This is a genomic window from Streptomyces sp. HUAS 31 (assembly GCF_028198125.1).
In the GTDB taxonomy this organism is placed as follows: domain Bacteria; phylum Actinomycetota; class Actinomycetes; order Streptomycetales; family Streptomycetaceae; genus Streptomyces; species Streptomyces chartreusis.
Map to the genome: position 1 here is coordinate 6,891,481 of NZ_CP116353.1, position 57,671 is coordinate 6,949,151.

Below are 57,671 nucleotides of genomic sequence, written 5' to 3' on the forward strand. Positions count from 1 at the left end.
CACCGGATTCGTCACCGGCGTGCTCTTCCACCCCTCCGTTCGCGGACTCGCCTACGCCCGTACCGACATCGGGGGCGCCTATCGCTGGGACGAACGGGGCGAGCGGTGGGTGCCGTTGACCGATCACCTCGGGTGGGACGACTGGAATCTGCTCGGGGTGGAGGCGATGGGGGTCGATCCGCAGCACCCCGAGCGGCTGTACCTCGCACTCGGCACCTACGCCCAGTCCTGGGCCGGCAACGGAGCCGTGCTGCGCTCCGAGGACCGCGGGAACACCTGGCGGCGCACCGACCTCGCCGTGAAGCTCGGGGCCAACGAGGACGGGCGGGGGTGCGGGGAGCGGCTGCTCGTCGATCCGCGCGACAGCGACACGCTGTGGCTCGGTACCCGGCACGACGGACTGCTCAAGTCGACCGACAGGGGGGCGAGTTGGCGGGCAGCGGATTTCCCCGCCGACCCGAGCGGCACCGGTCAGGGCGTCACCTTCCTCGTCGCCGCCGGCCGTGCCGTGTACGCCGGCTGGGGCGACTCCGACGGCACGGCGGCAAGCCCCAACCTCTACCGCACATCGGACGGCACGACCTGGGAGCCCGTCCCGGGCCGGCCCACCGGCACCGCCGCCAAGGTCCCCGTCCGCGCCGCGTACGACCGCCACACCCGTGAGCTGTACGTGACGTACGCCGACGCGCCCGGACCCAACGGGCAGGCGGACGGCAGTGTGCACAGGCTGCGCACGACGGACGGCGAGTGGACCGACGTCACCCCGGTCAAGCCCGGCGGCACCGACACCTTCGGGTACGGCGGGGTCGCCGTCGACGCCCGTCGCCCCGGCACCGTCGTCGTCTCCACCAACAACCGCTGGGCCGCCGTCGACACCCTGTACCGGACCACCGACGGCGGTCGCGGCTGGACGTCCCTGAAGGACACGGCCGTCCTCGACGTCTCCGAGACGCCCTACCTGAAGTGGGGTGAGGACGAGCCCAAGTTCGGCTGGTGGATCCAGGCGGTCGCCCTCGACCCGTACGACTCCCGGCACCTCGTGTACGGCACCGGCGCGACCCTCTACGGCACCCGGGACCTCAGGCACTGGGCCCCGCAGATCCGCGGCCTGGAGGAGACCTCGGTCCGTCAGCTGATCTCGCCGCCGGCCGGGAAGGCGCGTCTGATCAGCGGCAACGGGGACATCGGCGTGATGTACCACGAGTCGCTCACCGCGTCCCCGGCGCGCGGCATGGCCGACAACCCCGTTTTCGGGACCGCCACGGGGCTCGCGCAGGCCGCGGCCAGGCCGTCGTACGTCGTCCGTGCGGGATGGGGCGACCACGGCAACGGTGCGTACTCCAATGACGGCGGGCGGACCTGGGCGCCCTTCGCGGCGCAGCCCGCCATCGCCAAGGACGCGCCCGGGCCGATCGCCGCCAACGCCGACGGCGGCGTGCTGCTGTGGTCCTTCGTGCACTGGGACGGCACTCCGTACGCGGCGCAGCGCTCCGCCGACAACGGCGCCACCTGGTCCGAGGTCACCACGTTCCCGAAGGGGGCCACCCCGGTAGCCGACCCGGTCGACCCGTCCCTCTTCTACGCCTTCGACACCGCGACCGGCACCCTCCACGCCAGCACCGACGGCGGCCTGACCTTCGCCGCGCGGGCCGGCGGGCTCAACTCGGGCGACAGGGAGTTCCAGCTGGCCGTGGCGCCCGGCAGGTCCGGCGACCTGTGGCTGAGCCTCAAGTGGAACGGGCTCTACCGCTCCACCGACGGCGGCGCGACCTTCACCAAGGTCTCCAGTTGCCGGGCCTCGTACACCCTCGGTTTCGGCAGGGCCGCCAAGGGCGCCTCCTACCCGGCGGTCTACCTGGTCGGCTCGACCGAGGCCATCACCGCCGTGTACCGCTCCGACGACGAGGCGAGGACCTGGGTGCGGATCAACGACGACCGGCACCAGTGGGGCTGGACCGGCGCCGCCGTCACCGGTGACCCGAGGATCCACGGCCGTGTCTACCTCGCCACCAACGGGCGGGGCGTGCAGTACGGGGAGCCCGCCTGATGCCGGACCTGAGCGACGCCACCCGCGGCCGTCTCCTCTTCGGCGGCGACTACAACCCCGAGCAGTGGCCCGAGGAGACCTGGCACGATGACGTCCGGCTGATGAAGGAGGCCGGGGTCAACTCGGTCACCCTCGGCGTCTTCTCCTGGGCGAGGCTCGAACCCCGGCCGGGCGCACGGGAGTTCGGCTGGCTGGACCGGCTGATGGACCTGATGCACGAGAACGGCATCGGCGTCGTCCTCGCCACCCCGACCTCCTCGCCGCCGCCCTGGATGGGCCGCCTGCACCCCGAGACGCTCCCGCGCGACGAGGACGGCCGGACCGAGTGGTGGGGCTCCCGCCAGCACTTCTCCCACTCCAGCGCGACCTACCGCCGCTACGCCGCCGCCATCACCGAGGACCTCGCCGCCCGCTACGCCGGCCATCCCGCGCTGCGGATGTGGCACATCAACAACGAGTACTGCACCTACGACTGGGGCGACGAGGCCGAGACCGCCTTCCGCGGCTGGCTCCGGGCCAGGTACGGCACGCTGGACGCCCTCAACCGGGCCTGGGGAACGGCCTTCTGGAGCCAGGGCTACGGTGACTGGCACGAGGTCCTGCCACCGCGCAGGGCGCACTACATGAAGAACCCCACCCAGGTTCTGGACTTCCGGCGCTTCACCTCCGACGCGCTGCTGGAGTGCTACCTCGCCGAACGGGACATCGTGGCCCGGCACACTCCGCACACCCCGGTGACGACCAACTTCATGGCTCTGTGGCAGGGTCTGGACGCCTGGCGGTGGGCCGGGCAGGAGGACGTCGTCTCCATCGACGTCTACCCGGATCCGAGGGACCCGTTCGGCGGGCAGTACGGAGCACTGGTGCACGACATGACCCGCTCGCAGGCCCGGGGCGGCCCCTGGGCTGTGATGGAGCAGGCCGCCGGGCCTGTCAACTGGCGCGGGGTCAACCACCCCAAGCCCGCAGGACTCAACCGGCTCTGGTCCCTCCAGGCGGTGGCCCGCGGCGCCGACGCCGTCTGCTACTTCCAGTGGCGCCAGTCCCGGCAGGGCTCGGAGAAGTTCCACTCCGGGATGGTGGGCCACGCCGGCGAGCGGGGCCGCACCTTCCAGGAGGTCAAGCGGATCGGTGCCGAACTCGCCCTGCTGAGCGGGAAAGTGGCGGGCACCCGCGTCGAGGCCGCCGAGGTCGCCGTACTCCTCGACTGGAACTCCTGGTGGGCGGGCGAGCAGGACGGACGGCTCTCCCGAGAGGTCGACCAGGCGCAGGTCGTCCGCGCCTGGCACCGCGCCCTGTGGGAGGCGCACACCGTCGCCGACTTCGCGCACCCGGAGCACGACCTGTCCGGCTACCGGCTGGTCGTCGTACCGCAGCTGTACCTGATGACGGACGCGGCGATCGACAACCTCGTGGCCTACGTCCACCAAGGCGGCACTCTCGTCGCCGGCTTCCAGACCGGCGTCGCCGACGAGGACGACCGGGTCCGCGAGGGTGGCATGGACGCCCGGCTGCGTGACCTGTTCGGCATCCGCGTGCTGCACGAGTGGTGGCCGCTGGACGCGGGGGAGACCGTGGACGCCGACGGATTCCGCGGCACGCTGTGGTCCGAGGAGATCGAGGCGGCGGACGACGTCGACGCCGTCACCCCGTACAAGGGCGGCGAGCTGGACGGGCTCCCGGCCATCCTGCGCAAGGGCCGCGCCCGGTACCTCTCCACCCTCCCCGAGCCGCACGTCCTGAGCGCGCTGCTCACCGAGATCGCCGCCGAGGCGGGCGTACGGCCGACCCTCGCCGGGCTTCCCGCCGGGGTGGAGGCGGTACGGCGGGGCGGCCTGCTGTTCCTGCTCCGGCACGGGCACGACCGGGTCACCGTGCAGGTGCCGGGCCGCCATCGAGACCTGCTGACCGGCGCCGACGTCACCGACTCGGTCGAGCTCGGTCGCTACGGGGTCGCCGTACTGGAGGCCGTCTCGTGAGCCTCGTGAGCGGACCCACGCACGGCACCTGGGAGCCGGCTCCCGCCGCCCGCTGGGAGGACGCCTTCCTGAGCGGGAACGGCCGGCACGGCATCATGGTGTTCGGTGATCCGAACGTCGACCGGGTCGTCGTCAACCATCACACCCTGGTCCGCCCCAACGGCGGCGAGCACGCCCGACCTCCCGCCCTCGCCGACGAACTCCCGCTGCTCCAGGACCGGTTGCTGGCCGGGGACGTCACCGCCGCCGAGACCTTCACCGACGGGCGGGAACTCCAGTGGGTGCAGCCCTTCCACCCCGCCTTCCAGATACGGCTGAACCGCTCGGCCACCGGGGTGCACGCGGACCACCGCCGCGAGGTCGACTTCACCACCGGAGTCTGCACGGCCGTGCGGGGCGCATGGCAGAGCGAGGCCTTCGTCTCCCGCGCCGACGACGTCATCGTCCACCGCGTCACCGAGCCCGGCCTCACCACCGAAGTGACCCTGGACCATCAACTCCCGGGCGCGCCCGGCAACCTGGCCGTCGGGCACGGCACCGTCCTCACTCCCGAGGGCGCACTCCTCACCCTCCGCGTCCGATATCCCGGCAGTGACCGTGCCTACACGGGCGTCACCCTCGCCGTCGTCACCGGCGGCCGCACCCGTACCTCACTCCCCGGCATCCGGATCGAGAACGCCGGCGCCCTGCTCCTCCTGACCCGGGTCCGGCGCCACACCGACGAGCTGGACGTCCTCGCCGAGGCGCGCGAGCTGCGCGCGCTCCTGCCCGAAGGCGCCGAGCAGGACCCCTACACCGTCCTCCTCGCCCGCCACCGGGCCCTGCACCGCCCCGCCTATCTCCGCGCCGGCCTCGACCTCGACGCGGACGACACCGAAAGGGCCCTGCCCGGCTCGGAGCTGGTCAGCCGTCCGAAGAGCGCCGCCCTCCTGGAGCGCCTCTTCGCGGCCGGCCGCTACCACCTGCTGTCCGCCTCCGGCATGCTGCCGCCGCGCCTCACCGGCCTGTGGACCGGCGACTGGAACACGGCATGGTCGGGCGCCTTCACCACCGACGCCAACCTCAACCTCCAGACCTCCTCGGCCGCGGCCGCCGCGCTCCCGGAGGTGACCGAGGCCCACGCCGCCCTCGTGCACGGGCAGGTCGACCACTGGCGCGACAACGCCCGCGCGATCTTCGGCGCCCGGGGCGTCGTGGCGCCGGCCCACACCGACGGCGAGTCCGGGCACGTCTACCACTTCAGCCGCGAGTACCCCCTGCACCTGTGGACCGCGGGCGCCGACTGGCTCCTCAAGCCCCTCGTCGACCACGACGAGACCTGGGGCGAGCGCGACCCGCGCACCGCGGCCGTCCTCGCCGAAGTCGCCCTTTTCTACGAGGCCTTCCTCACCCGCACCGACGAGGAAGGCCGCCTCGTCGTGGTCCCCTCCTACTCGCCGGAGAACCGCCCGGCCAACGCGAGCTGGGGCAGCGTCAACGCCGCCATGGACCTCTCGGCGGCCCGGCACGCCCTGCGCACGGCGGCCCGCTACCACCGGGGCACCCCCGAGGCCGACCGCTGGCGCACCCTCGCCGACCGCCTCCCGCCGCACCGGATCAACGCCGACGGCGCCCTCGCGGAATGGGCCGGGCCCGGCCTGGAGGACAGCTACGACCACCGCCACCTCAGCCACCTCTACGGCGTCTGGCCGCTCGACGAGATCACCCCGTACGACACCCCCGGCCTCGCGGCCGCCGCGCGGCGCGCCCTGGAACTGCGCGGCGCCGAGAACGACTCCGCGCACGGCCACCTGCACCACGCCCTGATCGCGGCCCGGCTCGGGGACGGAGAGCGCGTCGCCCACGCCCTCGACCAGGTCCTCGGCGGTGACTTCTTCCACGCCTCCCTGATGAGCGCCCACTATCCGCGCCGCGACGTCTACAACGCGGACGCCGCGCACACGCTGCCCGCCGTACTGATCGAGATGCTCGTGCAGTCGACTCCGGAACGGCTGGTCCTGCTGCCCGCGGTTCCGCGGATCTGCCCGCGGGGGCGGCTCAGCGGCATCCGCACCCGGTTCGGGGCGCGGCTGGATCTGGCCTGGGGCCCGGACGGGGCCACGGCCGTCCTCATGCCGACCCGCACCCTGCGCATCGAACTCCGGACTTCCCCCGGCGACGGCGACGGCGACGGCGATCGCGCCGCTCGCCCGCTCGACCTCGTCGCCGGAGAAGACCACGTCCTCAGCCTCGGGGCGTGGTGACCTCCCCGCAATTCCAAGGCAATTCCCCCCACCCATGGAAAGGGACACCATGGCAAGGAGCAAACTGCGCAAGATCGCCACGGCCGTGCTGGCCCCGGCGATGGCCCTCGGCGCCACCGTCGGCCTCGCGTCCGCCCCCGCCTCGGCCGCCGTCTGGAACACCTGCGACCAGTGGGGCAACACCAGCCTGAACGGCTACACGCTCTACAACAACATCTGGGGCTCCGGCGCGGGCAGCCAGTGCGTCTGGGCCAACTCCGGCACCAACTGGGGCGTCTGGGCGAACCATCCCAACACCGGCGGCATCAAGTCCTACCCGAACTCCAAGAAGGTGATCAACAAGACGATCGCCTCCCTCGGCTCGCTCACCAGCAACTACAACGTCACCGTCCCGTCGTCCGGCGCGTACAACACGTCGTACGACATCTGGGACACCGACTACGACTACGAGATCATGCTCTGGGTCAACCACAACGGCGCCGTCGGCCCGCTCGGCACCTCGCAGGGCAATGTCACCCTCGGCGGCCACACCTGGACCGTCTACAAGGGCAGCAACGGGGCCAACGAGGTGTTCTCGTTCCTGCGGACCTCCGACTCCAGCTCCGGGAGCGTCAACATCAAGCCGATCCTCACCTGGATCGCCGGCACCAAGGGCTGGATGTCCAGCAGCGAGACCATCGGTGACGTCCAGTTCGGCTACGAGATCACCTCGTCGTCGGGCGGCCTGGACTTCGTCACCAACAATCTGACCGTCAGCAGCAGCTGACGTGTCACGCGGCCGGGGCCGGCCCACGTCTCGCCTCAGGCGGGGTCGACCTCGGCCCGCAGCGCGTTGTAGTCCGCGAAGGCGGCCTCGACCTCGTCGCGGTCCAGGCCGTAGCGGGCCAGGTCGTAGCGGTGCGGGCGGGTGCCCTTCGGGCGGGCGACCACACCGGCTAGCCGGGCGGCCTCCGCTTCCGTCCATCGCGCGCCGACGGCGTCGTAGAGCTTGGGCGCACCGACGGCCGGCTCGGCGCCGAGCCAGGAGTACGGGGCGTCCACGACCGCCTCGCGGGGGAGCGCGGCACGGGCCGCGAGCCCGCGGCGCACGGCACGACCGAGCAGGCCGAACCAGGTGGCGCCGATGCCGTGCAGGTCGAGCGGGCGGGTGCTGACGGTCATGCCGTGCTCGATCAGGCTGCAGAACGAGGCCACGGCGGTGACCGGGTCACGGTGGCACCACACGAGCGTGGCGTCCGGGAACACCCGGTGCAGCGCGTCCAGGTTGCCCAGGTGCAGCGGGGACTTCAGGACCCAGCGACGGCGCGGACGGCCGTACTGGAGGACCTGGAACACCTGCTTGAGATACCGGTAGTCGTCGGTGAAGTCCCGCTCGCGGTACCACGCCGTGTACTCGGGGATCAGGGCCTGCGACAGCGGCATCAGGGCGTGCGGCAGGGCGAAGGTGCACTCCTCCGGGCCCTCGGCGGCCATCGGGTGGATGTCGCGGAAGCGCGGCGTGAACAGGTGGGTGCCCTGGACCATCCGGCGCCCGGCCGTGATCGCCCTGCGGCGCTCGCGGGGCGGCAACTCCAGGTCGGGGGAGAGCAGTTCCCACAGCAGCGGGCCGCGGTGCCCGGCCGACAGCGCCAGCACGGCGTGCGTGACCGTCGTCGCGGTACGCGGCAGGCCCACCACGAACACCGGCTTCTCGATCGGCTCCCGCTCGATCTCCGGGCGCTCGGCGATCAGCCTCCGGATCCTGGCCCGGTTGGCGAGATGCCGGCGCACGAAGACCTGCGCGGACTGCCAGCCGACCGGCGTGAGGTTGTCGGCCTTCGCCCACCAGCCCAGCAACGCCCGGAAGTCGTCGACGAACTGCCCGTCCCCCTTGGCCTCTCCGGTCTCCACGAAGATCCGGTCGGGACTGCGCCGGGAACCGAACGCCGGCCGCAGCAGCTGATTGGCCAGGGCGAGAGCGAGGGGAGGCGTGGACACGGGGCGACCCTATCGCGCTGAAATGACGTTGGCTGAAGGTGAGTTGACCGGTTACTCGGCGATCGGCAGCCGTGCCCCGTCCCGCAGAAACAGCGGGATGCGGTCCAGCGGGGCGGCCACGGTGACGGCCCGCCCGCCCTCGTACGCCTCCCCGGTCCAGGCGTCCGTCCATCGCGCCCCGGCCGGAAGATACGTCGTCCGGGCCGTCGCGCCCGGCTCCAGGACCGGCGCCACCAGCAGGTCCGCGCCGAGCAGATAGGCGTCCGCGACCCGCCAGCACGGCTTGTCCGCGGGGAACTCCAGGAACAGCGGCCGCATCACCGGCAGGCCCTCCTCGTGGGCCTCGCGCATGACGTCGAGGACGTACGGCTTCAGGCGCTCGCGCAGCCGCAGGTACGCCTCCAGGATCGGGCGGGCCTGCTCGCCGTAGGACCACACCTCGTTCGGGCCGCCGGTCATCTCCGGGCCGAGCGGCATGCCCGGGTCGCGGAAGCCGTGCAGACGCATCAGCGGGGACAGGGCGCCGAACTGGAACCAGCGGATCATGACCTCGCGGTAGGCGGGGTCGTCCGGGTCGCCGCCGTGGAAGCCGCCGATGTCCGTGTTCCACCACGGGATGCCGGACATCGCGGTGTTCAGGCCGGCCGCGATCTGCCGGCGCAGGGTCGGGAAGTCGGTGCCGATGTCACCGGACCACAGGGCGGCGCCGTAGCGCTGGCTGCCCGCCCACGCCGAGCGGTTGAGGGTGACGATCTCGTCCTCGCCGGACGCGCGGAGCCCTTCGTAGAAGGTGCGGGAGTTCTCGGCCGGGTAGCTGTTGCCGACCTCCAGGCCGGGGCCCGCCCAGTAGCGCAGGTTCTCCGGGAAGCCGGGCTTGAGCTCGGGCTCGCAGGCGTCCAGCCAGAAGGCCGTGATGCCGTACGGGTCGAGGTAGTTCTCCTTGATCCTCGACCACACGAACTCCCGGGCCTCGGGGTTCGTGGCGTCGTAGAAGGCGATCTGGACGGTGGAGGCGACCTCCTTGTCGGGCCAGTCGGCGTGCGCCATCGGGCCGTACTGCGTGCCGATGAAGTAGCCGCGCTGCTCCATCACGGGATGGTTCTCGCTCAGCGGTGAAACCGACGGCCACACGGACACGACCAGCTTGATGCCCAGCTCGTCCAGTTCGCGGACCATGGCCGCCGGGTCCGGCCACTCGGCCGGGTCGAACTTCCAGTCGCCCAGGTGCGTCCAGTGGAAGAAGTCGCACACGATCGCCGAGACGGGCAGGCCACGGCGCTTGTACTCCCTCGCCACACCGAGGAGTTCGTCCTGCGTGCGGTAGCGCAGCTTGCACTGCCAGAAGCCCGCCGCCCACTCCGGCAGCATCGGCGTACGGCCCGTCGCCGCGCTGTAGCGGCGCTGGCCGTCGGCCGGGGTGCCCGCGGTGATCCAGTAGTCGATCTGGCGGGCGGAGTCGGCGACCCAGCGGGTGCCGTTGTGCGCGAGCTCCACGCGGCCGATCGCCGGGTTGTTCCACAGCAGGGTGTAGCCCCGGCTGGAGGCGAGCACCGGGATACCGACCTCGGCGTTGCGCTGCACCAGGTCCAGGACCAGGCCCTTCTGGTCGAACCGGCCGTGCTGGTGCTGGCCGAGGCCGTAGAGCTGCTCGTCGTCGTAGGCGGCGAACCGCTGCTCCAGGCGGTGGTGGCCGTTGCCGACGGCGGTGTACAGACGCGGGCCCGGCCACCAGAAGTGGGCGCGGGCCTCCGCGAGGAGCTCGGCGGAGTCCTCGGTGCGCAGGAAACGGATCAGGCCCTCGGCGTCGACGTGGACGGTCAGGGCGCCCACGGTCAGCTGCGCCTCCCCGTCACCGATCTTGACCGAGCTCTCGGTGGCCGGCGGTTCGTCGAGCAGCGCACCCGGCAGCCCGTCGAGGATCGGCCCGCCGAGCCGGGCACGCACCCGGACCGCGTCCGGCCCCCACGGTTCGACGCGGACGGTCTCCTGCCGGCCGCTCCACTCCAGCGCACCGTCCCGCTCGCGGAACGTGCCGACGGTCGGGGACGACTGCGCGAGGCTGACCGCGCCCGGCTGGGACATGTCTTCGGCGAGCTGATTCACGTGGGCGCTCCAGGGGAGGGAGGCGGGTGCAGGCATGGCGGTGCCCGGGCAGGGGCACGGTGGTGCGGTGATCGGTGCGTGGCGGGTGTGCGGTGATCGGTCCGTGGCAGGCGTGCGACGACCGGTGTGAGGCGGGACGTGCGGATGATCGGTGGGCGGCGGGGCGGGACGTGCGGATGGGCGACGGGCGGCGGGGCGTGCGTGATCAGTGGGCGGCGGACGGTGCCGGACCCGTGCTCGCCCGGACCGTCAACTCGGGTGCGATCAGCACGACTTCGTCGCTGCCGCGCCCGTCCAGCTTGGCGACGAGCTGCCGCACGGCATGCCGCCCCATCTCCTGCGCGGGGATGGAGACCGACGTCAGCCGCACCGAGGCCTGTGTGGCGACCTGGTCGGGGCAGATCGCCACGACCGACACGTCCTCCGGCACGGCGCGGCCCTGCTGGCGCAGCAGGGCGAGCAGCGGCTCGACGGCCGACTCGTTCTGCACGACGAACCCCGTGGTGCTCGGGCGCTCGTCGAAGATCCGGGCGAGGGTGACGGCCATGGCGTCGTACCCGCCCTCGCACGGCCGGTGCAGCAGCCGCACCCCCAACTCCTGGGAACGCAGTCGGAGTCCGTCCAGCGTGCGCTCGGCGAAACCGGTGTGCCGCTCGTAGACGGCCGGCGCCTCTCCTATGACAGCGATGTCGCGGTGCCCCAGTTTCGCCAGATGCTCCACGCACAGCGCGCCGGTCGCCTTGAAGTCGAGGTCGACGCAGGTCAGCCCGGCGGTGTCGGCGGGCAGCCCGATCAGCACGGACGGCTGGTGGGAGCCCCGCAGCAGCGGCAGCCGCTCGTCGTCCAGCTCGACGTCCATCAGGATCATCGCGTCCGCGAGCCCGCTGCCCGAGACCCGGCGCACGGCGTCGGGGCCCTCCTCGCCGGTCAGCAGCAGGACGTCGTAGCCGTGCGTGCGGGCCGTGGTGGCGACCGCGATGGCGATCTCCATCATCACCGGCACGTACATGTCGGTGCGCAGCGGGATCATCAGCGCGATGATGTTCGACCGGCTGCTGGCCAGGGCACGGGCGCCCGCGTTCGGGTGGTAGCCGAGCTCACGGATGCTCTGCTCGACCCGCTGCCGGGTGGTCGCGGAGATGGACCGCTTGCCGCTGAGGACATAGCTCACCGTGCTCGCCGAGACTCCGGCGTGCTGGGCGACCTCGGCGAGGGTGACCATCCAGCTCTCCAAGCTTGTGTGAAGCGCTTCGACAGTGCGCGACAGGAACAGGGTCAGGTGTGAGGGTGGTTCGACACTAACTCCGGCGCGCGTGGGTGTCCATAGGTTGTCGAAGCGCTTCGACAATTTTTCCGAGGCGACGCGAGCACCCGTTCGGCGCAAGCCGCCCGGCGGGGTTCACGGGCGCGGTTCCAGCGTACGGTCGGCGCGACGACCGGCCCCCGATCCGCCGACATCGGCCGAACGGTCGCGCGCGGGGTGGTGGGCGCGCCTGTAATCGGGTACATACGATCGGGTAGCACCCGTCGGTAACCAAACGGCCCAAGATCCCGATTCGCGGCGAGGTGAGCCTCATGTCCGCAGCACCCACGAAGCCCACTGTCACTGAGCGTGAGGCACGCCAAGTGGCGGAGGAGGCCCGGCAGCAGGACTGGCGCAAGCCCAGTTTCGCCAAGGAGCTCTTCCTCGGCCGCTTCCGCCTGGACCTCATCCACCCCCACCCGATGCCCACCGACGAGGCCACCCAGCGCGGCGAGGAGTTCCTCGCCAAACTGCGCGACTTCATCGAGACGAAGGTCGACGGCGCCCTCATCGAACGCGAGGCCCGCATCCCCGACGAGGTGATCGACGGCCTCAAGGAGCTCGGCGCCCTCGGCATGAAGATCGACACCAAGTACGGCGGGCTCGGCCTCACCCAGGTCTACTACAACAAGGCCCTCACCCTGGCCGGCTCCGCCAGCCCGGCGATCGGCGTCCTGCTCTCCGCCCATCAGTCGATCGGCGTACCGCAGCCGCTGAAGCTGTTCGGCACCCCGGAGCAGAAGGAACGGTTCCTGCCGCGGTGCGCCCGCACCGACATCAGCGCCTTCCTGCTGACCGAGCCCGACGTAGGCTCCGACCCGGCCCGCCTCGCCACCTCCGCCGTACCCGACGGGGACGACTACGTCCTCGACGGCGTGAAGCTGTGGACGACCAACGGAGTGGTCGCCGACCTCCTCGTCGTCATGGCGCGGGTGCCGAAGTCCGACGGACACAAGGGCGGCATCACCGCCTTCGTCGTGGAGAGCAACTCGCCCGGCATCACCGTCGAGAACCGCAACGCCTTCATGGGCCTGCGCGGCATCGAGAACGGCGTCACCCGCTTCCACCAGGTCCGCGTCCCCGCCGCCAACCGCGTCGGCCCCGAGGGCGCCGGCCTGAAGATCGCGCTCACCACGCTGAACACCGGACGGCTGTCGCTGCCCGCGTCCTGCGTCGCGGCCGGCAAGTGGTGCCTGAAGATCGCCCGCGAGTGGTCGGCGGCGCGCGAGCAGTGGGGCAAGCCGCTCGCCCAGCACGAGGCCGTCGGCGCCAAGATCTCCTTCATCGCGGCCACCACCTTCGCCCTGGAGGCCGTCACCGACCTCGCCTCGCAGATGGCCGACGAGGACCGCAACGACATCCGCATCGAAGGCGCCCTCGCCAAGCTGTACGCCTCCGAGATGGCCTGGCTCATGGCCGACGAGCTCATCCAGATCCGCGGCGGCCGGGGCTTCGAGACGGCCGACTCGCTCAGGGCGCGCGGCGAGCGCGGCGTCCCCGCCGAGCAGGTCCTGCGCGACCTGCGCATCAACCGCATCTTCGAGGGCTCGACGGAGATCATGCACCTCCTGATCGCCCGCGAGGCCGTCGACGCCCACCTGTCGGTCGCCGGTGACCTCATCGACCCCGACAAGTCACTCCAGGATAAGGCCAAGGCGGGCGCGAACGCCGGCGTCTTCTACGCCAAGTGGCTGCCGAAGCTGGTCGCGGGGCAGGGACAACTGCCTTACTGGTACGGCGAGTTCAAACGCGGCGTAGACCTCTCCCCGCACCTGCGCTACGTCGAGCGCACCTCCCGCAAGCTGGCCCGCTCCACCTTCTACGGCATGTCGCGCTGGCAGGGCCGCATGGAGACCAAGCAGGGCTTCCTGGGCCGGGTCGTCGACATCGGCGCCGAACTGTTCGCCATGAGCGCCGCCTGCGTCCGCGCCGAGCACCTGCGGGCCCGGGGCGAGCACGGCCGCGAGGCCTACCAGCTCGCCGACGCCTTCTGCCGGCAGTCCCGGCTGCGCGTCGAGGAGCTCTTCGGCCGGCTGTGGTCCAACACCGACGACCTGGACCGCAAGGTCGTCAAGGGAGTCATGGCAGGCACCTACGAGTGGCTGGAATCGGGCATCGTCGACCCCTCGGACGACGGCGGTGTGTGGATCGCGGACGCGACCCCGGGCCCGAGCGAGCGGGAGAACGTGCACCGCCCGATCCGGTGACCGTCTTGGTGAGGGGTCACCGCCCACAGCTCACCGTGGGCGGCGACCCCTCACCATCCTGTTACCCGCCGGATGGGGATGCCCTGTCCTTCCCGCCGCCCGTTGCGGCCACAATGGGGGGATGAGCGACAGCCCAGCCCCCCTCGCCGACCCGCATCTCGTCTACGACCCCGTGGCGGGCGACGGCCCCAAGGACGTGGTGATCCTCGGCTCCACCGGCTCCATCGGCACCCAGGCCATCGACCTCGTGCTGCGCAACCCCGACCGGTTCCGGGTCACCGCCCTGTCCGCCAACGGCGGCCGGGTCGCCCTCCTCGCCGAGCAGGCGTACCGGCTGAAGGCGCGGACCGTCGCGGTCGCCCGCGAGGACGTCGTGCCGGCGCTGCGCGAGGCCCTGACGGCCCAGTACGGCACGGGGGAGCCGCTCCCCGAGATCCTCGCAGGCCCGGACGCGGCCACACAGGTCGCCGCCTCCGACTGCCACACCGTCCTGAACGGCATCACCGGCTCCATCGGCCTCGCGCCCACCCTCGCCGCCCTGGAGGCGGGCCGCACCCTCGCGCTCGCCAACAAGGAGTCGCTCATCGTCGGCGGCCCGCTGGTCAAGGCGCTCGCCAAGCCCGGGCAGATCATCCCGGTCGACTCCGAGCACGCCGCCCTGTTCCAGGCGCTGGCGTCCGGCACCCGCGCGGACGTGCGCAAGCTCGTGGTGACCGCCTCCGGCGGCCCCTTCCGCGGCCGCACCAAGGCCGAGCTCGCGAACGTGACGGTCGAGGACGCCCTCGCCCACCCCACCTGGGCCATGGGCCCGGTGATCACGATCAACTCCGCGACCCTGGTCAACAAGGGCCTGGAGGTCATCGAGGCGCACCTGCTCTACGACATTTCCTTCGACCGCATTGAGGTGGTCGTGCATCCCCAGTCGTATGTTCACTCGATGGTTGAGTTCACCGACGGATCCACGATCGCCCAGGCGACGCCCCCGGACATGCGCGGGCCCATCGCCATCGGCCTGGGCTGGCCCGAGCGCATCCCGGACGCCGCGCCCACCTTCGACTGGAGCAAGGCGTCGACCTGGGAGTTCTTCCCGCTCGACAACGACGCGTTCCCCTCGGTCGACCTGGCGCGCCACGTGGGGAAGCTCGCGGGGACGGCTCCCGCGGTGTTCAATGCGGCCAACGAGGAGTGCGTGGAGGCCTTCCGGTCCGGCGCGCTGCCGTTCAACGGGATCATCGAGACCGTGACGCGAGTGGTGGAGGAGCACGGCACCCCGCGCTCGGGAACTTCGCTGACCGTCGCGGACGTCCTCGAAGCGGAGAGCTGGGCCCGTGAGCGGGCCCGGGAACTGGCGGTACACACGGCGGAGGCCCGTGCATGACGACCCTGATGTTCATCCTCGGCATAGTGCTGTTCGCCGTCGGGCTGCTGGCCTCGATCGCGTGGCACGAGCTGGGCCACCTGTCCACGGCCAAGATGTTCGGCATCCGGGTGCCGCAGTACATGGTCGGCTTCGGCCCGACTCTCTGGTCGCGGAAGAAGGGTGACACCGAGTACGGCGTCAAGGCGATCCCGTTCGGCGGCTACATCCGCATGATCGGCATGTTCCCGCCCGGCCCCGACGGCCGCCTGGAGGCCCGCTCCACCTCGCCCTGGCGCGGCATGATCGAGGACGCCCGCTCGGCCGCGTTCGAGGAGCTCCAGCCCGGCGACGAGTCCCGCCTCTTCTACACGCGCAAGCCGTGGAAGCGGGTCATCGTGATGTTCGCGGGCCCGTTCATGAACCTGGTCCTCGCCTTCGGACTGTTCCTCACCGTGCTGATGGGCTTCGGCATCCAGCAGCAGACCACCACCGTGAGCTCGGTCTCCCCGTGCGTCATCGCCCAGACCGAGAACCGCGACGAGTGCAAGGCGTCCGACCCCAAGTCGCCGGCCGCGGCGGCCGGCATGAAGGCCGGCGACAAGATCGTCGCCTTCGGCGGCGTGCGCACCGAGGACTGGAACACCCTCTCCGACCTCATCCGCGACAGCGCCGGCAAGCAGGTGCCGATCGTCGTCGACCGGGGTGGCCGGCAGGTGACCCTGGAGGCGACGATCGCCACCAACCGGGTCGTCAAGAAGGACGCGGCCGGGGCGTACGTCGAGGGCGAGTACGTCAAGGCGGGCTTCCTCGGCTTCAGCTCGGCCACCGGCGTCGTCAAACAGGACTTCGGCGAGTCCGTGTCCTGGATGACCGACCGGGTCGGCGAGGCCGTCGACTCCCTCGTCGCCCTGCCCTCCAAGATCCCCGCCCTGTGGGACGCCGCGTTCGGCGACGGCCCGCGCGAACCCGACTCCCCGATGGGCATCGTCGGCGCGGCGAGGGTCAGCGGCGAGATCGCGACGCTGGACATCCCGGCCTCGCAGCAGCTGGCGACGTTCGTCTTCCTGCTGGCCGGCTTCAACCTCTCGCTGTTCCTGTTCAACATGCTCCCGCTGCTGCCGCTCGACGGCGGCCACATCGCGGGCGCCCTGTGGGAGTCGCTGCGCCGCAACCTGGCCAGGGTGCTGCGCCGGCCGGACCCGGGTCCGTTCGACGTGGCCAAGCTGATGCCGGTCGCATACGTCGTCGCCGGAATCTTCGTCTGCTTCACCTTGCTGGTGCTGGTCGCGGACCTCGTCAACCCGGTCAGAATCTCCTAGTCATACGGCGTTCGAGGCGGCCCGGGATCCTTTGTCCCGGGCCGCCTTCCATTGAGTGGGTTTACAGGCCGTGATGTGCTGGGGTGAGCGGCCGTGCCGTAATCTCGAAGCCTGGAGCCCGCTGCTGACGGGACCGGACCTTGATCCACGACTTGGGGTTGCACAGCAGATGACTGCGATTTCTCTCGGCATGCCGTCCGTACCGACCAAGCTCGCCGAGCGCCGGAAGAGCCGTCAGATCCAGGTCGGGACCGTCCCGGTCGGTGGAGACGCTCCGGTCTCGGTCCAGTCCATGACGACGACGCGTACGTCGGACATCGGCGCCACGCTCCAGCAGATCGCCGAGCTCACCGCCTCCGGCTGCCAGATCGTGCGTGTGGCGTGCCCCACACAGGACGACGCCGACGCGCTGGCCACGATCGCGCGCAAGTCCCAGATCCCGGTGATCGCGGACATCCACTTCCAGCCGAAGTACGTCTTCGCCGCCATCGAGGCCGGCTGCGCCGCGGTCCGGGTCAACCCCGGCAACATCAAGCAGTTCGACGACAAGGTCAAGGAGATCGCGCGGGCCGCCAATGACCACGGCACCCCGATCCGCATCGGTGTCAACGCCGGCTCCCTGGACCGGCGCCTGCTCCAGAAGTACGGCAAGGCCACGCCCGAGGCCCTCGTCGAGTCGGCCCTGTGGGAGGCGTCGCTCTTCGAGGAGCACGACTTCCGCGACATCAAGATCTCGGTCAAGCACAACGACCCGGTCGTCATGGTCCGGGCCTACCAGCTGCTGGCCGAGAGTTGCGACTACCCCCTCCACCTCGGTGTGACGGAGGCCGGCCCGGCGTTCCAGGGCACGATCAAGAGCGCGGTCGCCTTCGGCGCCCTCCTCTCCCAGGGCATCGGCGACACGATCCGCGTCTCCCTCTCCGCGCCGCCGGTGGAGGAGGTCAAGGTCGGCAACCAGATCCTGGAGTCCCTGAACCTCAAGCAGCGCGGCCTGGAGATCGTCTCCTGCCCGTCCTGCGGCCGCGCCCAGGTCGACGTCTACAAGCTGGCCGAGGAGGTCACCGCGGGCCTGACCGGCATGGAGGTCCCCCTCCGCGTCGCCGTCATGGGCTGCGTCGTCAACGGCCCGGGCGAGGCCCGCGAGGCCGACCTCGGCGTCGCCTCCGGCAACGGCAAGGGCCAGATCTTCGTCAAGGGCGAGGTCATCAAGACGGTCCCCGAGTCCAAGATCGTCGAGACCCTCATCGAGGAGGCGATGAAGATCGCCGAGCAGATGGAGGCGGACGGCGTGGCATCGGGCGAGCCGTCGGTGGCGGTCGCGGGCTGAGAGGGCTGTGGGGCGCCGGGCGGTTGTATTTCAGCCGTCCGGCGCTTGAGGACGAGGCCCGTTCAGGGCCGGAGCGGGGGGCCTGGGGCGGCAGCCCCCAGGGGGTGCCCCGGCCGACGGTCCCTGGCAAACGAACGGCAACCTCCACTGGGCGGCACGGCAAAGCTTCCGCAGGTACAGTGCGGGGACCAGCAGAACCCCAGCGTGAGGCCCCCGCACCGTGTTGACCCAGACCACCTCACGGGTCCTCGAACCGAGTGACCTGGACGCGGCGCTCGCCGTCCTCGACCGCGAGCCCGTCGCGAACGCCTTCGTGACATCCCGCGTCCAGATCGCCGGCCTCGACCCCTGGCGCCTCGGCGGCGAGATGTGGGGCTGGTACGAGGACGGCATGCTGACGTCCCTGTGCTACGCGGGCGCCAACCTCGTCCCGATCTGCGCCACCCCCCGAGCCGTACGGGCCTTCGCCGACCGAGCCCGCCGCGCGGGCCGCCGCTGCTCCTCCATCGTCGGCCCCGCGGAGTCCACCGCCCAGCTGTGGCGCCTGCTGGAGCCCAACTGGGGCCCGGCCCGCGAGATCCGCTCCCACCAGCCCCTGATGATCACCGACCGCATGTCGGCCGACATCGCCCCGGACCCGTACGTCCGTCGCATCCGCAAGGACGAGATGGAGACGATCATGCCGGCCTGCGTGGCGATGTTCACCGAGGAGGTCGGTGTCTCCCCGATGGCCGGCGACGGCGGACTTCTCTACCAGGCCCGGGTCGCCGAACTCGTCGGCTCCGGCCGCTCCTTCGCCCGCCTCGACCAGGACGGCAAGGTCGTCTTCAAGGCCGAGATCGGCGCCGCCACCGACCGCGCCTGCCAGATCCAGGGCGTCTGGGTGGCCCCCGAGTACCGCGGCCAGGGCCTCGCCGCCCCCGGCATGGCGGCCGTCCTGCGCTACGCCCTCGCGGACGTGGCCCCGGTGGTCAGCCTCTACGTCAACGACTTCAACACGGCGGCGCGAAGGACGTACCAGAGGGTCGGCTTCAAGGAGGTCGGCGCCTTCATGAGCGTCCTGTTCTGAAGGTCCGTCCAGGTAGGCTCCCCACCATGCGCCTTCCCGGTCACGCACACCGCCGCCAAGCAGACGACATCGTGATCGGCCCCCTGGACCTCTCGGCCCAGGTGGACGAGGCACTGGCCGTCCAGGCGGTGGCGTTCGGCCTCGGCCCCGACGAGGTCGCCGTACGCCGGCAGATCGTCCTGCGCCACATGACCTACCCGGGAGCGAGAGCCCTGGGCGCGACCACCGCGGGCACCCTCGTCGGCTTCGTCTACGGCATGCCCAACGACCGTAACCACTGGTGGTCCACGGTCGTGGAGCCCTACCTCCGGGCCCAGGGCCACGACAGGTGGCTCGACGACTCCTTCGTCATCACCGAACTCCACGTCCACCCCCGCTACCAGAACCGGGGCGTGGGCCGCTCGCTGATCACCACGATCACGGACGGCGCCGTCGAACCCCGCTCGATCCTCTCGGCGATCGACGTGGACAGCCCGGCCCGCGGCCTCTACCACTCCCTGGGCTACGAGGACCTCGCCCGACAGGTCCTGTTCCCCAGCGCGCCCAAGCCGTACGCCGTGATGGGGGCCCCTCTCCCGCTGCGCCGTCGTTAACCGATTTCCACCGTCCCGTACCGCCCGGCTAACCTCCTGCCATAACCGACACTCGGCAGGAGTACGAGAACCATGGCCAACGCACCGGTCCAGCGCATGTCCCAGTTGATGGCGAAGACGCTGCGCGACGACCCGGCGGACGCCGAGGTCCTCAGTCACAAGCTGCTCGTCCGCGCCGGCTACGTCCGCCGCACGGCGGCCGGCATCTGGTCCTGGCTGCCCCTCGGCAAGCGGGTCCTCGCCAACGTGGAGCGCATCGTCCGCGAGGAGATGGACGCGATCGGCGCCCAGGAGGTGCTGCTCCCCGCGCTGCTGCCGCGTGAGCCGTACGACGCGACCGGCCGCTGGGACGAGTACGGCCAGGAGCTGTTCCGGCTCAAGGACCGCAAGGGCGGCGACTACCTCCTCGGCCCGACCCACGAGGAGATCTTCACCCTGCTGGTGAAGGACCAGGCGTCCTCCTACAAGGACCTGCCGGTCATCCTCTACCAGATCCAGCACAAGTACCGCGACGAGGCCCGTCCGCGGGCCGGTATCCTGCGTGGCCGCGAGTTCCTGATGAAGGACTCCTACTCCTTCGACACCGAGGACGAGGGCCTCGCCCAGTCCTACGCTCTGCACCGCCAGGCCTACCAGCGCGTCTTCGAGCGCCTCGGCCTCGACTACCGCATCTGCGCCGCCACCGCGGGCGCGATGGGCGGCTCGAAGTCGGAGGAGTTCCTCGCCCCCGCCGAGGCCGGCGAGGACACCTTCGCGGACTGCCCGAACTGCGACTTCGCGGCCAACACCGAGGCGATCACCTACGAGCTGAAGCCGGTCGACGCCGCAGGCGTGGCCGCGCTCGAGGAGATCCCGACCCCGGACACCCCCACCATCGAGACCCTCGCCGCCCACCTCGGCGTCGAGGCCTCCGCCACCCTGAAGAACCTGCTGGTCAAGGTCGACGGCGAGATCGTCGCCGTCGGTGTTCCCGGCGACCGCGAGGTCGACATGGGCAAGGTCGAGGCCCACTTCGCCCCCGCAGTCGTCGAGATGGTCACCGAGACGGACTTCGCCGAGAACCGGGACTTGGTGCGCGGCTACGTCGGCCCGCAGGGCCTGGGCGAGAAGGTGAAGTACCTCGCCGACCCGCGCGTGGCCCCCGGCACCTCCTGGATCACCGGCGCCAACAAGGAGGGCATGCACGCGAAGAACGTCGTCGCGGGCCGTGACTTCGAGGTGGACGAGTACGTCGACGTGGTCGTCGTCCAGGACGGCGACCCCTGCCCGAAGTGCGGCACCGGCCTCAACCTGGACCGCGCGATCGAGATCGGCCACATCTTCCAGCTGGGCCGCAAGTACGCCGACGCCCTCAAGCTCGACGTCCTCGGCCAGAACGGCAAGCCGGTCCGCGTCACCATGGGCTCCTACGGCATCGGCGTCTCCCGTGCCGTCGCCGCCCTCGCCGAGCAGACCGCCGACGACAAGGGCCTGTGCTGGCCGGCCGAGGTCGCCCCGGCCGACGTCCACGTGGTCGCCGCGGGCAAGGCGCTCCAGACCGAACTCGCCCTCGACGTCTCCGAGAAGCTGGCGACGGCCGGCCTGCGCGTCCTGTGCGACGACCGCGCCGGTGTCTCGCCGGGCGTGAAGTTCACCGACTCGGAGCTGATCGGCGTACCGCAGATCCTGGTGGCCGGGCGGCGCGCGGCCGAGGGCGTCGTCGAGCTCAAGGACCGCAGGACCGGTGAGCGCGAGGAACTGACGGTGGACGAGGCGATCGCCCGCCTGACGGCGTAACGCGACCCGAACTCCCTGGACCGTCCTTCGCCGTGTGACACAGCGTCACACGGCGGGGGACGGTCCTGCTTTCTCGGGCCGCGGGACGGGTTCAGCCTGCCTCGGCCGTGAGCACGCGGGGGAGGAGTTCGTGCGGAAGCTCGACGCGCATGCCGCAGAAGCAGCGCAGGGGGCCGCCCCGTGAGCCGGGGGCACCCAGGTCGATGAGCAGGATGTCCGCCACTTCGCGGAGCACGTCACGCGTCGGGGCACCTCTGGCGACGCGGATGCTGACTTCGTCCGGGTCCCAGACCGCGATGCTCGCCAGACCGTCTGTCACGGCAATGTGGACGCACACAACTGTCTCCCCAGGGATGCACTACGGCATGAGTGATCCGCTCCGGGAGGTCAGCGGCTGACTGATGGTACCGACGGTGGTCGGGTGCGTGAGGAGTTTCGTCATATTCTCCCGCCGCACCGGAAGCGCCCGTCACACCCGGCACACACTCGCGGTGCGGCCCGGTGGCCGAAAACGAGCCCCTGACCTCAGCCGATGCGGCTGACCTGAAGCATCGCCTCGGCGTCCTTCAGCAGTGCCCGCTGACGTGCCTCCGGCAATTGCCGGTACAGCTTCAGCAGCCGGGCCTCGCGCTCGTCCCCGCTGGGCCCCGGAACCGGGCGGCCGACCGCCTCGAAGAACTCCCTCGGTGTGGTCCGAACGCCCCAGCGCCGGAACACCTCGACCATGGCCCGCAGCTTCTCCGGATCGATGCGCGAGGTGCCGCGGGTGCGGTTCATCCAGGCGTTCAGCGTCGGATAGGAGATGCCGGCCTCGGCCGCCAGGTCCTTCTGCGTCCTGTCCTGCGCCTGCGCCAGGAGACGTTCGAGCAGAGCCGCCAGGTCCTCGTCCCGGCGGGGCGGATCCTGGCCGGGGTCCGGGTCTCCTGGGCTGCTCTGCTGGATCGTCACGCATCGAGGATCCGGCATCAATATCTACAAGCGCAAGTAGATCGCAGATCGGTCGCGAGGGCTTCGGGAGCGCGCGGGAGCACCGTGCATGCGACCGCGCAACCGCGCGCCCCCGGCCGCCGTCGGGGCCCGCTCTTCCTCACGCTCCGTAGATATCTTGACACAATCTGCATCTACATGAAGACTGTAGATGGCTCCGGATGTGGATCGCGGCTCCTGGCGTGCGCTTTCGTACGTTCAAGAAATCTACATCTACATGAATATTGAAGATTCGTTGAGTCTCGCTGAGATTCGTCGGACCAAGATCGACGGGAGAACCGATCGTGTCCCTACCGGACAACGCCATCACCGCTGCGGGCGACCCGGAACCCGAGCTCGTCGCCCGGGCCCGCACCGGCGACCGGGAGGCGTTCGCGGCCCTGTACCACCAGCACTACCGCCTCGTGTACGGGTTCCTGCTGTTGCGCACGCGCAACGGACACCTGGCGGAGGACCTGACCCAGGAGGTGTTCACCCGCGCCCTGCGGCGCATCGACGCCTTCAACTGGCAGGGCACGGCCTTCGCCGCCTGGCTGACCACCATCGCGAAGAACCTCTACCTCGACGAACTCGGCCGCGGCCGCACCCGCCTGGAGACGCCGGTCGCCGAGTTCGACGACCCGGGGGAGGCGGGCCGGGACGCGGAGGCGCTGGTCCTGCGCGCACTGGAGGCCGTCGAGGCCCATGAGACGGTCCGCACCGCCCTGCACACCCTCAACGCCCAGCAGCGGCACTGCGTGGAGCTGCGTTTCCTCGACGAACTGACGCCGCAGGAGACGGCGTTGGCGATGGGCCGGAGCGTCGGCGCGGTCAAGACGCTGACCTACCGCGCGCTGCGCAAGCTGCGCCGGCCGACCGGGGCGGTGTCCGTGTGAACAGCAACTTCCCGCACGCCGTCGGCGTGATCCGCGCGGCACTGGAGTCCACCGGGGCCGACCGGGCGACCGCGGTCGCGCACGCGCTCGACACGGCCCGCCTCCTCGTCGACCCCGGCCGCACCTTCGGCGTCGTACTGCACCGGACCCCGGACGGCGGTTGGACCCCGGGCGGCGGTTGGACCCCGGGCGGCGGTTGGACCCCGGGCGGCGGTTGGACGCCGGGCGGCGGTTGGACGCCGGCCCCGCGCGCGCTCACCGACCTGGAGCGCAGGGCCCTGGCCTGGGACGCCTCCTGCGCACGGGCCCGCTCCCTCGCGCACGCCATCGAACGCCGGCTGGCCGGGCACACCGGTCCTTCCGGGGTCCGCGTGGACGGCGACCGGGTGCGGGTCGTGCTCCGCGTGGACGGCCCCCTCCCATGGGCCCGCTGGCGGGCGTACCTCGGCATCACGGCCGTCGGCGCGGGCACCCGCCCCCACACGGTGGTCGGCGAGGGGGAGCGCGGCGGCGTCCGGGTGACGGTGGTGGCCCACGGCGCGACCTCGACGACACCGCGCGTGACGCCTACGCCCGCGGCAGCCCGGCCGGCGACAGCCGCGCCCGCAGCGACTCCGGCCGCGGCCCTTTCGCCCCCGGCAGCCTCACCGGTGGCACCCTCGCCCGCGGCGACTCCGGCCGTGGCCCTTTCACCCACGGCAACTTCACCCGTGGTGCCTCCGCCTGCGGCAACTTCACCGGTGGTGTCTCCGCCCGGAGCAGCTCCGGCCGTGGGCTCTCCGCCTGCGGCAACTTCACCGGTGGTGTCTCCGCCCGCGGCAGCTCCGGCCGTGGGCTCTCCGCCCGCGGCAGCTTCACCCGTGGTGCCTCCGCCCGCGGCAACTTCACCGGTGGTGTCTCCGCCCGCGGCAGCTCCGGCCGTGGGCCCTCCGCCCGCGGTAGCTCCGGCCGTGGGCCCTCCGCCCGCGGCAACCTCGCCCGTGGTGGCTCCGCCCACCGCAATCCCGTTGGCGGCACCCGCCCTCGCCCCCGCCCCCTCGGCGCCCGGACCGCAGACGCATCTCTTCCGGCTAGGCGGCGTCACGTACGACCTGGCGCTTCCGCAGCGCGACGCGCAGGGTGACGTCTGGTACTTCCAGGGCTGCCGGAGCCATGACGGCATGCCCCTGATGTCCCTGGACGGCCGGCCCGAGCGGTGCTCCCTGGCCAATCTGGCGGTGCATCTGGGGCCGTTGTCGCCGGTGCGTGCCGTCGTGCCGGACGTCGTGCCCGCCGGCGACCGGGCGTTACCCGTGCCGACGGTGCCCTCCGGACCGATGCGCGGCCCGATCGGGCCGGTCGTATGACGGCCGGTGGGGGAGGTGCGCGGATCCCGGGCGAGGCGGGGGCGGACGGGGGTTCGCGGGTCTGGGAGGCGAGCGCCGCCTGCGGGGAGCGGAACGCGGACCTCTGGTTCTCGCGCAGTTCCTGGTCGACGGCCGTCGCCATCTGCGCGGCCTGTCCGGTGCTCGAACCGTGCCTGGCCGCAGTGCTGCAACGGGAGAAGGGCCTGCCCCGGTGCCGTCGCCAGGGCGTCGTGGCCGGACTCACCGGTCCCCAGCGCCATGACCTGGAGCGCAGCGCGAACCTGTCACGGGCACCGCAGCGCCGGCCGGCACCGCGACCCGGTGAGCCCGCCGATCGCCCCGGACCCCGCGCCCCGGCCGTGTCCCCGCGCCCCCTGCCCGCCCCCTGCGGCACCCGCGCCGCCTACCAACGGCACCTGCGCCGGGGCGAACCCGTCGACGAGGCGTGCCGCGCCGCCAACGCCAGGGAAGCCGGCCGCTACCGCCGTACCGGGTCGACCCGCGACCGGCGGGAGAAGGCCGGGCCCCACGACCTTGATCGCCGTACCGGGTCGACCAGTGACCAGCCGGCGAAGGCGATGCCCCGCGACTTCGATCGCCGTACCGGGTCGACGAGTGACCAGTCGGAGAAGGCCAGCCCCCTCGGCTCCGATCGCCGTACGGGCTCCTGTCTGTGACCGGCGGGAGAAGGCCGGGCCCCGCGACCTTGATCGCCGTACCGGGTCGACCAGTGACCAGTCGGCGAAGGCCAGCCCCCTCGACTCCGATCGCCGTACGGGCTCCTGTCCGTGACCGGCGGGAGAAGGCCAGCCCCTGCGACGCCGGTCGCCACCCGGTTCCACCGGCGCCCAGTGCGAGAAGTCCCGCCCCCCACGACCCCGCCCGACACCCCGCCGGGTCGTCCGGCGAGCCGAGCTGATGTTTCCTCACCGCAACCGGAGTTCCTCATGTCCTCGCCCCCGTCGGATCCCCTGCCCGCCGTGCCCGGAACCGGTCACCCCCGGAGCCCGGGTCCCCTCGGCCGTGCGGCCGCCGTCCTGCTGCGAGCGCTGCGGCGCCGCGTCAAGCCCCTCGCGCGGCGGACGGGGTCCCGGCACCGTCTCGGGCGCGATCTGGACGCCTGTCGGCAGGAGCGCGACCGCTGGCGGCGGCACGCCGACTCCTACGAGCGGGAGTTGACCCGCACCCGACACGAACGCGCCCACCTGCTGGCCTGGTTGGCGGCGTTGCACCCGTCGAGCGCGGTCCTCACCCCCGACGCCGGCTCCGGACCGGACGGCCCGCACCTGCTGTGCGTGGAGGCCGGCGGGCGGCAGTTGTCCTGGCGGCTGTCACCGGCCGACCTCCCGCTGTTCGCCCATGTCCCGTACGCCCAGCCGGTCATCCCCGACTCTCCCGCGCCCCCCGATCAGACCGCTCACATCCGTCGGCACACCCGGCTGCTGGCGATGGAGGGGACCCTGTTCGGCGCGACCGCCGAGACATGGGCGGCGGTGATGCCTCTGCGGCCCGGCGAACACTGAGGTCGCCCGGACGGCCGTCCCGGCGACCCCCGAGACTCCGGTCGGCAGGCTCGGGAGGCAAGTCGACCGGATCCACCACGCCCCTCTGCTCCGACCACGGCAGGGGGGCGTGGTCCCGTCCACGGCACCCGGCGCCCGCAGCGCCCCGTGGTGACCGCCTCCGGCGGCCCCTTCCACGGCCGCACCAAGGCCGAGCTCGCGAACGTGACCGTCGAGGCCGCTACAGCCAGCCCGCGAACTCCAGCAGCAGCTCGGCGTCCTGCGGCCGCCCGACCCGGCGGGCCCGCACCCCCGACTCCACGGCCCGGAACAGCGTCCACCCCCGCAGCCGCTCCTGGTCCACCTCCAGCGACTCCGCGAGCCGCTTGACCCGCCGCCGCGTCGTCGCCGCACCCGACGGCGAGGCGATCAGATCCTCCACCCGGTCCCGCACCAGCCGCGCCAGATCGAACGCGCACTCACCCACGACCGGATCCGGCCCCACCGCCAGCCACGGCATCCGCTCCCCGGCCAGCACCTTGCTCTGCCGGAACGTCCCGTGCAGCAAACGCCGTTCGGGCGGCGCGGCCAGCAGCTCCTCACGAGCGGCCAGCGCGGCGTCGACCAGCGTCGCCACCTCGGCGTCCGCGGCCGCGGTCGCCCGCATCGCCTCGGCCTGCCGCCCCGTCCGCTCGGCCACCGTCTCGAAGCGATGGCCGTCCGGGGGTTCCACCCACAGCCGCCGCAGCGTCCCCGCCGCCTCCAGCAATGCCTTCGCCTCCGGCAGCGACCGCACCGACAGATCCGGACGCAGCCGCTCCAGCAGCAGCACACCCTCGGTCACGAAGGGCTCCAGAAGCTGTACGGCACCCGTGCCGCCCCAGTGCGCCAGCGCGGCCCGCTCGCTCTGAGGGCGGGCCCGGGGCGGCGCCAGCTTCAGCACCGCCGGGGTGCCGTCCGGCTGCCGGACCAGGACCACCAGGCTGCTGCGGCCGCCCGGCATCTGCACCCGCTCCACGGTCAACTCGCGTAGCGCGACGGCCTGGTGGGCCGCCTCCGGCAGCCTCTCCAACCAGTCGTCACCGTCCGGTGCCGTCTCACCGAGCGCCCTGACCAGACGCTGCGGCGGTTCGAAAGCCATGCGCGAGTCGTTCCCTTCCCGTACTGCCCGTACGTGTGCTGCGGTCCGCGTCAGGCGGTGGGCTCCTCCGACGGGGCCGCGGTGCCCGCACGCTCGGCGAGCCCAGGGAAGGCTACGCTCCCGCCGCGCCAGCGCACCGCCCGCACCGCGGCCTCCCGCAGCGCCTCGGCGGCCGTACCCCGCAGCTCCCCCTCGGCTGCCCGCACCAGGTCGGAGTACACCCCGGCCACCCGGTCCTCCAGCTCGGCGGCGAGCAGGACGGCCGAGGCGGAGTCCGGCACCGGGAAGGGCAGCGCGTACCCGGCGCTCGCCGAGACCGGCTCGGCGCCCCGGTCGCTCACCTCGCGCGCCAGCGCGTCCCGCCGCGCCCGGTGTGCCGCGTATGCCGCACGCGCCTCCGAGCGCCGCTCCTCGCTGATCCGGCCGCCGACGACGCCGTATCCGTACACGACCGCGTGCTCGGCGGCGAGCGCCGACTGGAGGGCCTTGACGGTCGCCTTCTTCGCCTCGCTCACTTGGCCGCCTCCGTCAGCAGGTATGCGTGCACGGCCCCGGCCGCGGCCACCGAGGCCAGCAGCCGCGCCAGTTCACCGGGTACGTCGAGCAGTGCCTTCGCCCGCCGGTCCGCGAGCGCCCGTTCGGCGGCGGCGAGGTCGGCCAGCGCGTCCCGCTCGTTCGTCGGAACGGAGACGCTCGCGGAGGGGGAGGCCGACGGCGACGCCGTACCGCCGGTCGGCGTCCCGGACGGCGTGGGCGATCCGGCCGACGGATCCGGGCCGAACGCCGCCGCGTGCCGCAGGGCCTCCGCCCGCAACGGCCCCACCACAGGGGCCAGTACGGGGTGGGCGGCCAGCACGGCGTCGTAGTGCCCGACCAGGTCGTCGCTGTCGCGGGCCGCACGCGCGCGTGCCTTCTCGACGAGCGACGGACTGCCGCTCGTCCCGCCGTCCGATTCGTCGGGCCGGGACGTGCAGCCCACCAGCAGGGCGGCACCGGCGACGGAGGCGAGCAGGGCTCTTCGGCGCGGCCCCGAGGGGTGGCGCGAGGGCGGGGGGTACGGCACGGCACACGTCCTCGGGGACTCGTACGAACACGCAGGCGGGACGCGCCCGCCGCTGATCACCGTACCCGCGCGTACGGCAGAGTCATGTCACCGGCTCGACAGCCGGCCTCAAGGGGCGCGGGGCCGTGTCGACATGCGGCTCCGCCGCGCGGGTGCGATCAGCCACAGGCAGCCCGTGTTCGCCCACAAACCCGCAGTCCCGACCCCTTGGGCGACGCGGCCCCACCGCCGGTGGCTGGACGCAACACTCCTCGCGACCCGATACCCTTTGACCAGACACGCGACCCATCCCACAACAGCACACGCGGCCGAGGAGTCACCCGGATGAGCACCACCCAGAGCGAGAGGCTGCGAGAACTTCTGGAACCGCTCGTCAACTCTCAGGGCCTCGATCTCGAAGAGATCGCAGTGGACTCCGTCGGACGCAAGCGTGTGCTGCGCGTCGTGGTCGACTCCGACACCGGGGCGGACCTGGACCGGATCGCCGATGTGAGCCGCGAGCTCTCGGCGAAGCTCGACGAGACCGACGCGATGGGCCAGGGCGAGTACACCCTCGAGGTCGGCACCCCCGGCGCCGAGCGTCCCCTGACGGAGCACCGGCACTACGTGCGCGCCGTCGACCGGCTGGTGAAGTTCCAATTGGCCGAGGGCGGGGAACTGGTGGCCCGGATCCTGGACGTCGACGACGAGGGCCTCGATCTCGAAGTGCCCGGAGTCAAGGGCCGCAAGCCCACCAGCCGCAGACTCGGCTTCCCGGAGATCGACAGGGCGCGCGTGCAGGTCGAGTTCAGCCGCAAGGACAAGAAGGAAGAGGAGGCGTAGCCGTGGACATCGACATGAGTGCCCTGCGGGGCTTGGTTCGGGAGAAGGAGATCTCCTTCGACCTGCTGGTCGAGGCGATCGAGTCGGCCCTCCTCATCGCCTACCACCGCACCGAGGGAAGCCGCCGCCACGCGCGCGTGGAGCTGAACCGGGAGACCGGCCATGTGACCGTGTGGGCGAAGGAGGATCCCGAGGATCTGGAGGAGGGCCAGGAGGCCCGCGAGTTCGACGACACCCCCTCCGGCTTCGGCCGGATCGCCGCCACCACCGCCAAGCAGGTCATCCTCCAGCGTCTGCGCGACGCCGAGGACGACGCGACGCTCGGCGAGTACGCGGGCCGCGAGGGCGACATCGTCACCGGCGTGGTCCAGCAGGGCCGCGACCCGAAGAACGTGCTCGTGGACATCGGCAAGCTGGAGGCCATCCTGCCGGTGCAGGAACAGGTCCCGGGCGAGACCTACCCGCACGGGATGCGGCTGCGGTCCTACGTCGTCCGGGTGGCCAAGGGCGTCCGCGGCCCCTCCGTCACCCTCTCGCGCACCCACCCCAACCTGGTGAAGAAGCTCTTCGCCCTGGAGGTGCCGGAGATCGCCGACGGCTCGGTGGAGATCGCCGCCATCGCCCGCGAGGCCGGCCACCGCACCAAGATCGCCGTAAGGTCCACCCGCAGCGGTCTGAACGCCAAGGGCGCCTGCATCGGCCCCATGGGCGGCCGGGTGCGCAACGTCATGGGCGAGCTGAACGGCGAGAAGATCGACATCGTCGACTGGTCCGACGACCCGGCCGAGATGGTGGCGAACGCGCTGTCCCCGGCCCGCGTCTCCAAGGTCGAGGTCGTGGACATGGCGGCCCGCTCCGCGCGCGTGACCGTGCCCGATTACCAGCTGTCACTGGCCATCGGCAAGGAAGGGCAGAATGCCCGGCTTGCCGCCCGGCTCACCGGCTGGCGCATCGACATCCGCCCGGACACCGAGCAGACCGGGGAATAGATCCAAGCCGCCTGGCGCTCAGATCACGTCAGGTTACCGAGCGGCAACTGTTCGAATCCTGCCCCAAAGGGGTGAGGTCGGTACGGGGAGGTAGACTTAGTGGTGTCTGGCCGGACACGCGCCCGCGCCTGCCCTGAACGTACCTGTGTGGGGTGCCGGGAGCGAGCGGCCAAGACTGATCTGCTGCGGATCGTGGCGATCAAGGACGAGTGCGTTCCTGATCCAAGCGGTACGCTGCCCGGCCGGGGTGCGTATGTACACCCCGCCCTGGTCTGTCTCGACCAGGCGGTACGCCGCCGGGCGTTCACGCGGGCGTTGCGCGCCCCGGGAGCGCTCGACACAAAGGCGTTGCGCCGGTACGTCGAGCAGAGAACAGTTGCTGACCAGGCAACACCGTAAGAAGCGTCGCGCGGAACCCCCGCGCGGCCCTGGTACCCCGCGAGTTGGAAGTAGGTCGAGATTGCGATGAGCACTCGATGAGCACGCGATGAGTACGCCCATGAAGTAGCGACGGTCCGGACGCAACCGGACCTAAAAGGAGCGAAGTGGCTAAGGTCCGGGTATACGAACTCGCCAAGGAGTTCGGGGTTGAGAGCAAGGTCGTCATGGCCAAGCTCCAAGAACTCGGTGAATTCGTCCGTTCGGCGTCTTCGACCATCGAAGCGCCCGTCGTCCGTAAGCTGACGGACGCCCTCCAGCAGGGCAGCGGAGGCGGCAAGTCCGCCCCCGCCCGCAAGGCTGCCCCGGCGAAGCCGGGAGCCCCCTCTCCGGCGCAGGCGGCCCGTCCGGCGCCGCCGCGCCCGGCTGCCCCCAAGCCGGCCGCCGAGAAGCCCGCGGCCCCGGCCGCGCCGGTTTCTCCCGGCCCTCGTCCCACCCCGGGCCCGAAGCCCGCGCCGCGGCCCGCCCCGGCGTCCCCGGCTCCGAGCGCGCCCGAGTTCACGGCACCGCCGGCGGCTCCCGCCGCTCCTGCCGCCTCTCAGGGCCAGGGCCAGGGCCAGGGCGGCCAGGGTCAGGGCTCCGGCCCGCGTCCGGGCGCCGCGCGTCCGGCCGGCCAGGCGCCGCGTCCCGGCGCCCCGCGTCCGGGTGGTCAGGGTGGCCAGGGCCGTGGTGACCGCGGTGACCGCGGCGACCGTCCCGGCGCTCCGCGCCCGGGTGGCGGCGCCCCGCGTCCCGGTGCCCGTCCGGCCGGTCCCCGTCCGGGCAACAACCCGTTCACCTCTGGTGGCTCCACCGGCATGGCGCGCCCGCAGGCGCCCCGTCCGGGCGGCGCTCCGCGTCCCGGCGGCCCCGGTGGCGCCGGCGCTCCCGGCGGTGCTCCGCGTCCGCAGGGTCAGGGCGGTCCCCGTCCCCAGGGTCAGGGCGGTCCTCGTCCGCAGGCTCCGGGCGGCTCCCGTCCCTCGCCGGGCGGTATGCCCCGTCCGCAGGGCGGCGGCCCGCGTCCCGGCGGCGGCCCCGGTGGCCCGCGTCCCAACCCCGGCATGATGCCGCAGCGTCCTGCTGCCGGCCCGCGTCCCGGCGGTGGCCCCGGCGGTGGCCGTGGTCCCGGCGGCGGCGGTCGTGGTCCCGGTGGCGGCGGTCGTCCCGGCGGTGGCGGCGGCTTCGCCGGCCGTCCCGGTGGCGGCGGCGGTGGCGGTTTCGCCGGTCGTCCCGGTGGTCCCGGTGGCGGTGGCGGCGGTTTCGCCGGCCGTCCGGGTGGTCCCGGCGGTGGCGGCGGTGGCCGTCCCGGCTTCGGCGGTCGTCCCGGTGGTCCGGGCGGTCGTGGTGGCACGCAGGGCGCCTTCGGTCGTCCCGGTGGTCCCGCGCGCCGTGGCCGCAAGTCGAAGCGGCAGAGGCGCCAGGAGTACGAGGCCATGCAGGCCCCGTCGGTCGGCGGCGTGATGCTGCCTCGCGGCAACGGCGAGTCCATTCGCCTGTCGCGCGGTGCGTCGCTCACCGACTTCGCGGAGAAGATCAACGCCAACCCGGCGTCGCTCGTCGCGGTCATGATGAACCTCGGCGAGATGGTCACGGCCACGCAGTCCGTCTCCGACGAGACGCTGCAGCTCCTCGCGGGCGAGATGAACTACACGGTTCAGATCGTCAGCCCCGAGGAGGAGGACCGCGAGCTGCTCGAGTCCTTCGACATCGAGTTCGGCGAGGACGAGGGCGACGAGGACGACCTGGTGGTCCGTCCGCCCGTCGTCACCGTCATGGGTCACGTCGACCACGGTAAGACCCGACTCCTCGACGCCATCCGCAAGACGAACGTCATCGCGGGCGAGGCCGGCGGCATCACCCAGCACATCGGTGCCTACCAGGTCGCGACCGAGGTCAACGACGAAGAGCGCAAGATCACCTTCATCGACACCCCGGGTCACGAGGCGTTCACCGCCATGCGTGCCCGTGGTGCGAAGTCGACCGACATCGCGATCCTGGTCGTCGCGGCCAACGACGGCGTCATGCCGCAGACGGTCGAGGCGCTCAACCACGCCAAGGCGGCCGACGTCCCGATCGTCGTCGCGGTCAACAAGATCGACGTCGAGGGTGCCGACCCGACCAAGGTGCGCGGTCAGCTGACCGAGTACGGCCTGGTGGCTGAGGAGTACGGCGGCGACACCATGTTCGTCGACATCTCCGCCAAGCAGGGTCTGCACATCGACTCCCTGCTGGAGGCCGTGGTCCTCACCGCGGACGCCTCGCTCGACCTGCGGGCCAACCCGAACCAGGACGCGCAGGGCATCTCGATCGAGTCCCGTCTCGACCGCGGCCGCGGTGCCGTGGCGACGGTCCTCGTCCAGCGAGGCACGCTGCGGGTCGGCGACACGATGGTCGTGGGCGACGCCTACGGTCGCGTGCGCGCCATGCTCGACGACAACGGCAACAACGTCGCCGAGGCCGGCCCCTCGACGCCGGTTCAGGTCCTGGGCCTGACCAACGTCCCGGGTGCGGGCGACAACTTCCTGGTGGTCGACGAGGACCGTACGGCCCGTCAGATCGCCGAGAAGCGCGCCGCCCGTGAGCGCAACGCCGCGTTCGCCAAGCGCACGCGTCGTGTCTCCCTCGAGGACCTGGACAAGGTGCTCAAGGCCGGCGAGGTCCAGCAGCTCAACCTCATCATCAAGGGTGACGCTTCCGGTTCGGTCGAGGCTCTCGAGTCCTCGCTGCTCCAGCTGGACGTCGGCGAAGAGGTCGACATCCGCGTCCTGCACCGCGGCGTCGGTGCGGTCACGGAGTCCGACATCGACCTGGCCATGGGCTCCGACGCCATCGTCATCGGCTTCAACGTGCGCGCCGCCGGGCGTGCGCAGCAGATGGCCGAGCGCGAAGGCGTGGACGTCCGGTACTACTCGGTCATCTACCAGGCGATCGAGGAGATCGAGGCGGCCCTCAAGGGCATGCTCAAGCCGGAGTACGAAGAGGTCGAGCTCGGCACGGCGGAGATCCGCGAGGTCTTCAAGTCGTCCAAGCTGGGCAACATCGCGGGTGTTCTCATCCGCTCCGGCGAGGTCAAGCGCAACACCAAGGCGCGCCTGGTCCGCGATGGCAAGGTCATCGCGGAGAACCTCAACATCGAGGGTCTGCGTCGCTTCAAGGACGACGTCACCGAGATCCGCGAAGGCTACGAGGGTGGTATCAACCTCGGAAACTTCAACGACATCAAGGTCGACGACGTCATCGCGACGTACGAGATGCGCGAGAAGCCGCGCGTCTGATCCCAGCACGCGATCGGGGCCGGTCGGCGGCAGTTCCCTCAGGGAAACTCCGTCGATCGGCCCCGGCCGTTGCGTGTACGGTTCCCGTATCGGCGTCGAAGCGTGGCGCCCGTACCCCGAACCGGCGGGACATCCGGATACACACATGTATGTGGGGACTCTGTCCTTCGACCTTCTCCTCGGCGACGTCCACTCGCTCAAGGAGAAACGCTCTCTCGTCCGTCCGATCGTGGCCGAGCTCCAGCGCAAGTACGCGGTGAGCGTGGCGGAGACGGGCAACCAGAACCTCCATCGCAGGGCCGAGATCGGGCTCGCGATGGTCTCCGGGGACACGGGACACCTCTCCGACGTACTGGACCGCTGCGAGCGGCTGGTCGCCGGGCGGCCCGAGGTGGAACTGCTCTCGGTTCGACGCAGGCTCCACAGCGACGAAGACTGAAGCAAGAAGTAAGCACTTAAGGAGACGGACCAGTGGCCGACAACGCGCGCGCCAAGAGGCTGGCGGACCTCATCCGAGAGGTGGTGGCCCAGAAGCTGCAGCGCGGGATCAAGGACCCGCGGCTCGGCTCGCACGTCACCATCACGGACACCCGCGTCACGGGTGACCTGCGGGAGGCGACCGTCTTCTACACGGTGTACGGGGACGACGAGGAGCGGGCGGCCGCGGCCGCCGGTCTGGAGAGCGCCAAGGGCGTGCTCCGCTCCGCCGTCGGTGCGGCGGCCGGTGTGAAGTTCACGCCGACGCTCACCTTCGTGGCCGACGCCCTGCCGGACAACGCCCGCACCATCGAGGACCTCCTCGACAAGGCGCGCCAGTCCGACGCGAAGGTGCGCGAGGTCTCGGCCGGCGCCGCCTACGCCGGTGAGGCGGACCCGTACAAGAAGCCGGGTGAGGACGAGGACGACGCCGCCGAATGACCGAGAAGAACCGGACGCCCGACGGGCTTGTCATCGTCGACAAGCCGTCGGGCTTCACCTCGCACGACGTGGTCGCCAAGATGCGCGGCATCGCGCGCACCCGTCGCGTCGGGCACGCGGGCACCCTGGACCCCATGGCGACGGGCGTGCTCGTCCTCGGCGTCGAGCGGGCCACCAAGCTGCTCGGTCACCTCGCGCTGACCGAGAAGGAGTACCTGGGCACCGTCCGCCTGGGCCAGAACACCGTCACCGATGACGCCGAGGGCGAGATCACGGGGTCCACCGACGCCTCGAAGGTCACCCGCGACGCCATCGACGCCGGGATCGCCAAGCTGACCGGCGACATCATGCAGGTGCCGTCCAAGGTCAGCGCCATCAAGATCGACGGGGTGCGCTCCTACAAGCGGGCACGGGAGGGCGAGGAGTTCGAGATCCCGGCCCGCCCGGTCACGATCTCGTCCTTCGCCGTGTACGACGTCCGGGAGGCCGTCGCCGACGACGGCACCGCGGTCCTCGACCTGGTCGTCTCGGTGGTCTGCTCCTCGGGCACGTACATCCGGGCCCTCGCCCGGGACCTCGGCGCCGACCTGGGCGTCGGAGGCCACCTCACGGCGCTGCGCCGCACCCGCGTCGGGCCCTACAAGCTGGACTCCGCCAAGACGCTGGACCAGCTTCAGCAGGAGCTCACGGTGCTGCCGATCGCCGAGGCCGCCGCCGCTGCCTTCCCGCGCTGGGACGTGGACGGCCGACGTGCCCGGCTGCTCACCAACGGAGTGCGCCTCGACATGCCCGACGAGTACGCGGGCTCCGGGCCGGTGGCCGTCTTCGACCCCGAGGGGCGCTTCCTCGCGCTCGTCGAGGAGCAGAAGGGCAAGGCCAAGAGCCTGGCCGTGTTCGGCTGAGGCCCCCGCTCCTTCGAGAGCCTGCCCGTGGAGCGGCGGTCACGGGGTCGTCCTCTGCCCGCCGCTCCACGGTCCCCCCTCGGTTCCCCCACCTCTAGGGTGTATCCAACGACCCCCGCCTATTCACCCGTCCGGGCAGGCGCTCGGAGTGAACCGAGGGAGCGGAAGGGGGCGCGTTCGCCACGTGATCTATGCCGCTGATCATCGGGCCCCTACCGTCGGGAAAAGGACGGGGGCAGATCAGCGAACGGGCGCGGCGCGGGGAGGTTCGACAATGGCGGGACGGGGCCCCCGGGCGGGCGACGCCCACCGGACGTCGGAGGGTACACGGCACGAGGACCGCTGGGCCGAGAGGGACGACGGCACGCAGGACGCGCGCCGCCCCGATTCCCGCGACGACGCCCTGGTCCGCATCCACGACCTGGCCGGCCGGCCTCGGGGCCTCGGCTTCGTGGCCGATCACCACGGCACCGTCGTCACCAGCCACGAGGCCGTCGACGGTCTGCCCCGGCTGGTCCTGCTCGCAGCGGGCGGCGACCGCAGCTGTGTGGTGTCGGCGAGCGCGGTGACCTCGTTGCCCGAACTGGACCTGGCCCTCGTGCGCACCGAGGGACTGGGCGTGGACCCCTTGCCGGTGACCGGGCGCGAACGTATCGAGTGCGGCGCGTACGTGCGGATCGCAGCCGGTGGCTGGCGGGAGGCCAGGGTCCTGGGCACGACGTCCGCGACCTATACGGCGACGGACCGCGTCCATCTTCTCGGCCACGCCCTGGAGTTGGCGGTCGGGACGGCGGGACGGGACGCGCTGCGCCTCGGTGGCGGCGCTGCCGGAGGGCCCGTGCTCGACGCCGGGACCGGCGCCGTCGTCGGTGTCCTCGGCACCGCCCTGCAGTCCGGCCAGCGCGACGCCGGATTCGCCGTACCGCTGTGCCCGCCTCCGGACGGGCCGCTGGCCGACCTGCTCGCCGAGAACGCCGCTACGGTGCCCGCGTACGGCACCGACCTGAACCTCGCGGGCGTACTGGAACTGACGGCCACCTCCGTCGGGCAGGACGGCCCGCCCGGGACGCTGGCGGGCTATGTGGGCCGGGCGGATGCCGGGGGAGCGGGAGCCGCGGACCCGGTCGAACGGGCCGCCACGGCTCGGGAGTTCGACGCCTTCGCCGAGAGCCGTGCCTCGGTGCTGGCCCTGGTCGGGCCGCCGGGCAGCGGCCGTACGACGGAACTCGCGGCTCTCGCCGCCCGCCGCAACCGCGGACCGAGCCCCGCTCCCACGCTCTGGCTGCGCGGCGCCGACCTCAGGGACGAGGACGCGTCCGTGGCCGCCGCCGCGCGCAGGGCGCTGGCCCGGGCCGCCCGTATCGTGGCCGCCCCGTCCGACCTCTCCACCCTCGGCGACACGACCCCGGAGCGCCTGGCCCGGCTCGCCCTCGACACCGGCCGCCCGCTCCTGCTGCTCCTGGACGGCCCCGAGGAAATGCCTCCCGTACTGGCCCACCGGCTCACGGACTGGACCGACGGCACGGCCCAGTGGCTGCGGGAGACGGGCGCACGACTGATGGTGGCGTGCCGGGCGGAGTACTGGGAGACGGCGGGGGCGGAGTTCCCGGGGGAGATGCTGTACGAGGGCCGACACGAGGCGGAGCCTGAGATCCTCTCAGCCCGTCCGGCGTTCGAGGACGAGGCCGTTCAGGCCGATGGAGGTCCGGGGGCGGGGCCCCTGGGCGGGGCCGAAGGGGCGGCAGCCCCTGGGGATGGGACGGGTAGGGGCGGCGGGGGCGAGACAACCCCCCGGTTCCCGGCGTGCGTACGGCTCGCCGACCTCACCCCGGACGAGGCCCGCCAGGCACGCGCCCGTTACGGCATCCCGGAAGGTGCTCTAGCCGAACCCGACGCCCGCCACCCCCTCACCCTGCGCCTGCTCTCCGAGGTCCGCGCCGCCCTCCCCGGCACACCCGCCCCACCCGCCGCCGACCGGGACGACGTCCTCTCCGCGTACCTCGACCTCATGTGCCTGCGCATCGCCGTCCGTCTCGCCGCCGAGAACGGCCTGCGCGGCACCGCCGTGCGCCGCCTCGCCGCGAAGGTCTCCGGGCAGGTCCACGAGGCCGCCCGCCGCAGCCTCGGACCCGGCCAGGGCGAACTGGACCGGGCGTCCTTCGAAGCCGTGTTCCCCTGGGGTCCCGCCCCCGCGTGGCTCGGCGGCGGCACCGGCTGGGCGTCCGCCGTCCTCACCGAGGGCCTCCTGGTCCCCGCAGGCAACGGCTACCGCTTCGCCCACGAGGAATTCGCCGACTGGATCCAGGGCATGCACCTCGACCTCGACGAGGCCCTGCACGCCCTGGTCCACCGCCACCGCACCCACCCCGGCGCCACGCACCCCCTCCCCGTGCCGCGCCACCGGATCGGCCCCGTCGTCCAGGCCCTCCTGCTGATCCCGCGATACCACGGCACGTGTCAACTCTCCTGCCGACTGGAGGAGTTGACGCATGCGCTGGACGCCGACCGGCACTCCTGGTGGGCCGCCCGGCTGATCACCGAGACCCTGCTGCGGGTCCCCGACGCGACGCCGTACCTGGACGTGCTGCACCTGCTCACCGACCGGCTCGTGACCTGGCGCCGCCATCACCGGTCCGTGTCCCGCGAGTTCGGCCCGCACTTCTGGACCGCGCTGCCGCTCCCGGAGAGCGAGCGGCTCGACCTGCTGCGCCGCCTCGTCCTCGCCGACGGCCCGCCGACCGACGCCGACGATCCCGGCCACCCCCGGTACCTCGACGCCGTGGCCCGGCTCCTCGCCGCCGACCCCACCGCCGTACAACGCCTTCTCACGTGCTGGTTCGACGACGACCGTCCGCTGCCCGCGACCCCGCACGCGACCGTCGCGTGCGCCGCGCAGGCCCTGTTGCACACGCACCGGCACCGCGCACTGGACGACCTCACCGAGACGCTCGTGGACAGCGCGCACCGCAAGGCCGACGAACTCCTCGCCGTGCTGTCCGAGGACGAGACGTCCGCCGTCTGCCGGGCCGTCGACCGCTGGGCCCACGACGAGCGGCCCGCGCGCCGGGTCGCCGCGGTGGCGTACGGGCTGCGGGTCGCCCCGCACGTCCGGAGCGAGGCGGACCTGGAGCTGCTGCGCTACGCCGCCCTCGCCCTGCTCGCCCGCCCCGACGACTGCACCCTGCACGGCGGCGCGCTCGCCCTTCTCGTACGGGATCCGCGCACGCGTGCCCGTCATCTCCCGCAGGCGCTCGCGCACTTCGCGGCGGCCGACCCGCAGTTCCCGGCCAGCGCCCTGGTCGCCGCCCTGGCCACCCACACCGAACCGGTCCTCGAAGCCTTCCGGGCCCGGCTGCACCGGCCGGGTGCCGGGGACGCGCTGCGCACCCTCGCCGACGTCACCACACCCGCCCTCGCCCGCCGGGTCGCCGCCCTCGTCCAGGAGGCCGTGGAGCGGCAGCCGGGGACCGCGGCCGACATGGCGGCCTACGTCGACCGGCGCCTTGACCAGGGCCCGAGCGCCCGTGCCGTACTCCTCCCGCTGGTCACCGGCCTGCTCGACGGCGGTGCCGAACACGTACGGGCCGCCCTCGCCGCCGTACTCGCCACCCCCGGCACGGCCGCGTCCCGTCCGCTCCGCCGCGAGCTGCGCGAATTCCTCCTCGCCCACGAACGCGCACCCGTCGTGCTGGACGCCTTCCTGCACGCGACCGTCCAGGAGGGCGCGGAGCGGCCGGACGACGATCTGCGCGGCCTGGTCCACCACACCGGCCTGCTGCTCGTCCGCACCCCGGACGGCGCGGCCCGCTTCGACCGCGGCCTGGTCGACCTGGGCCGGCACGTCCCGGGCTTCGCCGTACGGGTCGCCGGCTGGCTGACCGACACCCCGCAGGACTGGTCGGCCGTGGTGGGCCCCAGTACCCGGCGCATGATCGAGAACCTGGCCGGTGTGCGGGTCCCCGCCTGACCACCGCCACGGCACGTGCACCCCGTCACAGCGTCCATGCCGATGCGGGCGGGGAGCCCCCGGCATGGCACCCTTAGACCTGCGTAAGACCGTATGAGCAAAGACGGACACGGGTTCGACGAGTTTGCGACAAGGAGCAGGCACAGTGCAGCGCTGGCGTGGCTTGGAGGACATCCCCCAGGACTGGGGGCGCAGCGTCGTCACCATCGGCTCCTACGACGGAGTCCACCGCGGGCACCAGCTGATCATCAGGCATGCCGTGGACCGCGCCCGTGAGCTGGGAGTTCCCGCGGTAGTCGTCACCTTCGACCCGCACCCCAGCGAGGTCGTGCGCCCCGGCAGCCACCCGCCCCTGCTCGCCCCGCACCACCGCCGTGCCGATCTGATGGGCGAGCTGGGCGTGGACGCGGTGCTGATCCTGCCCTTCACGACCGAGTTCTCGAAGCTGTCGCCGGCCGACTTTGTCGTCAAGGTCCTGGTCGACAAGCTGCACGCCAAGGCGGTCGTCGAGGGCCCGAACTTCCGTTTCGGCCACCGCGCGGCGGGCAATGTGGAGTTCCTCGCCGAGCAGGGCAAGGTCTACGACTTCGAGGTCGAGGTCGTCGATCTGTACGTGACCGGCGAGGCGGGCGGCGGCGAGCCGTTCTCCTCCACGCTGACCCGGCGCCTGGTCGCCGAGGGCGATGTCGCAGGCGCCGCCGAGATCCTCGGCCGCCCGCACCGTGTGGAGGGCGTCGTCGTACGCGGTGCCCAGCGGGGCCGTGAGCTCGGCTTCCCGACCGCCAACGTCGAGACGCTGCCGCACACCGCCATCCCCGCCGACGGCGTCTACGCCGGCTGGCTGCACGCCCAGGGCGAGATCATGCCGGCCGCGATCTCCGTCGGCACGAACCCGCAGTTCGACGGCACCGAGCGCACGGTGGAGGCGTACGCCATCGACCGCGTCGGGCTCGACCTGTACGGCCTGCACGTGGCGGTGGACTTCCTCGCCTATGTGCGCGGCCAGGAGAAGTTCGAGTCGCTGGACGCGCTGCTGAAGGCGATGGCGAAGGACGTGCAGCGCTGCCGGGAACTGATCGAGAACGCCACCTGACAGGTACGGCGGGGCCTGACAGGTACGGCGGGCACGACTTCCACGCCTGATACGACGAAGGGCCGGCACCGCGGGGTGCCGGCCCTTTCGTGTTGTCGCACGTCCGCTACTGCTGGGTCCAGCCCGGCGGTACGGAGCCCTGCTGACCCTGCTGGCCCTGTTGCGGATCCTGCGGGGGCGCCTGCTGCTGCCAGCCCTGGCCCGGCGCGGGCTGCTGCGGGGCCTGCTGTCCCCAGCCCTGACCGGGCTGCGGGGCGCCGCCGGGCTGGGCGTAGGGCTGCTGGGGTTGCTGCGGCGGCTGCTGCTGGGCCGGGTAGCCCTGCTGCGGCTGCTGCTGGTACTGCATGTTCGGGTTGCCGAAGCCCTGCTGGGTGCGGGCGATGTCCTCGGCGATGAGCGCCGCGAGGTCGAAGTAGGCCTCACGGGTCTTGGGACGCATCATGTCGAGGTCCACCTCGGCGCCCGCCGAGAGGTGCTCGTCGAAGGGGATCACGACGACACCGCGGCAACGGGTCTCGAAGTGCGCGACGATGTCCTCGACCTTGATCATCTTGCCCGTCTCGCGGACACCGGAGATCACGGTGACCGAACGCTGGACGAGGTCGGCGAAGCCGTTCGCCGACAGCCAGTCGAGGGTCGTCGAGGCGCTGCTCGCACCGTCCACCGACGGGGTGGAGATGATGATGAGCTGGTCGGCGAGGTCCAGCACACCGCGCATGGCGCTGTAGAGCAGACCGGTACCGGAGTCCGTGAGGATGATCGGGTACTGGCGGCCCAGCACGTCGAGCGCGCTGCGGTAGTCCTGGTCGTTGAACGTGGTGGAGACCGCCGGGTCCACGTCGTTGGCGATGATCTCCAGACCCGAGGGGGCCTGCGAGGTGAAGCGGCGGATGTCCATGTAGCTGTTCAGCTGCGGGATCGCCTGGACCAGGTCACGGATGGTGGCACCGGTCTCGCGCCGCACGCGTCGGCCGAGGGTGCCGGCGTCCGGGTTGGCGTCGATCGCCAGGATCTTGTCCTGCCGCTCGGTGGCGAGGGTCGCGCCCAGCGACATGGTCGTCGTGGTCTTGCCGACGCCGCCCTTGAGGCTGATGACCGCGATCCGGTAGCAGGACATCACCGGCGTACGGATCAGCCCGAGCTTGCGCTCCCGCTCCGCCTGCTCCTTCTTGGCGCCGAGCTTGAAGCGGGACGGGCCCTGGTTGTTCTTGCGGGCCTTCGGCTGGTTGCGCAGCAGACGGTCCGAGGACAGCTCCACCGCGGCGTTGTAGCCGAGCGGGGTGCCGGGCGCCGCTTGCTGCTGCTGGGGCGCACCGGGTCCGGCCTGCGGGCCGGGCGGGGCGCTCCAGCCCTGGTTGCCGTAGGCGGCGGGGTTCTGCTGGGCCGGGTTCTGCTGGGGCTGCGGCTGCGGGGCCTGCTGCTGGGGCTGAGGCTGGGCCGGCGGCTGCGCTTGGGCCTGCGGCTGAGGCTGGGCCTGGGGCTGCTGCTGGGGCGGGTAGCCGTAGCCGGGCTGTGCCTGCTGCTGGGGGTAGCCGTAGCCGTCGGGCTGGGGCTGGGGGTGCGCGGGCTGCTGCGGCTGGGCGGGGTGGGGCTGGCCCGGGTGCTGCTGCGGTTGCGGGGCCTGCTGCTGTGCCTGCTGGGGGTAGCCGTATCCGGGGCCCTGCGGCGGTACGGGCTGCTGCGGGTAGCCGGGCTGCTGCGCCGCCTGGCGCGGGTCGACCGGCGCGGGCTGTCCCGCCTGCGCGGGGTACCCGGGCTGCGGCTGGGCCGGGCCGAACCCGCCCTGCGCCGGGGCCTGCTGGGCGGGCTGACCGGGCTGACCGGGCTGGTCGGGGTGGGGCTGGGGCTGTGCCTGGGGGTAGCCGTAGCCGGGAGCCTGGCCGGCGGCAGCGGCAGCCGCCTGGGGGTCCGGGTGGCCCGCACCCTGCTGCGGGTGCGCGGGCACGAAGCCCTGCGGCAGCGGAGGGAGTCCCTGGCCGGTCTGCTGCTGCGGGGGGACCTGGCCGACGGGCTGCTGCGGCTGCGCCTGGGGCTGCTGCTGCGGCGGCTGCTCGGGGGCCTGGCCGGTGGGCTGCGCCTGCGGCTGCTGAGCCGGCTGCTGCGGGTCCTGGACCGTCGGCGGGGTCGCCGGGGCGGGCGGCGTAGGAGCTGCCTGGGCCTCCGGCTCAGGGTGGGGCTCGGGCTCCGGTTCCGCCGCCGGTGCGGCCTCGGCGTCGGGCTGCGCGGGGGAGTCCGCGTCGGGCTGGACCTGTGCGGGCTCGTCGTCGGCACCGGACACCGACCCGGTGGAGTCGCCCGGCTCCGTCTCGTCGGCGCGCTCCTCCTCCGGCTCGTCGTCATCGGCGCCGCCGAACAGCCGGGCCGCCTCGGCGTCCGCGGCGGCGTGGTTCAGCTCGACCTCGGGCTGCTGCGCCACCGGCGGTACGGGCGTGGGCTGTTCGGGAGCGGGCGCCGGCGCTGCCGGGACGCCGGCCGCCGGAGTGGCGGTCGGGGCCGGGGCGGCGGCCTGGGCGTCGTCGTCGACCGGACGCAGCACCGGGAAGCCGGGCGCGGCGGGGGCGGCCGACGGCGGCTGTACGGGCGCGGGTGCGGCGGGCGGCGGCGTGGGCGTGGCGGGCGGCGGCGTGGCGGCAGCGGCGGGCGGCTGGGCAGGCGTGTGCTGCTGGGGCACACCGAACCCGCCGGATGTGTCCTGGCTCGGCTGGGGCGTGCCGTAGCCACCGGAGGTGTCCTGGCTCGGCTGAGGCGTGCCGAAACCGCCGGACGTGTCCTGGCCCTGCGGCGGCGTGCCGGTCGCGGGCTGCTGGGGATAGCCGTAGCCACCGGAGGTGTCGTGGCCCGGCTGAGGCGTGCCGAAGCCACCCGACGTGTCCTGGCCCTGCGGCGGCGTGCCGGTTGCGGGCTGCTGGGGATAGCCGTAGCCACCGGAGGTGTCGTGGCCCGGCTGAGGCGTGCCGAAGCCACCCGACGTGTCCTGGCCCTGCTGCGGCGTACCGGTAGCGGGCTGCTGCGGGTAGCCGTAACCGCCGGAGGTGTCCTGACCGGGCTGAGGCGCGGCGAAGCCACCCGACGTGTCCTGGCCCTGCTGCGGCGTACCGGTAGCGGGCTGCTGCGGGTAGCCGTAGCCGCCGGCCGCGGGGGACTGCTGCTGCGGGAAGCCGTAACCGCCCTGCTGGCCCACGGGCGTGCCCTGGGCCGGGGTGGGCTGGGCGGGCTGCTGCGACGGGACGCCGAAGTTCTGGGGCTGCGCCGGTGCGGGAGTTCCCGGCGGCCCCTGTGCCGGGACGCCGGGCGGCCCGTTGGGGGTGCCGACGGGTGGTCCGGACGGGGGTGGTGGTGAGCTCTGACCGGCGTCCTGTCCGCCTCCGGAGGAGCCACCCTGCGTGCTTTGGGCGTACCAGGCGGGAGGTGTGTAGACGATTTCGAACTCGCCCGTGAGATCCACCTCGTGATCGTCCCCGTCCGAGGAAGGGCTCCCGCCGTTGTACTCGGACCGATCCCTGTTCACTGCTTGCCTCCTGGTCAGCCACTGCTGCTGAGCTGGTCGTCGTCGCGGCCGGGCGGAACCGAGTGGCGAGTCCCACGCGACTGCGATCGTCACCGCACCACCAGAAGCCTAATCACTCGCATGGCGCTACGGAAAAGCCCCCATGGGCGCGGACGGTATAGCCCCGGGTGCCTGGACGGAAGAGCCTGCTGGGTGTGGGCGGAACGCCCCCTGGGCGCGGCGCAGTTCGCACTCCGCGCCCGTCGACGACAACGGTTCAGTCCATGCGGCGGGCCACACCGAGCAGGCCCGTCTCGGCATCCGTGGGCTCGGTCATCACGAATTTCTGGTGCTTGCGGGTGCACCACAGGGCGACCCCGTCGTGCAGGGTCGGCAGGTGCTGGAGCTGGTCCTCGGGAATGCCCAGCGTGTCCCGTACGGCCTCGGTCTCGTAGGGCGAAATGCGCTGAATACCCACGAGATGGGCCTGCGAGAGCCAGCGGGGCGCGTGCTCGCTGACAAAGGGGAGCACCGTCACGACGGCCTGCCACGGCACGGACGTCACACGACCGCGCGGCGGACGGATGCCGCAGTCCCGGAACAGCACGACCGGACTCGACACGGACGGACCCTGCGCGGGCACCCGGCCCACCGGGTAGACCGTCACACACTGCTGACCGCCACCCGCCGCCTGGGCCAACTGCTGCCAGGCCTGCGGACGACCGGTCTCGACACCCACGCGCGCGCCCGTCGCGGCGGCCCGCAGCGCCAGCACCTGGGCGAGCCACAGGCCGCCCACGAGCACGACGTCGAAGGGGGTCGGGCGGGACAGCCCGAGCACGGCCGGGTGCGACTCGGGGTCGGTGCCGATGATCACGCCGTCGTCCCCGAGCGGCATGCTGATCGCCGCTAGCTCGTCGGCGGTGACGACATGGCGGTTGCGGCGCGGGCCGCGCAGGCCGAATCCGGGGCTGAAGATGCGGCGTTGCTGCTGCGGCTCCGGCTGGCGGATGATCGGGATCATGCCGGTGTCGGTGGGCGAGGCCACGTGGGCCGGCGGGCGTGCGGGGTTACGGCCCTGCTGTCCCGGCGCGGTCGGTGCGGGGTGGGACATCAGTACGTACCTCCGAGCGGCAGAGTGGCGAGGGCTCCGGGGACCTGCTCGCGGTCGAGACGGACCAGGCCGACCTTCGAGGCACTCGCGGCCCGCTCCAACTCCCGTCCCACCTGGCCGAGTTCGTCATCGCCGCGGGCGGTGACGCGGATGTGGCCGGTGAGGGAGACACCGCGGTTGCCGGCCTTGCTCAGGGTCATGCTGAACGTCGTGGCGAGCACCGGCAGCGAGGTGAACCGCGTCACCAGCTCCGGCAGCGAGGCACCGCCGCTGCCCAACTGCGGCCAGCGGGACACCCAGTACGTGGTGTGCCACCGGTCGTCGACCCGCCAGGTGCGTACCGCCTCGACCGTACGGCGCTGGGTCCGGCCGTCCTGCCCGTGCTGCGCGTTGGCGCGCGGGTTGAGGCAGCTGGAGGTCGCGAGGGCCTGCACGAGCTCGGTCTCGTCCAGGAGCGTCGCCTTGAACCCGGCACCGGCCAGCCGGCTCGTCAACTGGTCGGCCACGCGCAGCAGTGCGCGCTGCGCGCCGGGAACGCCGTCACCGCGGGCCTGTACGGCCTCCGGGGACAGCTCCGGGTCGAGCTTGAGGGCGACCCAGGTGAGCCGTAGCGCGGGCGAACCGGCCTGCGTCTGAAGGGGGCCGTACGAACGCGCGGCGAGCGACTGCTGCGGCAGGTGCGGGGCGGGCGCGGGCTGCGTGTGCTGCACGACCTGCGCGGAGGCGAGGCGAATCCCGTCGACCTCCAGCGCGTCCTGGATGAGCCGCAACGGCAGTTGACGCCCGGCGGCCCCGGGACGCAGCGGCTGGTCGGCCGGCTGGACGAAGAGGACGGCGGTCAGGAAGGTGCCGTCGCCGATCATGCCGATGGAGCGGTCGTCACGTGAGACGAAGGAGTACGTCCGCAGCGCGGGGTCGCACTCCACGACCGGCGCCAGCATCGCGTCGGTGCCGGGCGGGACGGGCAGCTTGGCGTCACGCTTGCGCTGCCGCAGCGCGCGCGTCGTGTCGTACCACTCGGGCAGCGGGCGGCGGCCGCGGCGCAGAACCGCCATCAGGAGCAGCAGCGCCGCCACGGCACCGGCCGGAGCCAGCAGCCAGGAGGTGTCGGCGGCCCAGGCGACCAGCATGACCGCGGCCGCGAGCTCCACCAGGATCAGCTGCTGCAGCCGCACCGGGCCGAGACCGCCCGGGCGGGGCAGGGTGCGCGGCGACGCGGCGGCGGGGGCGGCGGGAGCGGGCGACGTACGTCTGCCGTTCGGCCCTCCCTGTTGCTGCTGTGCGCGGCGTCCGCGCCGAGTGCTCGTAGCGCTGGTCATCCCCCGGGACATCCCTTTCGCGAAGTATGGCCGTACGTAGGCGAGATCCTCTGTCCGGGATCCCGGCGACGGGCCAGGGGCACCGATGGCCCACAACATCCATGCGAGTGGCTCACGGTACCCGTTGCGGAACGCGAGGCGACACAGGGGACACCGAAACCCCAGGTGGTCCAGCCTGTCATGGACCGGGTTCGCCTGGTGGAGCGCAGTGGTGAAGCTCTGTGAAGATGCGGGGACGGCCGCGCACCTGATGAATCCCGCTCGCGCGGCGCAGGGCATAGTAGGTGCCTGCGCGACGCGCGCGACCGCATGAGCACGGTCGGGTCATCACAAACGCGATCGAGTGCCGCGAACCGCCGCGGAGTACCGCATCGCGATCGAGCATCACAAACGGGAGAAACGGGGACCATGGCAAAGCAGCGTCGGGATGAGCTCGCCGCCTACACCTTCGCTCGCAAGCGCACCGTCGCGGCGTTCCTCGCGCCGTCGCCCGGTGGCTCGGAGGAGGGCGCGCCGCGTCCGGTCCGTACGGTGATGCCCAGCCTCGCGGTGGGTGTGGTGCTGGTGATCGGCTTCATCGCATGGGGCGTCATCAAGCCCACCGCGCCCAAGGGTTGGGACACCCCGGGCGAGTACATCATCGTGGACAGCGACTCCACGACGCGCTACGTCGTCCTCGACCCGAACCCGAAGGACGGCAAGGTGGAGAAGGTCCTCCACCCCGTCCTCAACTACGCCTCAGCCAAGCTCCTGCTCGACAAGGGCAAGGGCACCGTCCTCGAGGTCCCCGGCAAGGAGATCGACAAGAGCGGCATCCGGCACGGCGCGACGATCGGCATCCCGTACGCCCCCGACCGGCTGCCCTCCAAGGAGGACGCGGAGAAGGCCAAGACCTGGGCGGTGTGCGAGCGTCCGGCGCCGGGTTCGGAGGGGTCCATCGACCGCGCGGTCTTCGTCTTCGACTCCGACGACGCCAAGTCGCTCGGGAACTCGGGGAAGGTCGACCCGCTCGAGGCCCTTTACGTCAAGGACACCAAGACCTCGCGTGAGTACCTGGTCGACGGCAAGGGCAACCGGTTCCGGATGGGCGGCAAGTCGGGCCTCGACGAAGTCGCCATGGAGCAGCTGCGTTCCGCCGTCATCGGAAGCAGCACCACGGCCAAACCGCAGCCGGTGAGCCAGGAGTGGCTGAGCACCCTCAACGAGGGTGAGGACATCGACTTCCCGACGGTCCCGTTCGCCGGCGCCGCGACCTCGGTCCAGGGGCTCTCCGGCGTGAGCACGGTCGGCCAGGTGCTGCGCGCCCGCGACGCGCAGACCGACGAGTTCTACGTCGTCCTCAAGGACGAGGTCGCCTCCATCACGCCCTTCCTCGCCGCCCTGCTGGTCGCCCACGACGGGACCGCCCCGGTCAAGGCCGGCACCCCGGACATCATCAAGGCCAACGGCGGCCCGGCGGAGAGCTTCTACAAGGACAACGGCTGGCCCCAGGTCGTGCCGAAGCAGGCCAACTCCCAGGCCACGGCCTCCGGTGACGCCCGCGACACCTCGTGCAGCGTCTACACGGGCGAGTTCGGCACGGACAAGAAGCCGCAACTGGCCGCGTGGGCCGGAACGAACTACCCCAAGAAGGTCATCAGCGATTCGCTGAGCGCCTATGTGTCCTCCGGTTCGGGCCTGCTCTTCCAGGAGGTCGCCGGTACGGCCGCGGGCGGCGGCGCGCAGTACCTGCTGACGGACACGGGCCTGCGGTACTCCCTGCCTTCGACCAACGACAGCGAGGCGGAGAACGGCGACTCCGGCTCGTCCTCGGACTCGTCCGACGGCGGCTCGTCGCAGAACGGGCCGAGCGAGACCGACAAGGCGCGCACGCGGCTCGGCTACGAGGACCTGTCCAGCCCGTCGATCGTGCCCCAGACGTGGGCCACCTTCATCCCGAAGGGCCCGACGCTGGACACCACGAGCGCGACGCAGCCGCAGAGCCAGTGACACGCGCCGCCCGCCGGCCCTGCGGTCATCGCCTCGATGGCCAACGGGCCGGTGGGCAAAGGCACTTGAAAGTAAGACGATGCACGGGTCACAGGATCGTCGCCCAAGTGTGTGAGCCGTGTAACTGATTGGCCTTGCCTGTGGTTGAGTGACAGGCTGACGATAGAGTGTTTGCAGCGCTCAAGCGTGCGAAGTACCTCCGGGCACCGGAACCAGGTTTCCCGGACAACGACGACATGGGGGAAGGTTCATCATGGCCGGCCAGTTCCGGGTAACAGAGGACGAACTCACCAAGCTCTCCGGTGACATCAGCACCGTGAACGGGTCGCTGCAGGGCGAGATCCGCCGCCTCAACGGAGTGATCGACCAGATCGCCGGCGGCTGGAAGGGTCAGGCGGCCCAGTCGTACCGCCAGCTGCAGGACCGTTGGAACGCCGACGCGAAGCGGATGAGCGACATCCTCAACGACATCAAGGAAGCCGTGGACTCCACGCGGAGCAACTACTCCGCGTCGGAAGAGCAGCAGAACTCCGAGATCAGCAAGATCATGTCGGACTTCGGCTGATCGAGCCGACCGGAATCCAGCGGAACCCTCCGGGCCTGACCGGAACTCTCCGGGCCTGACCGGAGTCAAGCGGTTCCGCCTGATTCTGTCTGATCCAGTCGATCCCGACTGAATCCACTGACTTCCCACGACTCTTCCTGAAAGGGAACGACGATGTCGATCCTCGTCAATTACGCAACGATCACCAACGCGTCCACGGACGTGAAGTCGACCGCCGGCCGTATCAAGCAGCAGCTCGACGACCTCGAGGCCGCCGTCAAGCGCGTCGCCAACTCCTGGGAGGGTGAGGCGCAGGAGGGCTACCAGCGCAAGCAGCGCGAGTGGGACCAGACCGCTGCCGACCTGCACGCCACCCTCCTGAAGATCTCCACGGCGCTCCAGAACGCCGCCGAGAACTACCAGGCCACGGAGAAGAGCAACGCCTCGACCTGGGGCTGAGCCCGTCGGCGACCCGAGGGACATGAGATGAAGGGAATCGGCCCAGCGGACGCCAAGGCGACCGCTGGGCCGACCTCTGCTTCGGGGCCGTACACATCTCCTGCGGGGCCGTGCATCCCTCCTGCGGGGGTGCACACAGCAAATCCCGCAAACATTCACACTCGCAGCCACACGTGTGACACCTACATGACCGAGCTTCGAAGGAAGCAAGCAAACCCGGGGGGCCTGAGCATGAAGGGCCTGGACGTGAAGGGCCTGAACGTGAAGGACCGGACAGCCCGTTCGCGTAGCCGCATCGGCCGCAACAGTGGAACCCGCGCACTCCAGCGGGTTCTCGGCGTGCTCGCGGTGACCGGGGTCTGCCTGGCGTCGGCACCGCCGGTGTCCGCGACGCCGGCAGCCTTCCGCCTGACCGACACGGGCGCACCCGGCTCCGACGAGAGCCCGGACTTCGGCCTGGCGGACAGCACGGAGTGCGTCTTCGGCGGCGACGTCATCAAGTCCACGCCGTGGTCGCTCCAGCGGATCCTGCTGGACCAGCTGTGGGCACAGGCGAAGGGCAAGGGCGTCAAGGTCGCCGTCATCGACACCGGCGTCGACGCCTCCAACCAACAGCTGCGCAGCGCAGTGGCGGACGGCAAGACGTTCGTCGACGGCGCGGCCAACAAGGACATCGAAGGCCACGGCACAAGGGTCGCGGGCATCATCGCCGCGCGCCCGCTCAAGGGCACGGGCTTCGTGGGCATCGCGCCGGAGGCCACGATCCTCTCCTACCGCTACACGGGCGGCAAGGAGAAGCAGGGCAACTCGGGGACGATGACCTCCGCGATCAAGGCCGCGGTGGCCGCGGGTGCGAAGATCATCAACATCTCCTCGGACACCGCGAACCGCAAGGACAACGGTCCCCTGCGGGACGCCGTCGCGGCCGCCGTGGCCTCGGGCGCCCTCATCATCGCCGCCGCCGGCAACGACGGCGCCGACGGCAAGTCCGCGGACACGTACCCGGCCTCGTACCCGGGCGTCCTGGCGGTGGCCGCCTCCGACCGCAACGACGAACGCGCCTTCTTCTCACAGTCGGGCGACTTCGTCGACGTCGCGGCACCGGGCGTCGGCATGGTCTCGACGGTCCCGACGGACGGCCAGTGCACCGCCGACGGCACGAGCTTCGCGGCGCCGTACGTCGCGGGCGTCGCGGCACTGCTGAAGGAAAAGTACCCGGACTGGAGCGCGGCCCAGATCGCCACGCGCATCCAGGAAACGGCCCAGCGGCCGGGGCGTGGCCCCAACCGCTACATCGGCTGGGGCGTCGTCGACCCGGTCGCGGCCCTGTCCGACGGCTCCACGCCCGCCGAGTCGCCGAAGCCGGACCCGCCGGTCGAGGCCGGCTCGGGCGGCGTCGTCCCCATGGCCGTCACCATGGGTGAGACCGAGGCGGAACGGGAACGCCGGGTCGCAATCTACGTCCTGGGAACGGGACTTGCGCTCGCCCTTGTGGTTGCGGGGAGCGGGGTGGCTGTGCGGGACTGGCGTAGCCGACGCGTCACGACGTCGGGCCGATCCGGCGCATCCGGCCGCTCCGGGCGGACCGGTCAGGGGCCTGGGCGATGACGGCGACGACAGCGACGACAGCGACGATGGTGTGGCGCGGGCACCGAGTGGGTGCTGACAACTTGAGAAACAGGGGAGAGGACAACGGGGTATGAGTAACGGAATGCGGGTCGATCTGAGCCAGCTGGATGACGTCATCCGCAAGCTCAACGGCCTTCTGTCGGACATGGACAAGGCCAATACGAAGGCCAAGTACGAGACGGACATCCCGAGCACGGCCTTCGGCAGCATGAAGTTCCTGGAGTCCAACGAACTTCACAGCGCGCACCAGGACCAGAAGACGAGAATCGAAAAGATCATCAAGGATCTGCACCAGCTGATCGATGATTTCGGCAAGAGCACCTCGAAGGTCAGGGACAAGTACAGCAACCAGGAGCAGGCGAATGCGCAAGGTGTGAGTGCTGCTCCGGGCGCAGCCAACTAAGCCGTTCAGCGACTGGTCACTGACAGAGGGGACGTTTCAACCATGGCCTACGGCGGTTACTACCAGAGCCCTGAGTACTACGAGGCTCAGGAGAAGGCACGACAGCAGCGGATCCAGGACAAGCACGACGGGAAGCTCGAGTCGCTTCCCAACGGCGGTATGGGCGGTCCGGACCGGAGCAAGCTCGACACGCCCTTCATGAAGATGAGCATTCCTGACCTGCGCGCCATGATCCTGGACGCGGATCCCAACCGGATCTACGAGGTCAGCCAGCACTGGAAGTCGATCCACAACATCCTGTCCGGCGGCGACGGCGACGGAAAGAGTGGTGGCGTCGACTCGGTGTCCGCGAAGGACAGCGTCGCGGGCATGATGCAGAGCGCTGTGGAGAACGTCCTCGAGCACTGGGAGGGCGACGCGGCGGAGGCCTTCCGCAAGAAGGCCAACGAGATCATGCAGAACGTCCGCAACGGTGCTGCGTGGGCCAACCACTACGGTGAATCCATGCACGGTGTGCAGAACGATCTGCGCAACTCGATGTCCAAGATGCGCGAGGTCGAGGAGCCCGGGTTCTGGGACAAGGCCTGGGACAAGATGTGGGACGACGAGCGCAGCGACCAGCAGCTGCTGGACGACATCAACAAGGGCGTAAGCACTGACGCCGCACGTCAGGCAAACGCCGACTCTCTGTCTGCGGGCAAGGAAGCGCAGCTGCAGGGGGTGGCGATCATGGAGCAGTTGGCGGTTAATTACAAGGCGTACTCGAGTGGTGCGCGTATTGACGAGAGCAAGACGGATCCCTTCTCGCCTCCCAGCCCGCAAACACCGATGCCCACCCCTATCTCCATGCCCTCTGCTGGTAGTTCGAGCCCCGGTGCGGGCGGAACAACCAAGCCGTGGAGTGCGGGCCCAACTACGGGTGTCAAGCCCGCGCCTACGGTGCCCCGTGACTCGGGCATCACAGGGGGATCGCAGCTTCCGACGGCTAGGACGAAAATTGACAGCATTTCGCCCGGCCTAGCGGGGACAGGCCCTGTCCCGGGTACGGGCGGGGGCATCAGCGGTGGCGGTGGCGGCATCGGCACCGGCGGGGCCCAGGGCCCAGGCATCGTGGCTCCCGGTGGAACATCTGGCCTTGCGGGCGGTGCTGCGGCACGCGGCGGTATTGGAGCTGCGGGCGGTCGTGGAGGAGTGGCCGGTGGTGCGGCAGCTGGCCGTAGTTCCGGAGGCCGCGCGGGTATGGGCGGTATGGGTGGTGGTGCCGGAGCAGGCGCAGCTGGCCGAGGTGGTGCTGGCGCCAGCGGCCGCGGAGCCCTGGCGAAGTCCCGTGGCGGTGTGGTCGGCGCAGCCAAGGGGGTTGGCGGCAAGGGCGCTGGCGGTGGTGCAGGCCTGCACGGCAGCCGCGGGGGAACCCAGCGCGGAGCCATGGCAGGCGGAGCCGGTGGTATGGGCGGTCGCAACGGCCGGAGGTCCGAGGACGAGAACAGCAGGGGCGACCGTCCCGACTACTTGGTCGAGGATGAGGAGACCTGGATCTCGGAAGAGGACCGAAACAGGAACGTACCGCGGACCATCGAGTAAGCACACGAAAGGGCTGGGCGGAGAGCATCGTCTGCCCATAAGAGGGCTGGCGCACCCAGCCGCAGTTGAGTGAGGAGCAAGGAATTGGGTTTCAAGCGAGTCTTGTCCACGACCGGAGTCGTGGGGTTGACGGGGGCCTTGCTCCTCACTTCAGCGCCATTGGCATCCGCTGACCAAGTACGAGACGCTCAATGGCCCCTCAGCGTTTATGACGCTGCAAAGGTATGGAAGACATCGCAAGGGGCTGGAGTTACCGTCGCCGTAATCGATTCAGGTGTCGATGCCAGCCACCCGGATCTGACCGGACAAGTTCTGCCGGGTAGAGATTTCACTGGCGCAGGTAACCCTCACAAGGATACTGACGGGCATGGCACTGGAATGGCTAGTCTCATTGCTGGCCATGGGCATGGAGCAAATAACTCTTCTGGAGTGATGGGTCTCGCGCCGGAGGCGAAGATCCTGCCAGTTCGAACCGGCCAAACGGAGGACAAGCTAGTTACGGAGGATTGGGTTGCGGGCGTTCGCTATGCGGTGGATCAGGGTGCGAAGGTAATCAACCTCTCGCTTAATGACTCGTCGGCCTATCCTGGCTCAAAGGCCGCCAAGGCAATCGCCTACGCGCAGTCCAAAGACGTTGTTGTCGTTGCAGGTGCGGGTAACGATGGAGGCACGGTCAACTATCCTGCTTCCCTGCCCGGTGTGGTGGCTGTGTCTGCGGTGGATCAAGGCCTCAATTTCTGGTCCAAATCAAACACCGGGAATGTCACTGTGGCGGCGCCCGGAGTGGAAACCCCGCAGGCTGACCCAACCAGCAACAGTGGCTACGTGGTGGCCAACGGTACTTCTGGCTCGACTGCTTATGTGTCAGCCATTGTCGCACTCCTCCGTTCCCAATACCCAGACCTAACCGCAGGCCAGATCATTAATCGGCTGATCAAGTCGGCGTCTTTCTTGCAGAATAAAGGTAGGACGGCTCCGGACAAGGAGCTGGGCTACGGAATTGCCCGCCCCGGTACGGCGCTGACGATGAACATCCCTGCGGGTCCCAAGGAGAATCCGCTGGCCAAGGGATCCTCGTCCACGTCCACGAATTCCGCCGCCGGCTCCGACGATAACGACAGCACCAGCCAGGCCAAGAAAAAGAAGAAGTCTTCCTCGGGCGGCATCCTGCTCATCGCCGGCATTGCAGCCGCAGTGCTCGTAGTCGGCGGCATCCTCTTCGTTGTGCTCCGCAGCCGCCGCAACGGCGGCAACGGCGGCCCCGGCTCCGGCGGCGGAACCCCTTCCCAGGGAACCGGCTACCCGCCCCAGCCCTCCACGGGATACCAGCAGTACCCCAACCAGGGCTATCCCACGCCCCCGGGTCAGGCTCCGCAGCACCCCAACCCCTACGCCCAACAGCCTCCGAATCAAGGTCAGTAGGCCAATAGGGCAGTAGGACGGGAGGAGTCGAAATTCATCTCCGTCCATGAGGCAGCTGAAGGCGCATCCGGATCGACTCACGGATGCGCCTGCTTCACGATGGGCCGGCGATGACGAGCTCCCATCGTCTTGAACGCCGAGCGGCGTATGCATATCCAGGTTCCGCGTGATCGTTACGCGGTTTCCTGAATGATGGCCTTGCGTCCGTACTACTGAGTGCGGATATAGGTTAGGTAGCGATCCAGGTAATTAGAACGAGGGGAGCCCATTTCAGTGGGTGCGATTGTGCTCGTGGTTGGTGTAATTGGCTTGGGCGCTGTAATCGGCGCCATCGTCGTCGTCGCCGTACTGCGCAAGCGGGGCAACACAGGCGCTGGCCCACTCAATCCAGGGGCCGGAACGCACCCGCACCCCCAGAACATGAGCTACCCGCCCCAGCAGCCGGGCTACCCGAATGCCCAACCGCCGTACCCGCCGAGCGCCAACCACGGCTACCCCACTCACCCTGCGCAGTCCCCGCAGCCTCCGAACCCCTACACCCAGCAGCCGCCGCATCAGGGTCAGTAGGAATGGGTGTGCGCGTGCAAGACGAGTTCCGCCTTCCGGCACCCGCCTACAGACGCGCCTTTGATCACCCTGAGACTCGGGCTGCCTGGGAGCGTACGAACCGCAAGTTGAAGAGGCGGCGGGCGTTCTGGTGGGTCCTGTGCCTGCCGTCGTTTATCGCCGTCGCCTCTCTCATGAGCCCGGAGTTCGGGGAAACGCTCAACAAGATCGGCGGCATCGCGCTGTTCGCCTGGGTTCTCGCCTATCCGGCCGTTCTCTACATTTGCACCAAGTCGGTGGGCTGCCTCAAGCGCATGCGGCGCGTCCTGGAGGCGCGCCCTTGGCGCTTGATTCCGCAGGCGCACCGGTCCGGCACCACGTACACCCCGGCCGTGCAGCTGCAATATGCGGAGAACGAGAGGCTGACCGGCCTCATGTCCGTGTGGAATCCCGTCAGGACCTATCGCCGCTGGCCCGAGACCATGGAGTACGGCGCCTGGTACGCGGGTGACACATTCAACGCCCGGACCGCCAGCAGCAAGGGGCGCGGGGTCCTGACGCTGCCGGGGCTCGGTGACCTGCTTTCAGTGACGCATCGCACTGGTGATCACTAAGTCTTGAGGTCGCCCTCGGACACGTATCGCTAGAGGATCCTTCGTGCCAGGTCGGCGGCCTGGGCCCGGGTGACGCGGTCCGGGGCCGCCTGATTGCGGGCATGCTCGGTCGCGTCCCAGTCGTCGGGCTGCATGAGGAAGAACGTCCCGCTGCTCGGCACGTAGCCGACCGCGCCAAAGGGCAGATCGCCCGCGATGTACACGCCGTTCTCGATGCCTTCGGGCCAGGGGTTCCGCCAAGGGCCCCGCCGCGGCACCGGGTTCATTCGCATCAGAGGCGATTCCTCGCCCTGATCGGTGTGCAGTGTGAGCGTCATGCTCTTCGGGCGGCCCTTGGTCGCGTCGGCGCCGTCCACCCTGGTGATCTGCGGACAGAAGGTGTCGAAGGAGTATTGCGTCAGCGTCCTGCGGCAGGTGCGGGTGAGGAGCACCGCGAGCGGGATCGTCTTGAGCGTGGCGAGGAGACCGAAGATGCCGATGAGGATCATCGGCCCGCCGATGATGAAGATCCAGGACATGCCGGCGCGGTTCGCCGCCGCACCGAGCGGCGGGACCGCGAAGGCCATGAGCGCGTAGATCAAGGTGTTGCGGATACCGGCCCACCACATCCGGGTGGTCAGCTTTCCGCGCAGCGCGGCGGTGTCCAATGATCCTGGTGCGTGGGTGCCTTGCATGTTGTCCGGCACTGGCTCTCCTGAAGTCCGTCCCAGCCTGGCTGGTGCTATCCGAAGTCGTTCCGCATGACAGCGGCGGCACCGGTCGGCGCCTCTGATCCCTGGGCGGGCCTGCCGTCCGCCGTGGCTCGTTCGGGATCTGTGAAGGTGAGGGTGCGGGAGATCCCGAGCAGTATGTTCCGGTAGTCGTCGGCGGAGTCGAGGTCCGGGATCACCATCTGGAGCACGATGAGTTCGGGCGTGCTCGGTGCGGCCACCGCGACAATGCCCTGCCAGATGTGACTCGGAAGAGTGTCATTCAGCTCCGGCCGACGCGACGACCGCGGGGCGGGCAGCCGCTTCTCGGAGAGGTAGCCGAGGCCGCTCGGCAGTTCCAGCGGTCGGGTTCCCTCGTCCTTGCCGTCCGAGGCGCTGCCCGCGAGGCCGGCCACCACAAGCTTCGGGCTGCCGGACGTCGGTAGTGTCGACACGGTGAACACCGACGTCGTGTAGCCGCCGGCATCGTTGGGATGCATCCCGAGCGCGCACGCTTGTACCCGGTTGGTGTTCAGCTGGTTGACGATGCCCGCGTACAGGCGTAGGGCCCGGTCCGCCTCTTCCCGTTGTCCGTCCGGCAATCCACGGAGTTGGTTGATGACCTCCAGGAGCTGCTCGGTCGGCGGATTGAGGTCCATGGAGATGTAGCCGACGGGCAGCCCGTACCAGAAGGACGGCCTGCGGGTGTCCTGTGGCGTGGTGGTGCTCACGGTCATGCTGTGCCTTCACTCTCGCCGTGGCGGGTCATACGAGGCCGAACAATCCGGCGATGGAGTGTGCCGTCGCGGCGGCCTTCGTGCCCTCGGCGGTGTTGTGTTCGGAGCCGTCGTCGCCGATTAGGCCGAAGCTCTCAGCGGAGGAGATGCCATTGGCGGCGACGTTCACCATGTTGACCTTGATGTCGCCCATCAGCTTCAGCGAGCCCATGGCGCTGTCACCGGCCGCCCGCCAGGCGTCATTGGCGTCATCCGCCGCAGAGCGGCCGACTCCGAGGAACCCGCCCTTCACGCCACCCCAGGTCTTGGTGGCGAGGTTGGCTCCGTCGGCCGCGCTCTCGAAGCCCTCCTTGGCCGCGGCGCCCAGTGCCTTCCCACCCGGAACCATGCCGACCAGGTCACCGGCCATGGACGCATAGGCGGAGAAGATGTCCATACCGCTGCCCTGGAACATCAGGTTCTTGCGGAACTCGTCGTCGGAGAGGTTCTTGCCCATGGACACCGCACTGGCGATGAGCGCGATGGGTCCCATGATCGG

Annotated in this window: 46 protein-coding genes (2 of these 46 only partly in view); 32 read left to right on the forward strand and 14 right to left on the reverse strand. The window is 71.1% G+C overall.

What is annotated here, in order from left to right:
• The 4 genes in view from PGH47_RS30820 to PGH47_RS30835 are tightly spaced (at most 49 nt apart) and all read left to right on the forward strand, a layout consistent with a single transcriptional unit that may run on beyond the window.
• Positions 1 to 2,047 carry the 3' portion of a WD40/YVTN/BNR-like repeat-containing protein gene (locus tag PGH47_RS30820; protein WP_271666083.1) on the forward strand. Its footprint begins 140 nt before the window's first position, so 2,047 of the gene's 2,187 nt are visible here — the last part of the coding sequence; its start codon lies beyond the left edge, outside the window; it ends in the stop codon at positions 2,045 to 2,047.
• On the forward strand, positions 2,047 to 4,026 hold the full coding sequence (locus PGH47_RS30825; RefSeq protein WP_271666084.1) for a beta-galactosidase: 1,980 nt from the start codon (positions 2,047 to 2,049) through the stop codon (positions 4,024 to 4,026). The genes PGH47_RS30820 and PGH47_RS30825 overlap by 1 nt, the downstream gene beginning before the upstream one ends.
• Positions 4,027 to 4,031: 5 nt before the next feature.
• Positions 4,032 to 6,269, forward strand: coding sequence for a glycosyl hydrolase family 95 catalytic domain-containing protein (locus PGH47_RS30830; protein ID WP_443048567.1), 2,238 nt, complete (start codon positions 4,032 to 4,034; stop codon positions 6,267 to 6,269).
• A 49-nt stretch (positions 6,270 to 6,318) separates the two neighbouring features.
• Positions 6,319 to 7,035 carry a glycoside hydrolase family 12 protein gene (locus PGH47_RS30835; RefSeq protein ID WP_271666086.1) on the forward strand — a complete coding sequence of 239 codons (717 nt, stop codon included), beginning with the start codon at positions 6,319 to 6,321 and terminating at the stop codon, positions 7,033 to 7,035.
• 35 nt (positions 7,036 to 7,070) lie between these two features.
• Here PGH47_RS30835 and PGH47_RS30840 read toward each other — a convergent pair whose 3' ends face one another.
• The 3 genes from PGH47_RS30840 to PGH47_RS30850 form a co-directional block, all read right to left on the reverse strand.
• The gene (locus PGH47_RS30840; protein ID WP_271666087.1) at positions 7,071 to 8,246 is read right to left on the reverse strand and encodes a sulfotransferase family protein; all 1,176 of its coding nucleotides are present in this window, start codon (positions 8,244 to 8,246) and stop codon (positions 7,071 to 7,073) included.
• A 51-nt stretch (positions 8,247 to 8,297) separates the two neighbouring features.
• Positions 8,298 to 10,328, reverse strand: a complete 2,031-nt coding sequence (locus PGH47_RS30845; RefSeq protein WP_376051571.1) for a glycoside hydrolase family 31 protein — start codon at positions 10,326 to 10,328, stop codon at positions 8,298 to 8,300.
• A 226-nt stretch (positions 10,329 to 10,554) separates the two neighbouring features.
• The gene (locus tag PGH47_RS30850) at positions 10,555 to 11,571 is read right to left on the reverse strand and encodes a LacI family DNA-binding transcriptional regulator (RefSeq protein WP_271666089.1); all 1,017 of its coding nucleotides are present in this window, start codon (positions 11,569 to 11,571) and stop codon (positions 10,555 to 10,557) included.
• A 353-nt stretch (positions 11,572 to 11,924) separates the two neighbouring features.
• Here PGH47_RS30850 and PGH47_RS30855 point away from each other — a divergent pair, with 353 nt between their 5' ends.
• The 7 genes from PGH47_RS30855 (at position 11,925) to PGH47_RS30885 (ending at position 21,303) form a co-directional block, all read left to right on the forward strand.
• Positions 11,925 to 13,859, forward strand: a complete 1,935-nt coding sequence (locus tag PGH47_RS30855) for an acyl-CoA dehydrogenase family protein (RefSeq protein WP_271666090.1) — start codon at positions 11,925 to 11,927, stop codon at positions 13,857 to 13,859.
• Between the two features lie 121 nt (positions 13,860 to 13,980).
• Positions 13,981 to 15,237, forward strand: coding sequence for a 1-deoxy-D-xylulose-5-phosphate reductoisomerase (gene dxr / locus PGH47_RS30860; protein WP_271666091.1), 1,257 nt, complete (start codon positions 13,981 to 13,983; stop codon positions 15,235 to 15,237).
• An 8-nt stretch (positions 15,238 to 15,245) separates the two neighbouring features.
• Positions 15,246 to 16,538, forward strand: coding sequence for a M50 family metallopeptidase (locus tag PGH47_RS30865; protein ID WP_271668189.1), 1,293 nt, complete (start codon positions 15,246 to 15,248; stop codon positions 16,536 to 16,538).
• Between the two features lie 169 nt (positions 16,539 to 16,707).
• Positions 16,708 to 17,865: a flavodoxin-dependent (E)-4-hydroxy-3-methylbut-2-enyl-diphosphate synthase gene (ispG, locus tag PGH47_RS30870; protein WP_107902282.1), complete on the forward strand. Its 1,158-nt coding sequence runs from the start codon at positions 16,708 to 16,710 to the stop codon at positions 17,863 to 17,865.
• Between the two features lie 220 nt (positions 17,866 to 18,085).
• Positions 18,086 to 18,934: a GNAT family N-acetyltransferase gene (locus PGH47_RS30875; protein WP_107902280.1), complete on the forward strand. Its 849-nt coding sequence runs from the start codon at positions 18,086 to 18,088 to the stop codon at positions 18,932 to 18,934.
• Between the two features lie 26 nt (positions 18,935 to 18,960).
• Complete coding sequence (locus tag PGH47_RS30880; RefSeq protein ID WP_271666092.1) at positions 18,961 to 19,527, forward strand: GNAT family N-acetyltransferase; 567 nt, start codon at positions 18,961 to 18,963, stop codon at positions 19,525 to 19,527.
• A 72-nt stretch (positions 19,528 to 19,599) separates the two neighbouring features.
• Entirely contained in the window at positions 19,600 to 21,303 is a 1,704-nt protein-coding gene (locus PGH47_RS30885) for a proline--tRNA ligase (RefSeq protein WP_271666093.1), read from the forward strand.
• Positions 21,304 to 21,394: 91 nt separating this feature from the next.
• Here PGH47_RS30885 and PGH47_RS30890 read toward each other — a convergent pair whose 3' ends face one another.
• Together PGH47_RS30890 and PGH47_RS30895 are read right to left on the reverse strand one after the other, a co-directional pair.
• A complete protein-coding gene (locus tag PGH47_RS30890) occupies positions 21,395 to 21,622 on the reverse strand; it encodes a hypothetical protein (RefSeq protein ID WP_229915067.1) in 228 nt (75 codons plus the stop codon).
• 206 nt (positions 21,623 to 21,828) lie between these two features.
• The gene (locus PGH47_RS30895) at positions 21,829 to 22,251 is read right to left on the reverse strand and encodes a helix-turn-helix domain-containing protein (RefSeq protein ID WP_271666094.1); all 423 of its coding nucleotides are present in this window, start codon (positions 22,249 to 22,251) and stop codon (positions 21,829 to 21,831) included.
• Positions 22,252 to 22,574: 323 nt separating this feature from the next.
• Here PGH47_RS30895 and PGH47_RS30900 point away from each other — a divergent pair, with 323 nt between their 5' ends.
• The 4 genes from PGH47_RS30900 to PGH47_RS30915 all read left to right on the forward strand — a co-directional run bounded on the left by PGH47_RS30900 (position 22,575) and on the right by PGH47_RS30915 (position 26,034).
• Complete coding sequence (locus PGH47_RS30900; protein WP_271666095.1) at positions 22,575 to 23,165, forward strand: RNA polymerase sigma factor; 591 nt, start codon at positions 22,575 to 22,577, stop codon at positions 23,163 to 23,165.
• The gene (locus tag PGH47_RS30905) at positions 23,162 to 24,511 is read left to right on the forward strand and encodes a BN159_2729 family protein (protein WP_271666096.1); all 1,350 of its coding nucleotides are present in this window, start codon (positions 23,162 to 23,164) and stop codon (positions 24,509 to 24,511) included. Before PGH47_RS30900 ends, PGH47_RS30905 begins: the two co-directional genes overlap by 4 nt.
• On the forward strand, positions 24,508 to 25,188 hold the full coding sequence (locus tag PGH47_RS30910; RefSeq protein WP_271666097.1) for a WhiB family transcriptional regulator: 681 nt from the start codon (positions 24,508 to 24,510) through the stop codon (positions 25,186 to 25,188). The genes PGH47_RS30905 and PGH47_RS30910 overlap by 4 nt, the downstream gene beginning before the upstream one ends.
• A 270-nt stretch (positions 25,189 to 25,458) precedes the next feature.
• Positions 25,459 to 26,034 carry a hypothetical protein gene (locus tag PGH47_RS30915; RefSeq protein WP_271666098.1) on the forward strand — a complete coding sequence of 192 codons (576 nt, stop codon included), beginning with the start codon at positions 25,459 to 25,461 and terminating at the stop codon, positions 26,032 to 26,034.
• 220 nt (positions 26,035 to 26,254) lie between these two features.
• On the opposite strand, the gene PGH47_RS30920 is transcribed toward PGH47_RS30915, so the two are convergent.
• From PGH47_RS30920 to PGH47_RS30930, 3 genes are read right to left on the reverse strand one after another with little or no spacing between them, the layout of a single operon-like run.
• Complete coding sequence (locus tag PGH47_RS30920) at positions 26,255 to 27,154, reverse strand: aminoglycoside phosphotransferase family protein (RefSeq protein WP_271666099.1); 900 nt, start codon at positions 27,152 to 27,154, stop codon at positions 26,255 to 26,257.
• A gap of 50 nt (positions 27,155 to 27,204) precedes the next feature.
• On the reverse strand, positions 27,205 to 27,669 hold the full coding sequence (locus tag PGH47_RS30925) for a ferritin-like domain-containing protein (RefSeq protein WP_271666100.1): 465 nt from the start codon (positions 27,667 to 27,669) through the stop codon (positions 27,205 to 27,207).
• A complete protein-coding gene (locus PGH47_RS30930) occupies positions 27,666 to 28,217 on the reverse strand; it encodes a hypothetical protein (RefSeq protein ID WP_271666101.1) in 552 nt (183 codons plus the stop codon). The genes PGH47_RS30925 and PGH47_RS30930 overlap by 4 nt, the downstream gene beginning before the upstream one ends.
• A gap of 324 nt (positions 28,218 to 28,541) precedes the next feature.
• On the opposite strand from PGH47_RS30930, the gene rimP reads away from it, so the two are divergent.
• The 9 genes from rimP to PGH47_RS30975 all read left to right on the forward strand — a co-directional run bounded on the left by rimP (position 28,542) and on the right by PGH47_RS30975 (position 40,600).
• Entirely contained in the window at positions 28,542 to 29,039 is a 498-nt protein-coding gene (gene rimP / locus PGH47_RS30935; protein WP_271666102.1) for a ribosome maturation factor RimP, read from the forward strand.
• A 2-nt stretch (positions 29,040 to 29,041) separates the two neighbouring features.
• Positions 29,042 to 30,028: a transcription termination factor NusA gene (nusA, locus tag PGH47_RS30940; RefSeq protein WP_271666103.1), complete on the forward strand. Its 987-nt coding sequence runs from the start codon at positions 29,042 to 29,044 to the stop codon at positions 30,026 to 30,028.
• A 102-nt stretch (positions 30,029 to 30,130) separates the two neighbouring features.
• On the forward strand, positions 30,131 to 30,427 hold the full coding sequence (locus PGH47_RS30945) for a YlxR family protein (RefSeq protein ID WP_271666104.1): 297 nt from the start codon (positions 30,131 to 30,133) through the stop codon (positions 30,425 to 30,427).
• 146 nt (positions 30,428 to 30,573) lie between these two features.
• Entirely contained in the window at positions 30,574 to 33,720 is a 3,147-nt protein-coding gene (gene infB, locus PGH47_RS30950) for a translation initiation factor IF-2 (RefSeq protein WP_271666105.1), read from the forward strand.
• Positions 33,721 to 33,865: 145 nt separating this feature from the next.
• Positions 33,866 to 34,159 carry a DUF503 domain-containing protein gene (locus PGH47_RS30955; RefSeq protein ID WP_030944944.1) on the forward strand — a complete coding sequence of 98 codons (294 nt, stop codon included), beginning with the start codon at positions 33,866 to 33,868 and terminating at the stop codon, positions 34,157 to 34,159.
• Positions 34,160 to 34,191: 32 nt separating this feature from the next.
• Positions 34,192 to 34,638 carry a 30S ribosome-binding factor RbfA gene (gene rbfA, locus PGH47_RS30960; protein ID WP_030955213.1) on the forward strand — a complete coding sequence of 149 codons (447 nt, stop codon included), beginning with the start codon at positions 34,192 to 34,194 and terminating at the stop codon, positions 34,636 to 34,638.
• Entirely contained in the window at positions 34,635 to 35,540 is a 906-nt protein-coding gene (gene truB / locus PGH47_RS30965) for a tRNA pseudouridine(55) synthase TruB (RefSeq protein WP_271666106.1), read from the forward strand. Before rbfA ends, truB begins: the two co-directional genes overlap by 4 nt.
• 274 nt (positions 35,541 to 35,814) lie before the next feature.
• On the forward strand, positions 35,815 to 39,507 hold the full coding sequence (locus PGH47_RS30970) for a trypsin-like peptidase domain-containing protein (RefSeq protein ID WP_271666107.1): 3,693 nt from the start codon (positions 35,815 to 35,817) through the stop codon (positions 39,505 to 39,507).
• A gap of 145 nt (positions 39,508 to 39,652) precedes the next feature.
• Positions 39,653 to 40,600, forward strand: a complete 948-nt coding sequence (locus PGH47_RS30975; protein WP_271666108.1) for a bifunctional riboflavin kinase/FAD synthetase — start codon at positions 39,653 to 39,655, stop codon at positions 40,598 to 40,600.
• 106 nt (positions 40,601 to 40,706) lie between these two features.
• Here the strand turns inward: PGH47_RS30975 and PGH47_RS30980 are convergent, their stop codons facing one another.
• From PGH47_RS30980 to eccE, 3 genes are all read right to left on the reverse strand, one after another.
• Positions 40,707 to 44,108, reverse strand: coding sequence for an SCO5717 family growth-regulating ATPase (locus PGH47_RS30980; protein WP_443048571.1), 3,402 nt, complete (start codon positions 44,106 to 44,108; stop codon positions 40,707 to 40,709).
• Between the two features lie 256 nt (positions 44,109 to 44,364).
• A complete protein-coding gene (locus tag PGH47_RS30990; RefSeq protein WP_093747449.1) occupies positions 44,365 to 45,201 on the reverse strand; it encodes a hypothetical protein in 837 nt (278 codons plus the stop codon).
• Positions 45,201 to 46,520 carry a type VII secretion protein EccE gene (eccE, locus tag PGH47_RS30995; protein WP_271666109.1) on the reverse strand — a complete coding sequence of 440 codons (1,320 nt, stop codon included), beginning with the start codon at positions 46,518 to 46,520 and terminating at the stop codon, positions 45,201 to 45,203. Before eccE ends, PGH47_RS30990 begins: the two co-directional genes overlap by 1 nt.
• Before the next feature lie 408 nt (positions 46,521 to 46,928).
• On the opposite strand from eccE, the gene eccB reads away from it, so the two are divergent.
• The 8 genes from eccB (at position 46,929) to PGH47_RS31035 (ending at position 55,707) form a co-directional block, all read left to right on the forward strand.
• Positions 46,929 to 48,509 (forward strand): type VII secretion protein EccB, encoded by a 1,581-nt coding sequence (gene eccB / locus PGH47_RS31000; RefSeq protein WP_271666110.1) that lies wholly within the window; start codon positions 46,929 to 46,931, stop codon positions 48,507 to 48,509.
• 253 nt (positions 48,510 to 48,762) lie between these two features.
• A complete protein-coding gene (locus PGH47_RS31005) occupies positions 48,763 to 49,074 on the forward strand; it encodes a WXG100 family type VII secretion target (protein ID WP_030943862.1) in 312 nt (103 codons plus the stop codon).
• Between the two features lie 153 nt (positions 49,075 to 49,227).
• A complete protein-coding gene (locus PGH47_RS31010; protein ID WP_030943852.1) occupies positions 49,228 to 49,512 on the forward strand; it encodes a WXG100 family type VII secretion target in 285 nt (94 codons plus the stop codon).
• Between the two features lie 231 nt (positions 49,513 to 49,743).
• Positions 49,744 to 51,120 carry a type VII secretion-associated serine protease mycosin gene (gene mycP, locus PGH47_RS31015; protein ID WP_271666111.1) on the forward strand — a complete coding sequence of 459 codons (1,377 nt, stop codon included), beginning with the start codon at positions 49,744 to 49,746 and terminating at the stop codon, positions 51,118 to 51,120.
• 91 nt (positions 51,121 to 51,211) lie between these two features.
• Positions 51,212 to 51,544, forward strand: a complete 333-nt coding sequence (locus PGH47_RS31020; RefSeq protein WP_143064869.1) for a hypothetical protein — start codon at positions 51,212 to 51,214, stop codon at positions 51,542 to 51,544.
• A 42-nt stretch (positions 51,545 to 51,586) separates the two neighbouring features.
• Entirely contained in the window at positions 51,587 to 53,125 is a 1,539-nt protein-coding gene (locus PGH47_RS31025) for a WXG100 family type VII secretion target (protein WP_271666112.1), read from the forward strand.
• A gap of 120 nt (positions 53,126 to 53,245) precedes the next feature.
• Positions 53,246 to 54,547, forward strand: a complete 1,302-nt coding sequence (locus PGH47_RS31030) for a S8 family serine peptidase (RefSeq protein ID WP_271668191.1) — start codon at positions 53,246 to 53,248, stop codon at positions 54,545 to 54,547.
• Between the two features lie 575 nt (positions 54,548 to 55,122).
• Entirely contained in the window at positions 55,123 to 55,707 is a 585-nt protein-coding gene (locus tag PGH47_RS31035) for a hypothetical protein (RefSeq protein ID WP_271666113.1), read from the forward strand.
• A gap of 29 nt (positions 55,708 to 55,736) precedes the next feature.
• Here PGH47_RS31035 and PGH47_RS31040 read toward each other — a convergent pair whose 3' ends face one another.
• The 3 genes in view from PGH47_RS31040 to PGH47_RS31050 are tightly spaced (at most 35 nt apart) and all read right to left on the reverse strand, a layout consistent with a single transcriptional unit that may run on beyond the window.
• Positions 55,737 to 56,393, reverse strand: coding sequence for a hypothetical protein (locus tag PGH47_RS31040; protein WP_271666114.1), 657 nt, complete (start codon positions 56,391 to 56,393; stop codon positions 55,737 to 55,739).
• 35 nt (positions 56,394 to 56,428) lie between these two features.
• Positions 56,429 to 57,133, reverse strand: coding sequence for a hypothetical protein (locus PGH47_RS31045; protein ID WP_271666115.1), 705 nt, complete (start codon positions 57,131 to 57,133; stop codon positions 56,429 to 56,431).
• Between the two features lie 28 nt (positions 57,134 to 57,161).
• Positions 57,162 to 57,671, reverse strand: the final stretch of a protein-coding gene (locus PGH47_RS31050) for a hypothetical protein (protein ID WP_271666116.1). The gene runs 732 nt beyond the window's last position; only the last 510 of its 1,242 coding nucleotides appear in the window; its start codon lies beyond the right edge, outside the window; its stop codon occupies positions 57,162 to 57,164.

Excerpts from the sequence above, each read along its gene's own strand:
- PGH47_RS30825 (WP_271666084.1), top strand. The coding sequence starts at position 2,047 with ATGCCGGACCTGAGCGACGCCACCCGCGGCCGTCTCCTCTTCGGCGGC.
- PGH47_RS30835 (WP_271666086.1), top strand. The coding sequence starts at position 6,319 with ATGGCAAGGAGCAAACTGCGCAAGATCGCCACGGCCGTGCTGGCCCCG.
- PGH47_RS30845 (WP_376051571.1), bottom strand. The coding sequence starts at position 10,328 with ATGTCCCAGCCGGGCGCGGTCAGCCTCGCGCAGTCGTCCCCGACCGTC.
- PGH47_RS30850 (WP_271666089.1), bottom strand. The coding sequence starts at position 11,571 with ATGGTCACCCTCGCCGAGGTCGCCCAGCACGCCGGAGTCTCGGCGAGC.
- PGH47_RS30855 (WP_271666090.1), top strand. The coding sequence starts at position 11,925 with ATGTCCGCAGCACCCACGAAGCCCACTGTCACTGAGCGTGAGGCACGC.
- dxr (WP_271666091.1), top strand. The coding sequence starts at position 13,981 with ATGAGCGACAGCCCAGCCCCCCTCGCCGACCCGCATCTCGTCTACGAC.
- PGH47_RS30865 (WP_271668189.1), top strand. The coding sequence starts at position 15,246 with ATGTTCATCCTCGGCATAGTGCTGTTCGCCGTCGGGCTGCTGGCCTCG.
- ispG (WP_107902282.1), top strand. The coding sequence starts at position 16,708 with ATGACTGCGATTTCTCTCGGCATGCCGTCCGTACCGACCAAGCTCGCC.
- PGH47_RS30880 (WP_271666092.1), top strand. The coding sequence starts at position 18,961 with ATGCGCCTTCCCGGTCACGCACACCGCCGCCAAGCAGACGACATCGTG.
- PGH47_RS30885 (WP_271666093.1), top strand. The coding sequence starts at position 19,600 with ATGGCCAACGCACCGGTCCAGCGCATGTCCCAGTTGATGGCGAAGACG.
- PGH47_RS30910 (WP_271666097.1), top strand. The coding sequence starts at position 24,508 with ATGACGGCCGGTGGGGGAGGTGCGCGGATCCCGGGCGAGGCGGGGGCG.
- PGH47_RS30915 (WP_271666098.1), top strand. The coding sequence starts at position 25,459 with ATGTCCTCGCCCCCGTCGGATCCCCTGCCCGCCGTGCCCGGAACCGGT.
- PGH47_RS30920 (WP_271666099.1), bottom strand. The coding sequence starts at position 27,154 with ATGGCTTTCGAACCGCCGCAGCGTCTGGTCAGGGCGCTCGGTGAGACG.
- rimP (WP_271666102.1), top strand. The coding sequence starts at position 28,542 with ATGAGCACCACCCAGAGCGAGAGGCTGCGAGAACTTCTGGAACCGCTC.
- PGH47_RS30955 (WP_030944944.1), top strand. The coding sequence starts at position 33,866 with ATGTATGTGGGGACTCTGTCCTTCGACCTTCTCCTCGGCGACGTCCAC.
- truB (WP_271666106.1), top strand. The coding sequence starts at position 34,635 with ATGACCGAGAAGAACCGGACGCCCGACGGGCTTGTCATCGTCGACAAG.
- PGH47_RS30970 (WP_271666107.1), top strand. The coding sequence starts at position 35,815 with ATGGCGGGACGGGGCCCCCGGGCGGGCGACGCCCACCGGACGTCGGAG.
- PGH47_RS30990 (WP_093747449.1), bottom strand. The coding sequence starts at position 45,201 with ATGTCCCACCCCGCACCGACCGCGCCGGGACAGCAGGGCCGTAACCCC.
- eccE (WP_271666109.1), bottom strand. The coding sequence starts at position 46,520 with ATGACCAGCGCTACGAGCACTCGGCGCGGACGCCGCGCACAGCAGCAA.
- eccB (WP_271666110.1), top strand. The coding sequence starts at position 46,929 with ATGGCAAAGCAGCGTCGGGATGAGCTCGCCGCCTACACCTTCGCTCGC.
- PGH47_RS31005 (WP_030943862.1), top strand. The coding sequence starts at position 48,763 with ATGGCCGGCCAGTTCCGGGTAACAGAGGACGAACTCACCAAGCTCTCC.
- PGH47_RS31010 (WP_030943852.1), top strand. The coding sequence starts at position 49,228 with ATGTCGATCCTCGTCAATTACGCAACGATCACCAACGCGTCCACGGAC.
- mycP (WP_271666111.1), top strand. The coding sequence starts at position 49,744 with ATGAAGGGCCTGGACGTGAAGGGCCTGAACGTGAAGGACCGGACAGCC.
- PGH47_RS31020 (WP_143064869.1), top strand. The coding sequence starts at position 51,212 with ATGAGTAACGGAATGCGGGTCGATCTGAGCCAGCTGGATGACGTCATC.
- PGH47_RS31025 (WP_271666112.1), top strand. The coding sequence starts at position 51,587 with ATGGCCTACGGCGGTTACTACCAGAGCCCTGAGTACTACGAGGCTCAG.
- PGH47_RS31045 (WP_271666115.1), bottom strand. The coding sequence starts at position 57,133 with ATGACCGTGAGCACCACCACGCCACAGGACACCCGCAGGCCGTCCTTC.